Source organism: Deefgea chitinilytica, assembly GCF_016881405.1.
GTDB lineage: Bacteria > Pseudomonadota > Gammaproteobacteria > Burkholderiales > Chitinibacteraceae > Deefgea > Deefgea chitinilytica.
In genome coordinates, this window is sequence record NZ_WOFE01000002.1 from 288357 (window position 1) to 342809 (window position 54453).

Consider the following 54453-nt stretch of genomic DNA (forward strand, 5'->3'; position numbering starts at 1 on the left):
GCAACTCAACAAATAAAATCAACCGAAACCAACCATCACCACGCAGACCAAAGCGGTCATATTAGGAGCATCTGCTGGTGTTTATGCTATTAGTCGCGGGGAGCAAGCAAAGATCAACAGCCCTTAGGGAGCGGCTGGCACTGCGTTGATGATTTTTAAAATTTTATCAAATGCCCCACCACTTGATTGAATCAATGTAAAGTGATCACCACTAATTTTGCTCACATTGACCACATTCCCCAGTTTAAGTTGCTGTTGTTGGTAACTATCGGAATTTTCAGCTGAAACAATTGAATCGCCCGTCGCCGAAATCATATAGATCGGCACGCCTTTCGCTGACATTTGTTGCGGACTCACTTCGGTCTCAGCAAAACTACCGCGTAATTTCGGAATATTGCTTGCGCAGCCAGTAAATCTTTTCTGACTTTCATAAGCCGCTAAATCAGCTATGGCAGCGAGACCAATCACCGCTTGTGGCAAAGTGGGATTATTTTTATACAACAGACTCGATGTCGGAATGCTGGCTCTGGAGCCCGCCCACAGTGCCAAATGACCACCAGCAGAATGGCCGATGACCACCGTGCGCTTTAGATTGACTGGCAAATTGCTCAGCATCACAGGTAATGAATCCATCGCTGTTGCAATGTCTTGGAAAGTATCTATCGCTTGATAAGGCAGATCTTCAGGCACGCGATATTCTAAATTTAAGGTAGCCCAACCTGCGCGGGTCAAAGAATCAGCCAAAGGCTGCATAATTGATGCCGATGCAATAAAACGATTCCAACAGCCGCCGTGAATAATCACTGCCAAAGGAAAAGGGCCGCTTCCACTGGGTGCTTTATATAGCCCATATTGTTCAGAGCGTGCACCATAGCGCACAATCAATGAAGTCGTGGGCTCGTTTGTCGCAGCCGTTGCCACAGGCGTTGAATTGACGGTACTCGGCGCAGCACCACCGCCCCCGCCGCCCCCACAGGCCGTGATAAAAAACACCAACAAAAGCCAGAAGTAAGCCATTTTGCACCGCCCTAAGAGCAAGTTACTAATTGGTATTAATTTACACCGATTAGTTAAAATGCAATACAAATCATCTGAGCAACTGATAATGCACAACAAGCCTATCAAATCGATGATCGCTAATCGATTAAGCCTTTCATCAGCTATGGCATAATCTCGAGATTGAGTAACCCAGTTCACCTCTATGCCGCACACGGCCTTTTGGCACTCACCTTCCATCACTGCGCCCCGCGAATTACGCCCGTGGCTGAGCGAGCGTGGCTCGCTGACGCAGCGATTAATCGCACATTTTTCGCACTTTCATGTGCGCGTATTGCAGCAAGGCTGGCACCCCCCCCACTTAGATGAGCGCACCGTATTACAACTACCCCGCCAACAAACGCGAGTCGCCAGTCGTGAAGTACTCTTATGCTCTGCCGACCGCCCCCTCGTATTTGCACACAGCATCACGCGCCGAGCGAGCCTGCAACGTGGTTTTCATTTATTTGGCCGCTCAGGTAGCCGCCCGCTCGGTGCGTTGCTATTTGCCGATCCAACGATTCGCCGCTCGCATTTATCTTGGCGCAAACTCAACCATCGCCACCCTCTGTGGCAAAAAGCCGTCGCTGCCGCTGGCCCGCAAGCGGCTACACTGTGGGCGCGGCGTTCGGTGTTTTATGCTTGCGGCGACCAACTCCTCGTGACCGAAGTCTTTTTGACTGATTTTTTAACCTCATCGGGCATTGATTTTTAAATGACTCAGCCACTCAAGCAACGTCTTTCGCCGTATTTTCGCCTTGCCCGTATGGATAAACCCATCGGCACTTTATTGCTACTGTGGCCGACGCTGTGGGGCTTATGGATTGCAGGGCAAGGCCGGCCAGATTGGCATTTGGTGGTGATTTTTGGCCTTGGGACTTGGCTGATGCGCTCAGCCGGCTGCGTGATCAACGACTGGGCAGATCGGGATTTTGACGGCCATGTCGAGCGCACCCAACATCGACCACTGGCCACTGGCGAAATCAAATCGCGGCATGCGCTATATTTTGCGGCGGCCTTGGCGCTACTGGCCTTGCTGGTCGCGCTGCCACTCAATCGTTTTGCCTTACTTCTGACGATTCCGGCGCTATTTTTAGCGGCAACTTACCCATTGACCAAACGCTTTTTCCCCGTGCCGCAAGCGTATCTTGGCATTGCGTTTAGCTTTGGCATTCCGATGGCATTTGCCGCACAAACGAATGCAATTCCAATGATTGCATGGCTACTGATGCTCGCCAATTTGCTGTGGACGGTAGCCTACGATACCGAATACGCGATGGTCGATAAGCCCGATGATTTGAAAATCGGCATCAAAACCTCAGCGATTACCTTTGGTAGGTATGACGTTGCGGCGGTAATGACATGCTTTATTGGATTTTTAGCCTTGATGATCTGGATTGGCATTCTTGCTGGACGCAGTTGGTTTTACTTTGCGAGTTTATTCGTCGTGGCTGTGGAGATTGAACAGCAATATAAACAAATCCGCTCTCGTGATCGCCAAGCCTGTTTTGCGGCTTTTCTAAAAAATAACCGCATCGGCGCAAAGATTTTCCTAGGTCTACTAGCTGATTACTTGATCATCGGATAACGCTATATATGCTCACGTCCGCTGAACAAGGCAGCATCATGCGCCAATTGTCCGATCTAGAATCGGGCTCAAGCAGGCAATGGTATTGGCTGGAAATCGCACAAAAATATCCAGCCTCCATCGTCAATAAGAAGACCAAATTGGTCAGTATTGCTTTGCGTTGCTTGGGTATCAATGCCTGCGCAGCAATACTGCGCCGATTTGGCATTAAAGGACTCAATCTTTACCACGCAGCCAGTCAACAATTCTGGGCGCTGGCACAACACAAAAGCAATGACGCGCTACTGTTTTCGGGTTGTGTCTTGGCCTTACTGCTGGGATTTAATCGACTGCCTGCTAGCCAACAACTCGCCGCTTGGGTCGTCGGACTCGGTGGTGCAACTTGGCAGCTCATCCGCACGATACGGCAATTCACCCCACCCGTGCTGCCCGAATCCGACGAAGAAAGACTACCCGGCGCAGAAGCTAGCCTCGGTTTACAAGGCATGCTGCTGGCCGCTGGCGTAAGCCCTGCAGTATCCGCGGCTTTAGTCAAAGGCATTACCCAAGACCCTGCCGGATTTCTTGCTCCGCTGTTAGCAAATCTACCCAGCCTCGCGCCCGACTCGCAGCCCAGCCGCGCCCAACAAATTGCTCTCAGTACCACACCTTGGCTGCTCATCGGCATCTTGAGCAGCTGGCTCATCGGTTTATTACCCGCATTTTGGGGCGGCGGTCTTGTATTGTTCTTGATGCTAGCGGCTGGCTGGGGAATTCACCGTTCAGTCAAACCAATTGGTTTATTGGCGATCAGTTGGCTGGCCTGCGGCCTGCTCGCGCGATTGACACATTACATTTAATGGCAACACCATGAACGCAAACTCACCAATTCTGTATTCTTTTCGCCGCTGCCCCTACGCGATGCGCGCACGGCTGGCCTTATGGCACAGTGGCGTCGTCGTTGAATTGCGTGAAGTAGTCTTACGCGCAAAACCTTTAGAATTGCTCGCTATTTCACCGAAAGGCACCGTGCCCGTGTTGCAATTGACCGACGGCACCGTCATTGAGCAAAGCTTAGACATTATGCACTGGGCGCTGGCGCAATCGGACCCCCACGATTGGCATCCGACTGAATTGGCTCAGCAGCAAAACGCGCTAATTTCCCGCCATGATATTGAATTTAAACCGCTACTCGACGCGTATAAGTATCCGGAACGTCACTTGGCACTGAGCCTAGCCGAACATCGTGGTAGAGCGATGTATTGGCTTGAAGCCAATATCAATCAAAGGCTAACACAATATACTCACTTAATCGATAACACAATGCGGCTTGCAGACGCGGCAATTGCACCATTTATTCGCCAATTTGCTGCGGTAGATCGCGCATGGTTTCAATCCCATGCGCCGCAAACATTACAAAACTGGCTAGCCCAATTTATTGAATCAGACTCACTCGCCGCCGTGATGGAAAAATACCCACCGTGGCAGGCTGGCACTCCGCCATGCTATTTTGGCCGAGGCAATTCAGCGTTTTAACGGCGCTTTACGCGCGTCGCCATATGCTTCGCGCTCAAAGCAGTTGTCGCGATAAAAGCGTCGCCCACGCAGCAATTGCCAACAGCTAGACCCGATATACAGCGGAAAAAACAACACGCCCCAACGCGCATACTGCCTGACGTGCACGCGCTCATGCTCGCGCAAAGCCACCATTTGCTCAACATCTCGGGCGATGACGACGTGACCGAAAGTAATCGCGCCAAAATGACGCACCCATTGCGCACAATAGCGTGGCGCACAGACTTCCAACACGCCTGTCACCCAGTTAACCTTACCGCCCAGCAAAAGCAGAGGCAGTGCTAGTATTAAGCCACAAGCGCTTGCTGGAAATGCCCACAGATAAATACCCCAGCATCGAATATGCAACATTAGCGAACGTCCCATCTTTATTCCGCGAAAATTTAATCTAGATCTGATGATCAGCACTGAGCGTATATTTAAGTGGCTTGCGCCGCCGTGCTAGAATATCGCCCTATCGACTCATAGAACAATACAGGTGCAGCATGGCAGGTCATAGCAAGTGGGCAAATATTCAACACCGAAAAGGGCGTCAAGATGCCAAACGCGGCCAAATTTTCACCAAACTGATCAAAGAAATCACCGTTGCCGCCAAAATGGGCGGCGGCGATGTTTTGATGAATCCACGCCTGCGTTTGGCGATTGATAAAGCCAAAGCGCAATCAATGCCCAAAGACAATATCGAAAACGCAATCAAGCGCGGTACTGGCGCGCTGGAAGGCGTCGATTACCTTGAAACCCGTTACGAAGGCTATGGCTTAAACGGCGCGGCGGTGATGGTCGATTGCCTGACCGACAATAAAGTACGCACCGTCGCCGACGTGCGCCACGCCTTTGCCAAATACGGCGGCAATATGGGCTCGGACGGCTGCGTGTCGTTCCAGTTCAAACACTGCGGCTATTTGATTTTCGCACCGGGCACCAATGAAGACGCATTGATGGAAGCAGCACTCGAAGCCGGTGCCGACGATGTAACGACCAATGAGGACGGCTCAATCGAAGTCATCACCCCGCCGTACGAATTTGTAACGATCAAAGAAACGCTGGAAGCCGCTGGTTTTAAAGCCGAAATGGGCGAATCAACCATGAAACCGCAAGCTGAAACCGAACTTGAAGGCGACGACGCGATCAAAATGCAAAAACTGATCGACGCGCTGGAAAGCTTGGATGATGTGCAAGAAGTGTATACGACGGCGGTGTTTGACGAAGAATAATCTTCGTTTGAGATCATTAAAAAAACCGCCATGATTTTGGCGGTTTTTTCATATTGTAAGGCGTATTCGACGCACAGCGGCAATACGTCAACCATGGCTCATTCATGCGGCGTAATGCCTTCGGCGATCAGTCTCTATTTGCTCGCTTGCAAATGTCATCATCGGCCCCACTGTGCTTAGCATCTGTGGCTTTTCTAATCAACGGAGTAATCACCCATGCTCAGACAGCTCGAACTCAAAATCATGCCGATGGCGCTGATGTTGATTTGTGCATTATTAATGGCCGCCTTGAAATGGGTTCTACCGACATTGGATTTACCATTACTGCTCAATGACTTGTTCGGCAGTGGGCTAATTTTGCTAGGTGTAGCGATTGTACTAGCAGGCGGATGGGCGTTTCGTAAAGCACAAACGACATTTAACCCACGTACACCCGCTGCGGCTCGCGAATTAGTCGTTAGCGGCGTTTATCGTTACTCGCGCAACCCAATGTACTTGGGATTTTTAATTATCTTACTTGGCTGGGCGGATTTATTAGCCAATCTGGCCAGCTTCACCGTACTACCCTTATTCATCCTGTATTTGAACCGTTTTCAAATTCAACCCGAAGAGCGCAGCATGCACGCGCTATTTGGTGCCCAATTTGTCCGCTACTGCCAACAGGTACGACGCTGGATTTAGTCGCGTAACTGTCAAGCGCATTACACCGCTGCTTCCGCTGTAGGTGCAAGTCATCCTACTCAGCGAAATAAGAAATAATAAATCACATAAAACCAGCTCAAAAAGCCGTGAATAATCGCCCATAGAATCGAATGATTGGCGCTCCATGACAGCGCGACAGCGATGAGGGTGCCAAGACTAAAACCACCGAGGGCATTTTTCATTTTTGCATCCTTGTTGAGTGTGCCGACATCATAAAGTAAAACTAGCGTCAGCGGCAGCCACAAATCACGGCCATAGTGGGCTGGCGTTGAACACACAAAGCAGTTCGACTTGCCGTGCGGTATACTGCGCGCATTCAATCATCACTAGGAAAATCTTCATGCGCCCTTCTCAACGCCAGCCGAACGAACTTCGTACTGTCACCCTCACCCGTAATTACACCTGCCACGCCGAAGGCAGCGTCTTGGTTGAGTTCGGTAACACCAAAGTATTGTGTACCGCCAGCGTCGAAGAGAAAGTACCGCCGTTTTTGAAAGGCAAAGGCGAAGGCTGGGTAACGGCGGAATACGGCATGTTGCCGCGCTCGACCGGCAGCCGCATGAAGCGCGAAGCGGCAGCAGGCAAACAATCGGGTCGCACGCAAGAAATTCAACGCCTGATTGGCCGTTCACTGCGCGCTGTCGTTGATTTAAAAGCCTTGGGCGAGCGTCAAATCACGATTGATTGCGACGTAATTCAAGCCGATGGTGGTACCCGCACCGCCAGTATCACTGGGGCGTTTGTCGCGCTGACCGATGCCATCAACGGCCTGATCGCTGCAGGCAAACTAGAGGCCAGCCCGATTCGCGAAGCCGTAGCAGCCGTGTCGGTCGGCGTAGTTGGCACAACGCCGGTGCTCGATCTGGATTACATCGAAGACTCAGCCTGCGAAACCGATATGAATGTGGTAATGACCGCTACGGGTAAATTTATCGAAATCCAAGGCACCGCCGAAGGCGAAGCGTTTAGCCGCGCGGAAATGAATGCGCTGCTGGATTTGGCGGAAAAAGGAATTGGCGAGTTGATTGTGAAACAAAATGCGGTGCTGACGGTTTAATTAAACCTAGGTATTGCCATCTAAGCATTATTAAATATGCCTTATGTGGCAATACACATAAACTAGCCAATTAATATTTTTGCTGTGCCGCGATGATTGGACTGGGGCTTAAAAACCCCGTCCAAGCGCACCGAGCGAGGGAGAGAGACAAACAGCCTCATCGTTTGGCTCACGACTGACCGAGGGCATCGGGGACCGATGCGCGCCCCGGGGCGGCTTCTTTGCTTACTTTCTTGGCCGTTCAAGAAAGTAAGTCCCCGTCGCGGATTGCGACTGTAAAACACTGTGCCGCAGGCACTTAAAACATGAACAAACCAGACCAACAAATCAAACTCATCCAAGACGATGGCCGCGTGTTTGTCGATATGCCCGATGGCGACGATCATGTGTGCGCCAGCTGTGGCGCTTGCTGTAATCACTTTCGAGTGTCGTTTTATGTCGGAGAAATCGCTGGTGGCTTGGCCGACGACGCAATTGGCGTGCCTGCTGATAAAGTCATTCCAATCACGCCGTTTTACGCAGCGATGGCCGGAACGAATCAAGAAAAACCGCGTTGTGTGTGTTTTGAGGGTGAAGTCGGCAAAAGTAGCCGTTGCAGTATTTACCAACACCGCTCCAGCACTTGCCGTGAATTTTACGTGCACGACGAGCAAGGCCAGCCCAATCCCGCCTGTCAAACCGCCCGCGCCGCGAATGGCTTGCCGCCACTCACGGCGATTTTAATAAAATAAAGGGTATTGGGCTCTAAGCAATCAAAATTATTGCTTAGAGCCCAATACCCTTTTAAATTATTTTACGTTTTTGCTGATCAGTGCTTGAATATCGCTAGGTCGATGCAAGGCTTCGCCTTGGCTAGCAAAATTTTTCAACTTGCCATTTTCTAGCTGCCCAACTTCGAGTTTGCGGTTTTCGGCATCGATGAGCAGATACGTCGCACGGCCTGACTGTTCGCTGAGCAAATACAGTACTTGCTCTTGTTTCAATATCGCCCCGCCCAGCGCGGATTTCACCGCTGCGGCATCGCTGCCTAAGAGCGTATTCAAATCCGCTTCAATCGGGCTCACCGCAGTGAACAAACCCATCTCGGCTGCCGTTTTACCCGTCAAACCGCTCAGCATTTGCCAACTGGCGTTGGGTTTAATGGCTTGACCAATCAGCGCAGCCGTTTTGTCTTTCAGCGCGCTACTAACTTTGCTGGCATCGATTCCAAGTGGGGCTAGCGCTTCGTTGGCTTGCCCCATTGTTTGATCAATTACCGCGTTCGCTTGATTTTTTACTTCTTGCCCAACCACAGCGGCGACTGATGAGGCCGCTTGCTGAGCCAACTGAGCACCTTGATCACAGGCGCTTAAACTCAGTAATAGTGCGGCGGGGATAATTAGCTTTAACATAATGACTCCATGTATGTGCCGGATATAAAAGTACCTGGCCAGCAGCTTGCGTCGTCAACACACAACTAGCAGCGTACTGGCATCATCTCTTTCGCCCGCCGACACAATTACTCAATAGCTAATACTTCAACTTCAAACGTCAACGTCGCATTGGCTGGAATCACGCCTGGCACACCGCGGCTGCCGTAGGCCAATTGTGGCGGGCAAACCAATTTGGCTTTACCGCCCACTTTGATTTTTTGCACGCCTTCAGTCCAGCATGGCACCACGCCGCTCAGTGGAAACGTTGCGGGTTGGCCACGTTTGTAAGAGCTATCAAACTCTTTGCCATCGGCTAAAGTGCCACGGTAATGCACCGTTACGGTATCTGTTGCTTTGGGTGCCGCACCAGTACCAGCTTTTAATGTGGTGATTTGAATACCACTTGCAGTCGTTTCAACGGGCGCAGCAGACGCGGCCAAGGCACCGAGTGAACTGCTAAGTAAGACTGCAGCAACGAGTAAATGTTTCATAGTTTTTCCTTTTGGCATAAAAAAATCAGCAAAATGCTCATGATGCTTATTTTGCTGCGGGAGATCGCTTCAAGCAAAGTCAGTGCTGGTTAAAATATGCGTATCGCTTATTTCGTGGGCGAATTTTGCAATTCGCGCAATTGTCGTATCCGCGCTTCGATGCTAGATAATAAATAAAAATCATTACCCGGCTGTTTTAACGCTAAATCAAACTGCTCGAATGCAGGGGCATACTCTTGCAGCCTAACGTAATATTCGCCTTGCGCCTGATACTGCCGCATTAAATCGCCTTTTTGGGCATACATTTTAGCCATTCGTTGGTACAACCATGCGTCCGATGGATACAACTCTAACGCATCGTTGATATTGGCCTGCGCCGCAGCCAGATTATTTCCAGCGATTTGCGCATCAATTAAGCCATACACTAAAGCACGGCTGGCCGGAAATTGCAGCGTTGCCTCCTGAAAGATTTGCTCTGCTTGTGCAAATTGCCCTTGACCGATTTTGATGCTACCGGCCAAAAACTCCAGCATCGGGTGACTTTTCCCGCTCTTGCCCTTGTTCAGGCTGGTTTTGGCCTCTTGCATCGCGGCCCATGCTAAATCATATTGCCGCAACAAATAATGAGAATAAGCCAACCCATAACGCTGTGCCGTTTCATTGGCAAAGCGTTTTTCCGCAATCATATTTGTGTAATACGGCACACCTTCACGCCCGCCCATTTGTAATGCGCGGCTTTTTTCGCGAATAAACAAAAATTCGAGGCTGTCTGGAATGGGCTTGAATTTAAATTCATTGGAACGCGCTTGAGCGTCAGACATGCGCTTATAAGTAACGGGATGGGTGCGCAAAAAATCAGGGGCGTTGTTTTCATACAAGCGATTGTGTTTTTGTAAACGCTCAAAAAAAGTCACCATCGCATTCGGATCGTAACCAGCTTTTTTCAGCGTTTGCATCCCAATCCGATCGGCCTCTTGCTCAAATGAATAAGTGAAATCCAACTGCTTTTGCACCGCTAAACCTGTGCCAGCGGCCACCGCCGCCATTGCGGCGTCACCATGACCAGCCTGCGCTGCTAACAACGCCAAGGCGATGGAACCCAAAGAAAGCCACATGCCGGATTTAGTACCATCGATCAATCGAGCAATATGCCGTTGGCTCACGTGAGCGATTTCATGCGCCAATACGCTAGCAACTTCTGATTCATGCTGTGCTTGCACAATCAAGCCGGTATGAACACCAATAAAGCCACCAGGCATCGCAAACGCATTCACGTTGGTATCCAACAAGGGAAAAAAAGTAAATTGCTGATCGCTGACTTCAGCGGCATCGGTTAAGCGATGCCCCATTTGATTGAGATAAGAGACAATTTCAGGGTCATCCATCATTGTCCCGCCACGGCGAATTTGCCGCATTGCGTTCTCGCCGATTTCGCGCTCTTGCTGCGTACTTAAACCTTGTTGCGAGACATCACCAAAATCAGGGATATCCGCCGCGCGCACGGGCTGCACCGCTAAACTCAATAGCAAGAAAAAAGTAATGACTTTTTGCTTCACAATGTCCCCGTTCAGTCGCAATAAAATTCTGCACCGCGCCGACCTACACACAGCATCGAAATGGCCGCTTACCGCGTGTTGAGTTCACGGGTTAAGCCAAAAATAAATTGCTAAGTAGCGTAGTATTTTGCCGATGGATAAATAAAAAATTACAGGCAACCAAGACCAACGCAACCAGCCCGCCACACCACAGAGGGCATCCCCAACAATCGGCAGCCAAGAGAACAGTAAACTCACTGGGCCTAAACTTTGCAAACACTGCAGCCATGGCTTTTGCGGCGCAGGCGGTATTTTCCGCCCCAACCACACCGTTAATAAGCCACCAAGCACATTACCCAGCGAGGCCACCGCCACGGCCAATAAACCTAAACTCGGTTTAAAATGCAGAGCCGCCGCTAAAGTGGCTTCAGAATTGCCGGGCAACAGCGTGGCCGACAAAAAAGCAGAGGCAAACAGCCCCGCCAGCCACAGTAAAATCTCCATTAAAAAGCAAATGCAGCGCCAGCATGCGCGCTAATCGCTGCTGCGACATCGGCAAATAGTTCACCATCGCCACGGGTGTTGATCCAGCGACCGTCCAGCAAACGATAATGGTAGCCACCTGAGCGCGCCGCCAGCCAAATTTCTTGATTCGCAGCATGACGATTCACAATCACTTTGCTACCGTCTTCAAATTCAAGCTCTAGCACATTGCCAGTACGCAAGCTATCAACATCAAACTCAACGTCGTCGAGTGCCAGTTCAATCTTGGCAAAGACGGCATCGCTCACATCTAAAAACTCTGATTCGGTCATTTCTATCCTTTCCGGCTAGCGCCATTTTGACAGCACTGTGTATCGAACTGCCATGCTAAAATACCAATTCTACCACCGACAAGCTTGGCTCTTATGCGCGCACTCATGACCTTTCTCATCTTTGCTTTCACCCTCAGCGCTTGTGGCTTTAAAGGGCCGCTGTATTTACCAAAACCAATCGAGGCTAGTAAAGCAAATTCAGCCAGCAAAGCCGCCGCCAGTGCAATCACTGAATAAGATTCAGGTAGGCTGTGCTTGAGTAGTTTTATCCGCTAAGAAAATAATTCATAACTGTTCGAACAACGCGTTTTATGACTTATTAATTTTAGTCGCGGAAGAATGAGACAATAAAAAAGGCGATTAAAATCGCCTTTTTTATTGACTTGCTAGAACTTAAAATCGTTCCGGCAATTTTTGTACAATAATAATTCGTTTGTTTTCCAAGCGAATATAACCGCCAAACACGAGTTCTTTCAAAATTCGCGCGATCATTTCACGCGAAGAACCAACTCGATCGGCAATCGCTTGCTGCGTCAACGGCTGAGAAATCATTTCTTGCCCATCCACCGTTTCCAACATCGATTCAAACAAGGCACGCACACGTCCATACACATCGAGTAATGCTAAGTTTTTCATCGTCGTTGAAAGTACGCGCACCATTTTTGCCAAATTAGCGATCACCAGATCTTTCACCTGCGGTTCACGATTTAATGCATCTTTGAATTCATGTTTGGTAAACATCAAAAACACACAATTTTCTTCACACTGCACTGACCAACCACGTGGCTCATCATCAAGCAAAGAAATTTCACCAATGGCATCACCCGGCTCGGCAATCATAAATACAAATTCTTTACCTTGGTTATCGCTACTAAAAAAACGCGCCTGACCTTCCAGCAAAACATACATTCCCTCGGCTGGATCGCCTTCGCGGAATACAAAAGCACCTTTTGGCATCGTGCGCTTCACGCCAACTTGCACCATATATTCAAGTTGCTCATCCGAAAAACCAGCCAACAATGGCACTTTTTGTAAAATTGATAGCATACAAAACCCTGTAATTAACGCTAAATTGAGCGTGATTAAATTTGTTTTTCAAAGAAATTAAAACTGCTCAGGCAATTTTTTTAATAGTAATAAACGCTTACGACCCGTCTCAACATAACCTCCGGCGACCAATTCGCGCATAATTTTGGCAATCATTTCACGCGATGCGCCCACACGATCGGCAATGTCTTGTTGGCTCATTTGCTCATCAATTAACAAACCATCTTCGGTTGGCTGCGCCAAGCGCTCGAATAAAACGCGTACTCGACCATAAACGTCTTTCAAAGCAAAATCCCGCACCATTGCCGCCAGCGAATTGATCACCGTCATCGCACCGATCAGCATTTGATCTTTCAACTCTGGATTACTCACCAATAAGTTCATAAAGTCTGCTTTATAGATGCACATCACCACGCAATCGGATTCGGCCTCGGCACAAATCGAACGGCGCTCATCACAAAACAGTGCGAGTTCACCAAATGAAATCCCAGGATCAGCAACGTGATACACAAACTCTCGACCACTATCATTGCTTGAATAGAGTTTAAGGCGCCCTTCTAGCAGCACATACATGCATTCAACAGGATCGTTTTCATAAAATAAAACCGATCCTTTCGCTACTTGGCGCTGTTTGCCCACTGCTTCGACCTGCAGTAGTTCTTCGTCGCTCAATGAGGAAAATAATTGAGTCTGGGCCAATAATGGACGCATGTTTTACCTATACAAAATTAATGTTTTCCCGCTTTTTCCGCAGCTGGCGCAGAGGCCTCATTCGCTGCCGATGCTTTGCCTTCTAAGTCAATCTCGGCGATGGGCGATAATGAGCCAGTCTTCACATCAGGCGGTGGCGCGACCTCGGTAATTTTTTTGGCCTGCATGTATTCATTCATTTCTTTCCAACCGGCATAGATATCCGCTTTGGCCACTTTAGGATTACGACGATAGCAATCCTCGAGCGAACGACCACTATGGCGGCACGATGCACCCACCGCTTTGCCATTGGCCTTTTGCTTATTAACCAATTCAAGAACTTGATCGCAACCGCTGAGCATCAACATCAGCGGCACTAACAGGGCAAGATATTTGACTGACTTCACGGGCAAGGCTCAATATTTATTTTGTCAAACTAAATTGTATGTGAAAAAGCCCATCAAGTCGCAAAGACATGAAGGGCTTTGGAATTTAGTCGTGTTTAAATCAACAATTCTCAAGCTTATGCTTGCTGAATGCCTGCCAACAACCAGCGCGGATCATTACCCAGCGGGCGCACAAAGTGCCAAATTTCACGGAAAGGAACCGGTGCAGCATGCAGGCTTTCACTCACGCGGCCGGTAAACTCAACGCTGGCAATCATCCGATTTCCTTCGTTCACGGCCTCTAGCAAGTTCAAATGCAATTCAGGGAACTCCGCCACCTCCGTATTGCTGCCGATTTCATCTTTCAAATCAGCAAACAATTCAGGGGTCATGTAGCGACGCATTTCTTCCGCTTGCGACGGTGAATTGAGCGATTGCATATGCATAAAGCTCGCGCGCGCCTGACGCAAAAATGCTGCAACTTCAGTGCCATCTGGCAAGCGAGTCAAAGGCTGTTGCTGCGCTACTGTACCGCCAAACAGACCGCCCGTTGCTGCTGGCGCAGCGCTACCTGCACCTTCGCCAATACGGAACACTCGATCTTGTTGCGCCGCTGGCTGTGCAGGCGGGAACGATGGCGCAGAAGACGCACCTGCATAGGCCATACCGTTGTTGGCTTGAGCAGGTTTGCGACGACGCATCCACATCACGCCACCCGCAGTCAATGCGCCAAGCAGTAACAAAGTACCCCACGGTATTCCACCATCACCTTGCGCGGCACCAGAAGCATTATTTGAGCCAAACATGTAACCCAATAAAGAGCCTGCCGCCAAGCCGCCCAGTACACCGCCCATCATGCCCATGCCGCCTGATTTTTGCGCCGGCGCCATTGGTTGTTGTTGCGGTTGCTGCTGAACATTATTGTTACGCTGTGGCGCAGGCGCGGTTTGGCGTTGCATACCGCCTGAACGGCCGCCACCGACCCGTTTTGCTTCCGCGATATTGGCCGCAAATAAAGTGGTGCTCATCATCACAACCATCAAAGTTTTAGCAAAACGAGCCATTCCGAATCCTTGTTAAGTAGTGAACTGTTATTCCTTAGTGGGGTTGAAAGCGGAAAAGTTCAATAGCATAGCAAATATTCTCTTCCTGCCTAGTCAGAGAACCCAATGAGGTATCAGTCAGAAATCAATACAAATCAATAATCAGCAACAAATACCCTAAGTTCTTGCGAACTTAGCCGCGATGACCACGCTCAATAGTCACGCCCACTTTAGCCACGTCCTGCAAAATACCCAATTTAGTCACCGAGACTTTAATCCACGGTGCACCAAAATCATTGAGTACAATTTTCGCGATATGCTCGGCCAGTGCCTCCAGCAGTAAAAAATGCTTTTCAGCTAAATCTTGCCGAATTTGCGTAACGACTTTGTCGTAATCAATGGTGTCGTTCAGATGATCAGAAACACAAGCCCGCGCAGACGGGAGGCCAATTTCTAGATCCAACTCGACCACCTGAGCATTGACCCGCTCCCAGTCATACCAGCCCAAAACGGTACTGGCACGTACTTGCTGTAAATAAATAATATCCATGAGTGTTTTACACCGACTAAGATGCCCCAAACGATGCAATTTGAGGCCAAGGCCAGTTTAGCTTAGAATCGAAAGCCTTCAATTGTAGTGGAAATATAGATGTCGCTGCCAATGTCACTGCTGATTCTTGCTGCCTATTTATTAGGTTCGCTGTCTTTTGCCGTTATTGTGTCTAAAACCATGGGGTTGGCCGACCCACGCACTTACGGCTCCAACAACCCTGGCGCGACTAATGTATTACGCTCAGGCAATAAAAAGGCAGCCGCACTCACGCTACTGGGGGATGCACTTAAAGGCTGGCTTGCGGTTTTTGCCGCCCAACAGCTTGCGCCACTGCTCGGGCTCGGTGACGCGGGTTCGATCCCATATACCCAAGCGATTGCCGCCGTGGCAATTGCTGTAACGATTGGTCATATGTGGCCGATTTTCTTTAAATTTAAAGGCGGTAAAGGGGTTGCCACTGCGGCAGGGATTTTACTTGCACTGAACGTTTGGCTGGGTTTAGCCACGTTGGCCATTTGGATTTTTGTTGCCAAGGTGCTCAAAATTTCATCCCTTTCGGCATTAATTGCCGCAGTATTTTCCCCCTTACTGACCCTCTGGCTGATGCCTAATCAGCCAATTTACTTAGGCGCTGTAACCGTCATTGCAATCTTGCTCATCCATCGCCATAAACAAAATATTATTGGTCTAATGCAGGGCAAAGAAAGTAAAATTGGCGACAAAACCAAACCTTAAGCGCAACAAAAAGCCGAGCGAAATGGCTCGGCTTTTTTTGCTTGATGCAAAGTTTTAACCTTGCTTAGTGGCATCACGCACGATACGGGCTTTTTCTCGCGCCCATTCACGATCTTTTTCTGATTGACGCTTATCGTGTTGCTTCTTACCCTTGGCAAGACCAATCTCGACTTTAATAAAGCCATTTTTCAAATGCATATTAATCGGCACCACGGTATAGCCGGCGCGCTCAACTTTCATCGCCAATTTTTCAATTTCGCGCTGCTTCAGTAATAATTTACGGGTACGAACCACATCTGGAAACACATGTGTTGACGCATTAAGTAATGGTGAAATATGACAACCAAACAAATAAAAATCGCCATTCTTATAAATCACATAGGCTTCTTTAAGTTGGATGCGACCTGCGCGGATGGATTTAACTTCCCAGCCTTCTAACACAATGCCAGCTTCGAGTTTTTCTTCAATAAAGTAGTCGTGAAACGCCTTGCGATTATCAACGATAACCATGATATGCCTCCTGAACAGACAAGGATTCTAACATGCCAACGCCCAAGCTCGCAGCCCATCGGATACTTTGTCTCTACACGGGCGGCACCATTGGTTGTATGCCTAGCCCGCTAGGACTTGCACCTGCTGCTGGCATATTGCAACAACCCTTGCAGCAACTCACACGTGCATCACACCGCCAAACGATTGAACTCACCTTGCGTGAATATCCACAATTACTCGATTCATCAAGCATGCAAGCCAAAGACTGGTTGCGGATTGCTCAAGACATTCATAACGCTTACGACCATTTTGATGGTTTTATCGTCTTGCATGGTACCGACACACTGGCATGGACCGCAGCAGCACTACATTGGCAACTAGCTCACATCGCTAAACCCGTTGTGATTACCGGATCGCAACGCCCGTGGCACCAAGCAGGCACTGATGCTATTGCGAACGTCGAATTGGCACTCCAAGCGGCAACCGGCGAGCAAACAGGCGTCATTGTGGCGTTTGGCGGCCAATTATTACCGGGCTATGCGGTCAAAAAACTTGATGCTGATGCCGATGCTGCCTTTGCAGCCCCCAACTGGGATGGCATTTGGCCAAATATTCCCCGTGAAAATTATCACTTTCAAGCGCTTGACCCCAGCCTCGCTATTTTGCCGATTAAGCTTTTCCCCGGCACCGAGTCTTGGTTAGCACACAGCTTAACTCGACCAGACATCAAGGGTATAGTAATTGAAAGCTATGGTAGTGGTAATCTGCCTAGCAATACCCCTCTTGAATCTGCACTACTTCAATTGGCGCAACAGGGTACGGTTGTGATTAATTGCACGCAATGCCTACGAGGAGAGGTGCGCCAAGGTCATTACGCTGCGGGCAATTTTATGCAGCAAATTAAAGCCTTGCCCGCTGGTAAAATGAGCATTGAAGCAGCAACAACATGGCTGTACACCGCAATTAAGCCCGATTCGACGCAAGATAGCCTCGCCAAAGCATGGCAATCGGCGCAGCTTGTGGTATAGTGGCGCCCTATCGTTGTTTTGCACGCTATTTGGCGCGCCAAAACACTCGACGGCGGGCCTCCCCGCATAGCTAGAAGGTGAACCTGGTCAGGTCCGGAAGGAAGCAGCCACAGCTTTTGATGCTAGTGCCGGGGGTCAGGCTCGCCACCTTCCCCTCATCAAAATCGTGATTAATACCGTTTTTTGCCCACCGGCCAAATTCTTGATGCGCGTCAACGCACACGATGCAGCAATCCCGCATGATTCGTTTCGCAAGCTGATGCTTCGTGTATCTCCAGTGGTATTTGAGCGCCATTCCTCGTAAACCGTCGAATGGCGTTTTTTTCACCTTGAATCCCAGCGCACTCCCCTGCATAATCGCCCAAATCATTTTTTGGCGTGCCTCATGAAATTCCTCTTCGACCTATTTCCGATTTTGCTGTTTTTCGGCGCTTACAGCTTTACCAACGATATTTACTTTGCAACAGGTGTCACCATCGCCGCCGCCACAGCACAAGTCGCCTATTGCTGGATTCGTCATCGCCACGTTGAAAAAATGCTCTTAATTAGCTTCGTCATGATTGCAGTACTGGGCGGAATGACCATTATTTTTCACAATAAGCAATTTATTATGTGGAAACCCACCGTACTGTATTGGTTCTTTGCCGTACTCATTATGTCGATGTGGCACTTAAAACAAAAAAACTTAATTGAAGCGATGATGGGTACACAAATCGCCTTGCCTCGCCCGATTTGGACACGCGTGATGTACGCTTGGGTTGTGTTTTGCGTCGTACTAGGGGCGTTAAATATTTTCGTTTTCCACAATTATTCGGAAGCCATCTGGGTAAAATTTAAAGTATTTGGTACTTTAGTGCTCACACTTGCCTTCTTTATCGCGCAGTTTATGTATTTTTCTAAGTACATTCTCCCAGAAGACGAAAACCAAACAGCCGATTCAGAATAAGGATATTGAAATGCCGTTGTACGCCATTATTGGTACCGATAAAGCAGACTCACTCAGCGACCGCCTTGCTGCTCGTCCCGCGCATTTACTACGAATGGAACAACTCAAAGCCGAAGGTCGTCTGGTATTGGCGGGGCCGTTTCCAGCGATTGATAGCGTCGACCCTGGGCCGGCAGGCTTTAGCGGCAGCCTCATCGTGGCTGAGTTTGCCTCTTTAGTCGAAGCAGAACAGTGGGCGAATCATGATCCCTACGTCACGGAAGGAATTTTTACCGATGTAAAAGTAAAACCCTTCCGCCATGTACTTCCTTAAGAGTCTGTTATTATATGAGCATCGCCGATGAAATACGCTTGCGTTTAGCCGCGCTAAATCCAGAAAGTATTGATATTTTCGATGATAGCGCGTCCCATGCGGGTCATGCTGGAGCGGCCAGTGGTGGCGGTCACTTTGATGTCACTATCGTTTCAGCTATATTTGCCGGAAAGAAATCGCTAGAGCGGCACCGTATGGTGTACCAGCCTTTAGCTGACTTAATTCCCAAGCAGATACATGCCCTCAGTATTCGTGCGTTAACGCCGGATGAATTTTAAATAAGATGATTTTTAAATAAGCACTCATGCAATCGTTATTACAGCATCGCGGTCAAGCTAGCAATCCGTACACGATGTACGATCTTGCAAGGCTAAGATGCAAAAATACTTTTGCTTATCGACTTAAACCAACTGCACCACAGAAAGGAATCACTACATGTTTAAAGCAAATCGTTTGGCCTTAGCACTGGCCGCTGCCACAATTTCAACTGCTGCGTTTGCAGCACCAGCTGGCACGCTCGCCACTGTTAATGGTGTCGCCATCCCTGCGGCCAAAGCTGATTTATTTGTGAAAGAAGTGACTGCACGTGGTCAACAAAAAGATACTCCAGAATTACGCGCACAAATCAAAGATGAATTGATTAAAAATGAAGTCGTGTACCAAGAAGCATTGAAAAAAGGCACGGATAAAAATCCAGACGTGCTCACTCAACTCGAAATGCTAAAACAACGTGTCATTATTGGCGCTTATGTTAGCAACTACGTAAAAGCCAATCCAATCAGCGATTCTGAATTGCGTAAAGAGTTTGATAAAATCAAAGCAAATTTTGCTGGCAAAGAATATAAAGCTCGTCATATTTTGGTTGCCACCGAAGCAGAAGCAAATGCAATTATTGCTGACTTGAAAAAAGGTAAAAAATTCGACGAAATCGCTCAAGCTAAATCACTCGATAAAGGCAGCGCAGCTAAAGGTGGTGATTTGGGTTGGGCAAATCCAAATAGCTTCGTAAAAGAATTTGGTGGCGCATTGGCTGCCTTGCCAAAAGGCAAAACCAGCGACCCAGTGAAAACCCAATTTGGTTACCACATCATCAAGCTTGATGACGTGCGCGAAGCAAAAGGCCCAAGCTTTGAAGAAGTAAAAGCTGAATTGGCACAACAAATGCAAGGTAAACAAGTACAAGAAATGGTTGAAGCTTTGGTAAAAAAAGCCAAAGTAGAATAATTTTGCAAGCGTAAAAAAACCGGATCATTCAATGATCCGGTTTTTTTATCGCCTAAACGAATTATTTTTTTGCTGGAGCGCTGGCTTTTGCAGCTTTATCAGCAGCGCTTGCTTTCACTACTTTATCCGCTTTTGCTGGTGCAGCAGGCGCAGCAGCTTTACCGCCCACTGAAATTTCACCTTTAATTTTGGCATAAGTACCTTCTTTAATACCAGGTACTTTCATAATGTCTTCAGTTGATTTAAACGGGCCATTTTTAGTACGATAATCGATGATGTCTTTTGCTTTAGCTGGGCCAATTCCAGTCAAAGACTCAAGCTGAGCTTGATTTGCAGTATTTAAATCAACCGCGGCAAATGCAGCAGTCATCAAAGCAAAGCTAGCCAATAAAGAAATAAATAGTTTTTTCAACATGATCAATCCCATAAAATTAATAATCATTTGCTTAAGTCCGCCACACTAAAATGCCATTCACAATGGGGATGAACCCTTGAATGCGCCAATAGCATTGATCAAACTTAAATGAATTGCGTGCCTCACTGCACGTATTGCCAACTATAGCAGCACAACAAATTATTTCCATAATTTGTCAGCTCTAATCAAGGAAAGCGTATGAAGGGCATCACACCAGAACAAACGGTTGAACATTACGAAAACTTTCCCGTTGGTTCTTTCTTACTCCCGAAAGCATTTCGCCCCGCGATTGCGGTGGTATATCACGTTGCGCGCTATGCTGATGATTTGGCCGACGAAGGCGATGCGAGCGCAGCAGAACGCCTAGCTGCACTGGATGAATGCAGTGCCGAATTGCAACGAATTGCACGCGGCGAAACACCACATATGGCGCGCTTTCAAGCGCTCGCCCCAGTGGTGGCGAAATATGCAATTCCACTGCAATTATTTGAAGACTTGTTTTCCGCCTTTCGGCAAGACGTAGTCAAAACCCGCTACCAAGATTTTGGCGAAGTGATAGATTACTGCCGCCGCTCGGCCAATCCAGTTGGGCGAATTTTATTACATATTTTTGGACAAACCGATGCAAGGCAACTCGCATTATCGGATGGAATTTGCTCAGCACTGCAGTTAGTCAACTTCTGGCAAGACGTCGCCATCGATTGGCAAAAAAATCGTGTTTATTTACCACAAGACGATATGGAACGTTTTTCGCTCACCGAAGTCGATATAGACCGAGGCATAGCGACCCCAGCATTTAAACAATTAATGGCTTTTCAATGCGACCGAACCCGCCGCATGCTGCGCGCCGGATCACCGCTGGGGGTACAACTGCCGGGTCGCGTTGGCTTAGAAATTCGTACGATTGTACTGGCGGCAGACCGTGTGCTCAGCAAAATCAAGCTCGCCCAATACGATGTATTTAATGCCCGTCCAACACTAACAGGCGGCGACTGGCCGGCCATTTTATGGCAGGCACTCAAAGTAGGAATCACGAAAAAAGTATGAGAATTACCCAAAAGCAACAACGTGCCATCCTAAGTTTATTTACCGCTCGCACTTGGCCGGCACGTATTTCAGCAATCATTGTTTTAGCCCTTGCCGCGTTCACTTGGTGGAGTCAAAGCCAAGTCAGCCCAGGACAATTGACCAAGGGCAGTCAAATTGAAGGGCGTGTAGTCGGCGTTGCCGATGGCGACACCATCACGATCTTAGACGCCGATAAAAAACAGTACAAACTGCGCCTTGCCTATATCGACGCGCCCGAAAAAGCCATGCCTTTTGGTCAAGCAGCCAAAAGCAATTTGTCCGATTTGGTGTTTGAACAACAAGTCACTGCTCATATTGACGATGTTGATCGTTACGGCCGTGGTGTCGCTCGGATTAGCAAAGCAGAACAAGACATTAATTTGGCTCAAATCAACGCAGGCTTGGCATGGCATTACACCACTTACGCCAAAAAAGCACAAAACCGAACTAGTTTTCAGCAATATGAAGCCGCGCAATCCAAAGCACAAACCCAGCGCAGTGGCTTATGGCAAGACAGCAACCCAACGCCGCCTTGGGATTGGCGCAAAGCAAACCGGTAGAAAAAGATTAGGTATTGCCCTCTAATCAATATTGATAAACAACTAGAGAGCAATACCCTTTCAAGTTCGAAACATAAAATACACGGCACCCACCATACACAAAGCCGCCCAAACATAATTCCATTGAAACGGTTGCTTCATATACAACACAGCGAATGGAATAAAGACCGACAAGGTAATCACTTCTTGAATAATTTTAAGCTGTGCTAAAGAATAAACTTGAAAACCAATTCGATTAGCTGGCACTTGTAATAAATACTCAAACAGCGCAATCCCCCAGCTCATTAATGCCATCAAAAGCCAAGGCTTAGTTTGCCCACCTTTAAGATGGCCATACCAGGCAAAAGTCATAAATACATTTGAACAAACTAGCAATAAAATACTCGATACACCTGCAGGCAAGTTCAGCAAGGTCAAATCCCTGAATTTTTGTTAGAATTACGCCAGTTTACCGCGAACCCTTTATCGCATGGAATCCAAATGCTTGTAGCCCGTTTTACACTTGCCGCACTACTCTCAGCACTATCATTAACGACTTACGCTGGTGAAGCTGAAGATATTCAGCAGCTATTGCGCGCAAAACAATATCCACAAGCGATTGAGCGGGCGGATAAGTACTTAGCGAAATCCCCCAAAGATGCGCAAGTTCGTTTTTTACGAGCGATTGCGCTCACCGAAGCAGGCCGTAACGACGAAGCGATTAAAGCATTTACTAAAATTTCCGAAGATTACCCGCACCTACCCGAACCGTATAATAATTTAGCCGTGCTGTACGCCAATAATAATCAATTTGATAAAGCGCGTTCTGCCTTGCAAATGGCGATTCAAACTAATCCAAGCTACGCCATCGCCCATGAGAATATGGGTGATTTATATGCTCGTCTAGCCTCGCAAGCCTATGACAAAGCACTACAAATTGAAAATAACAACACCCAAGTTCAAACCAAATTAAAGTTGGTTAGTACCTTATTCAACCCCAATCAGCCTCCAGCCAAAGTCGCAGCCGTCGCTACCCCAACGACCAGCAGCAAAACCGCCACACCAACGACGGTAGCAGTCGCACCGATAAAAGCGACTGCGGCACCAGCACTGATTTTGCCGAAACCTCAACTTCCAGCTGCAACGATTGCGCCCACTTTGGCAGCCACAATCAAGCCGACTGTGAAACCAACATTGACCGAAGTACCGAAAGCAGCCACTGCCAAACCCGTAGTCGCAACGGAAGCACCAAGCCCAACGCCCACGAGCGCCCCCAAAGTTGACGAACGCAAAAATGATCGCGAACAAGTCACAGCGAGTGTTCAAAGTTGGGCGAACGCCTGGAGCAAGCAAAATGTCGGTGGCTATGTAGGCAGTTACGCCAAAGGCTTTAAAGCACCCGGCGGTCGTGCGGCATGGGAAAAAGATCGTCAGCAAAAAATTGCCGGGCCAAAATCGATTGATGTGAAAGTCAATGTTCTAAAAATCGACTTTATCGACGACGATACTGCCAAAGTTAAATTGCGCCAAGACTACAAGTCAGATCGTTTATCGAGCAGTACAGTAAAAACATTAGTACTGCAAAAATCAGGCAATCGCTGGTTGATTCTTGAAGAACGGATTGGTGGTTAATTACATTCATGTCTTATTTACCACCTTGGGCCAAGCGGCTAATCTGCTTGGTTATTTTGCTTTGTCTTGCTACCGCAGCAACACCACGTTTACTTGAATTCAGCGATCGCACGTTTACGTTAACCCCAGAACAAATTGGCACAGCCAAAACGGGGAACAATGAGGAAAGGATTCTCGCCGCAATTGATGATATCCGAGCAGGCAAAATGGCCGATGCGCGCGCCACAGTCGACGCACTACTCAATGAACAACCTAACTATCGTTTAGCGCAACTGCTGCGCGCCGATCTCTATGCTATGCGCGCGATGCCACTCGATACCATTGGTGGCGGCGCCGCAGCGACGAATGCCAGCGCGCCTAGCAGCGTGCTCGATGATTTGCGCAAAGAAGCATTGGTTCGCATCGCCCATCGCAACGAAGACCAAGCAACGGCCAATAAACTCCCTGCCAATATCGTGGTTTTTGCGCCAAACCAGCAGTACGCCATCCTCGTTGATGCTTCAACGTCGCGCCTATATGTGTTTGCCAATGAAAACGGCAAACCTAAGCGCATCAAAGATCATTACGTTGTCGTTGGCAAACTGGGCGTTGATAAACGCGTCGAAGGCGATCAACGCTCGCCCCTTGGCGTTTATTTTGTCACCAGCCATCTAACACGTCCGCAACTAGACAAAACTTATGGCGAATTAGCCGACCTTTATGGCGTTGGCGCATGGCCGATTTCCTATCCCAATGAGCTCGATCGCAGCCAAAATCGTACTGGGCACGGCATCTGGCTGCATGGCAGCCCAGCCGCCACCTACGCACGCGCACCACAAGCGTCGAACGGCTGCGTGGTGCTCACCAACGAAGAAATGCTCAAAGTGAGTAGTTATTTGCAGCCGGGCAATACCCCGGTCATCGTCGCGCCACGCGTAGAATGGCTAACAGAAAGTGAATGGCTGCAACGCCAATCTGCTGCATTAGCTTTGTTAACGCAATGGAAAAGCAAATGGGAAAATTTAGACTCTGCTGCTTACCTGCAGTTTTATGGCGATGAATTTCGCAGTGCAGAGGGGCAAACGATTGAAGCATGGCGCAGCCAAAAAACAGCCGTCAACACAGGTAAAACGTGGGCAAAGGTTCAACTCAGCGATATTTCTATTTTTGCCGCTGGTGAAAATAGCTCACAACTCGTAACGACGTTTCAGCAAGACTACCGCAGCAATAATTTAGAAAATCAAATGCGTAAGCGCCTATATTGGCAGCGCGGCAATGAAGGCTGGAAAATTATTTGGGAAGGTGCAGCCACAATTTAATAGGTATTTAGCTAGAAACCAAATTCTACAATAGCTAAAAGCATATACCCAACAAAAACCCGCAGAATATCGCGGGTTTTTTATTGTTTAGCACCAACATGAAAATTACAAAGTCAAACCGCCAGTCACTTCAATCGCGGCACCATTGATGTAGCTCGCTTCATCAGAAGCCAAGAACGCATACACACTGGCGATTTCAGACGGTTGCGCCAAACGGCGCATCGGTACTTTTTCTTCCATGCCCTGCAACACTTTTTCTGGCATCGCTTTAACCATCGGCGTTGCCACAAAACCAGGACACACCGCGTTGGCACGAATGCCTTTTTTGCCGAGTTCTTTCGCCCAGGTTTTAACAAAACCAATCACACCAAATTTAGTCGCGGCGTAGTTGGTTTGCCCAAAATTGCCATACACACCAACCACCGATGATGCATTCAAGATCACGCCTGAATTTTGCGCAATCATCGTATCCACAACCGCTTTGGTACAGTTATAAACGCCCTTCAGATTGATGTCGATCACGCGATCAAATTGATCTTCAGTCATTTTAAATAACTGTGCATCTTGGGTAATACCGGCGTTGTTCACCAAGACATCGATGCGATTGTATTTTTCTTTCACCGCCGCCACCATCGCCGCAATCGTGTCAGGCTTGGTCACGTCAACCACAAAACCGACTGCATCTGCGCCACCGGCAACTAAAGCCGCGACCACTTGGTCGACACCGGCTTGATTTACATCGCAGACGACGACTTTTGCGCCTTCGGCAGCGAATTTAATCGCCGTCGCTTCACCAATACCGCTGGCAGAACCTGTAATGATGGATACTTTGTCTTTCAGTCTCATGGCAATCCCCTATTCACGGTCTACGCCCAAATGGGCAATAAAGACAGCATAGAACACATGCTGCAGCGCAACAATAGGAGATACTCTATTTTTACAAAAATGTTGATTGAAAATTTCGGAATTCGAAATTTAGTGCTGGCTGCCTTGAATCAGCGAACGGCAATCAACCACTTGCAAGTCATTGTCTTTGGCAAAAGTCATAATAAATTCAAAGACGCGCGGATCAACTTTTTCTAATTGGCGATCAACGGCAACGCAGCGCACATTGTTGTGCACCATAGGACGAACAAACGGCGCATAAGACAACTTTTGGTCGACGCCAAAAGTAGAAAGAATACCCGATAGGCGCTCAGCCCAATCACTAGGACGGAACTCACGTCCGTTACTGGTAATACCTTGAATGATAATTTCGTAAGGATTGCAGATCATTGTGGGTGCCAAGCTGAGTTTAATTCGAGAACTGTCCGCATTATACCACCGCCCTATGCTGCGGCGCATGAAATATGTAGCGCGCCATGAATAAGTACATGCTCCACAAATCCAGCAAAATACTTGCTTTTTTGGGGTATAACACTGAAAATAATCGTTTTTTCAGCCATTTGGTCGCGTGCTTTGCGCCGATCGACCAGGACAAAATTGAATGCGTCACTACCTACAGTTCAGCGATTTTACTCTTGAAGAATACCAATACCTGTTTGAACGGACTGCAAAATTAAAAGCACGCCTCAAATCAGGCGCCCTCTATCAGCCTCTGCCTGGCAAAGTTTTGGGCATGATTTTCGAAAAATCATCAACTCGAACTCGAGTATCGTTTGAAGCAGGTATGTTCCAATTGGGTGGACATGCAATGTTCTTGCAATCTAAAGACACGCAACTAGGGCGTGGCGAACCAATTGAAGACGTTGCAAAAGTCATGAGCCGCATGGTCGATATCGTCATGGTGCGTACTTTCGAGCAAAGTATTATCGAACGCTTCGCTGAAAATTCTTTGGTTCCAGTGATCAATGGCCTGACCAATGAATACCACCCTTGCCAAATCATGGCCGATATTTTTACCTACATTGAACATCACGGTTCAATTGAAGGCAAAACCGTTTGCTGGATCGGCGATAGCAACAACATCAGCCGCACTTGGTTGCAAGCCGCTAAGATTTTCAATTTCAAACTCAATCTTGCCTGCCCACGTGGCTATGAAATGACGGTGCTCGATGGTCAAACCTACGGTAGCGATGTATTCGAAACCTTTAACGACCCGTATCAAGCCGCCCGTGACGCCGATATCGTGACCACCGACGTCTGCACTTCAATGGGCTACGAGCGTGAAACGTTGCAGCGCAAGAAAGACTTTATCAATTACAAAGTTTCAGAAAAACTGATGCTGCAAGCCAAAGCAAACGCATTGTTCATGCACTGCTTACCCGCACATCGTGGTGAAGAAGTCGATCCAGAAGTAATCGATGGCCCACAATCCGTGGTGTGGCAAGAGGCAGAAAACCGCATGCACACCCAAAAAGCAGTGATTGAGTACCTGATGTTAGGTCGTCTGGACGATTAATGTTTGGCATTACCGATCTCTGGGCCTATGTACTCGGTACAGTGCTCATTATTTTAGTGCCGGGGCCAAACTCGCTCTTTGCCTTAACCATGGCCAGCACGCAAGGTCGCAAGGCCGGTTTTGCCGCGGCGGCAGGAATTGTCGTTGGTGATTTGATCTTGATGCTTGCGGCCAGTTTAGGTGTGGCCTCTTTAATGAAAGCCAATCCAGTCGCATTTGATTTGGTTCGGTATTTAGGCGCAGCTTACTTGGCGTATATCGGTGTACGCGCCATTTTAGCTAAACCACAGGCAGATACCCAGACAATCAAACCGCAAGAAAACTGTACTCGTAAAGCATTTCGCTCGGCGTTGGCCATTTCCTTGGTCAATGTCAAAGCAATTCTGTTTTTTATGGCGTTCTTTCCGCAATTTGTAAACCCAAGCTACCCGCATGTTTGGCATACTTTTGCAGCGCTGGGCTTCATTGTGCAATTCGTGAGCATCAGTTATTTAACCGTATTAATCTTGGTCGGCAGCAGCCTATCGCGTCGACTTTCAGCTAAAATCTGGCTGAAAAATGCATTGAATAAATTGGTCGGGACTTTGTTTGTCAGCTTCGGGCTACGCTTGGCACTGAACTAATTTAAAAGGCGCTGTTGCACAAAGAGGCCAAGACCCCTTTAGCAACACAGTAATTCGCAATTTTCTTTTTGAACATTTTAAGACTAAGGCAATCTGCATGTCCGATATTAATAAAGTAGTTCTCGCTTATTCCGGCGGCCTTGATACATCTGTCATTCTAAAATGGCTGCAAGACACTTATCAATGTGAAGTGGTCACCTTCACCGCTGACCTCGGCCAAGGCGAAGAACTCGAACCAGCACGTCAAAAAGCGCTGCAATTTGGCATCAAGCCAGAAAATATTTTTATCGATGACTTGCGAGAAGAATTCGTACGTGACTTTGTCTTCCCAATGTTCCGTGCCAATACCATATACGAAGGTGAGTACCTCCTCGGTACGTCAATTGCTCGCCCATTAATCGCAAAACGCCAAATCGAAATTGCCAATCAAACCAACGCCGATGCGGTATCACATGGCGCAACTGGTAAAGGTAACGACCAAGTCCGCTTTGAACTCGGTTACTACGCCCTCAAACCAGATGTAAAAGTGATTGCGCCGTGGCGCGAATGGGATCTGTTATCTCGCGAAAAATTGCTCGCCTATGCAGAGAAAAATAACATCCCTGTCGATATGAAACACCGCAATGGCGGCGCGCCCTACTCCATGGACGCTAACTTACTGCACATCAGCTTTGAAGGTCGCCACCTAGAAAATCCATCGGCAGAAGCAGAAGAAAGCATGTGGCGTTGGAGCGTAAGCCCAGAAGCCGCACCGGATGCAGCTGAATACCTTGATATCGAATTTGAAAAAGGCGATATCGTTGCACTCAACGGCGTTCGCATGTCCCCAGCAACCGTTCTCACTAAGTTGAACGAACTCGGCGGCAAACACGGCATTGGTCGTTTGGACTTGGTGGAAAACCGTTACGTTGGCATGAAATCACGCGGCTGCTACGAAACTCCAGGCGGTACCATCATTCTGAAAGCACACCGTGCGATTGAATCGATCACGCTAGACCGTGAAGTAGCTCATTTGAAAGACGATTTAATGCCGCGTTACGCCAGCATGATTTACAACGGTTTCTGGTGGGCTCCTGAGCGCAAAGTATTGCAAACGCTGATTGATGCGACTCAAGAAACTGTGAATGGCTGGGTTCGCGTTAAACTCTACAAAGGCAATGTAATTGTAGTGAGCCGTGACTCGAAAACCAATTCATTATTTGATATGAATATCGCAACGTTTGATGATGATGGTGGCGCATACAATCAAGTAGATGCTGGCGGCTTTATCAAACTTAACGCCTTGCGCATGCGAATTGCTGGTCGTTTAAATAAATAAAACCCAAGCACAATAAAACTAAACGGCTCGGATTTTCTGAGCCGTTTTCATGCACAATCCAGAGACTAATCATGCTTGACGCACTATTAAAGATGGACGAAAGTCAATTTACGACCTTGTCTGTCACCATTTTGTGCAGTGGCCTCATGATTTACATGGGTTTCATTATTTACAATTTAGCCAAAGAATCTAAAGCAGGTAAATTTGGTACGATCATGCTGTTTTTTGTCCTCGGTTTTGGCATGCTCGGCTTTATTGTTAAAGAAATCCTCAGCAAAGTCCTATCACCTTAAAACTCATCCTAAAGGATAGCAAAATGAGCCAATTTGATAATGTATCAGTATTAAAACAAGGTAATGTATATTTTGATGGCAAATGCGTTAGCCACACTGTTATTTTTGCAGATGGCAGCAAAAAAACCGTCGGCGTTATTTTGCCTTCTCAACTCAAATTTAATACTGGCGCTCCTGAAATCATGGAAGTTATTGCCGGGGTATGCAATGTAACCTTAGCAGGTGAAGCATCTGCAAAGACATACTCTGCTGGTCAATCATTTGAAGTCCCTGGTAATTCAAGCTTTGATATCGAAACGATCGAAACACTACACTACGTTTGTCATTTCGCCTAAGCATTGTAAACCGAAGATCTAGCGCCAATCCTGCGCTAGATCTAATTCATCATTTTCATTTCTCAAGAGAGCCTCACTATGCCTTCTTTCGACATTACTTCTGAAACCGATATGGTGGCATTAAAAAATGCGATTGATGTGGCGGCCAAAACCATCATTAATCGTTACGACTTTAAAGGCACTAGTGCCAAAGTCGAATTAAATGAAAAAGACAAACTCATCACCTTGAACGGTGATTCTGAATTTCAGCTCGATCAAATTAAAGATATCGTATTTCCTGCTTTAGAAAAAAAAGAACCTGAAAGTAGCAAACGACTAGAACAAGGCGACATTCAGAAAGTCTCTGGCAACAAAGTAAAGCAAGTATTAACGATCAAAGATGGTATCGATAAAGAACTCGCCAAAAAAATCATCAGCATCATTAAAGATTCAAAACTTAAAGTCCAAACCGCCATTCAAGGTGATGAAGTACGTGTAACGGGGAAAGACCGCGACACGCTACAGGGTGTGATTGCCTTGATGCGTAAATCAATCAGCGATTTTCCGCTGCAGTATCAAAATTTTCGCGATTAATTTCCGCTTTTCCATAAGGCTCAGCTAATATAAAGTAACACTTTAATCTTGGCTGATCCTTATGACTTGGCAGTCCAAAAAGCTCTACCTTGTCGTTTTTGGCTCACTTTTGCTTGCAATTGGCATATTGTGGCTACTGGCCACTCAGGTCACTAATTCCTACCGCGCGGAAGCCAAACGTCATCAGTTGGAAACTGAAAATATTGGGATTGCAGTTGAACACGAGCTCCGTACAAAGCTAAAAGAGGCTCAATTTATTCAAGAAATTGCAGCAGGTACACTGTTGCCAATCCTAAGTAACGGCAAGCAAAATGAAATTAATACTGCCAAAATATCTGAAATACTCAATATTTACTTAGCCCGCTCTCCAGCAATTAGCGCAATCGCAATTACTAACTCTGGCAATATAATTAGCTCAGCAAGCAGAGAAAACAGCACCATTTCGAATGCTTTTCTACCCATAACCTCGTTGAAAAACTCAAATCAACTATTGATAGATGCAGAAACAGGCAGCATTTACATTTACCAGCAAATCAATAACAACCAAGAAAATCCTTTTATCCTTCTTACCAAAATCAGCATTCACCAGTTAATAGAAAATATAAATATTCTGAGCAATAACCAGAATAGTTCAATCATTTTATTCGATAAGAATCTTAATGTTTTGTATAAAACCTCAAGGCAGATCAACTTTAGCGATAACCTAGATATCATTAAATATTTTTTAAGTTCGAAGCAGCAGTCAAGCTCTTTCACTAACAACAGAAAAAATCAATCGAGTCAACTTAATCTACGCAAAGTAACTAACATTCCACTTAATATCGCATTATTCAATGAAAATCATGAACGCTTTACCACTTGGAAAAACAATACTGTAGTTTACATTCTGGTCTGCGTGTTAATGCTTGGATTATTATTACAAATACTCTACTCACTCATTCGTGCCAAACGATTAAATCAAGCCTTATTCTTGAAAGAATCTAAACTTAGTGCAAGTGAAACTCGTTTCCGTCAAATGATTGAGGCCATGCCAATTGGCCTGATCTTGGCAAGAGCGCAAGATAAGTTAATTATTTATATTAACAAACCTGCGGCACAAATCTTAGACATGCCACAAGCAAGTGCGCTTTCAAAGCGAGTTTTCGAAATTTATGCAGACAGAGACAGCTTTACAAGCCAAATTAGTGCAATCAGCATATCATCAACATCACAAAGTTTAGAATGTATTTTAATAAGAAATACCGGAGAATCATTCTGGGCTAATGTATCAATGTCGTTAGTTGATGTTGCAGAGACTCAAACTTTACTAATTGGCATAGCCGACATTAGCGCACAAAAGCGATTAGAAGCCGAACTAAAACACCAAGCAACGACCGACCACTTATCTGGGCTTTATAATCGAGCCCATTTTATTAATTCATCAAATAAAGAAATTCAAAGAATTCAGCGACTGAAGAAAAATGCTAGCTTAATGATGCTGGATATTGATCATTTTAAACGAGTTAATGATAACTTCGGGCATGACGCTGGTGACCTTGTTATCCAAATCATCGCTTTAACATGCCAAGAAATTTTACGTGATATTGATCTATTAGGTCGACTAGGTGGTGAAGAATTTGCCGCACTTCTGCCTGAAACCTCAGTCGAAGAAGCGCTCAAAGTGGCTGAGCGACTACGCGCCACAATTGAAAATAGGCAAATTAAGTTAAAAAATGGCCAGATCATTAACATCACCAGCAGTATTGGTGTAACAGAAGTCACTCATCAAGATGAGATGATAGACTTTGCACTTAAACGCGCAGATCTAGCACTGTACTCATCTAAAAATAATGGCCGCAACCGAGTTACAAACTTTGATTCATCACTAGAATAAATTCTTGACCTCCATCAACACCTTCAGTCAAGAAGTACGATTAGATATCGTAAACTTCTAGGAGAACAATATGTTAAATTCACCACTGGGCGTTATTCTTTCTTCTACCGTTGGTATTTTGAGTTTGTTTACAATTAGCTTTGTCATCGTTATGGCGATTTATCTTTACTTTTTTGTACAACGGCACGTTAAAGCAGAGTTAGCCGATAAAAATCTAAACAATGAGCAAGAGACGCATTAAGTCTAGCGCCGGTAAAGGCTAAATATTTCTTTCTGATCACCTAAGCGATGGCCACTCCATAAGACTTCAGGAGTGGCACTTTCCTTACTCGCTGTTTGTCTAATCACAAATAGGCATTCGTTATCAGGTCTTGCATCAAGAGCTAAATCTGTAAAATAAACTAGTGCAGCAGTTGGATCTTTTGCAATCGTACTCACATCGATACATTGCGCATGTTTCCCGTCCATGAAGGCGGATAGACTTTCTGCTACTGGTCGGTATGACTTGCCGACATCAATCCAAGTTTGAAATAAGCCAACTAATAAACCGATCACCAGTGTTAACCCACTCGTCCAATTAGTCAGCGCACGACGACCTAGTGGCTGCTTTCTGAACAAGACTCTACCCCATACCAATGTCACCAATAGTGCAAATACAAACCCCCAGCCCTTCCAATGCACATCAGCTGGGCTAAAGCGGGCAAAATAATCGACTAAAGTTAAAGGCATACCAGTCACTAAGCCGATCCATATAAGCCAAATTACTAATGCAGCCAAGCCCAAAGTAACTAAACTAAACCAATTTAATGCAGCAGCTGCTCCCCGACGCAACTCATCAACCCCGCCGCTAGCAAGCAAAACCAAAGGCACTAATAACGGCAGAACTAAAGCTTCGCTTTGCTGCGTTGCCAACATAATAAAAAGAGATTTAAAAAATAATGCGCTGATTAATAGCTGCCAGTGTGGTTGCCATAGCTCCTTACGAAACAAATAAACCGACCATGCAGCTAAAGGTAAAGCGGGCCAAGCAAACCAAATAAGAAGTGTGGGTAAAAAACCAACAGAAGTGCCTACAGCAAAAGATCTGGCTCCGCCAAAGGGGCCCCATGCATAATATCGCCACCAGGTTTGAAATAACTCACTCGAATTCGCCTTGAGCGAGTACCCCCATAATGCAGCAATCGGTATTGCAATTAAAATCGCGGTAATCAGAGTAATTAAATAGCTAAATTTTCGCCACTGTGGAAACACAAAAAGAAAAATGGCAAATAAGACCGCGAACAATGCATCAGCCCAGCTCGCTCCCGTTAATAACACAATAAATACACATGCGAGGAGTACGCCTGCTCTTAAAGGTTGCTTAAGCGCTAATGCAAGCGCATAAACATACCAAGCAAATCCAGCCAACAGCACCACTGCAGGGGAAATATGATGCCCCCATAGTGGTAACCCCAAACAGCCGAGCAAAATCACAACACTAAGGCGCCCATTTCTACGACCAAATAGTTCACGCCCAGCTAATCCAACACCCCACAAACCTACCGCCATCCAAAAACCAGTGCTCAGTCGTGCCGCATCATGCGCAGCAACCCCAAACCATGACAAAGCATTCACAAATAAGGTTGCTACCCAAAAATAAAGCGGAGCTTGACTAAACTGTGGTACACCCGCGATTGAGGCAACAGTCCAATCGGAATGACGCATGAAATAAGAAATAATCGCCATGCTCACATTTTCATCTGGCTTCCACGGATCATGGCCAACCAAACCAGGAATTAACCAAAAACAACAAAGCAAAAGTAACAGCCAAGGCTTATCCTGCCCTTTTGTCGGAGTAATTGATATATCTTGTGAAGATTGATAAGTCAGCATGTCATATTTAATTGGTTGTTTACAATAATTTTGGCATACACCAATAAAAAAAGGCAGCGATTAAGCTGCCTTTTTTATTGGTAAAACTAAATTAACGAGCAAAACGCGCAAATTTAGAATTGAATTTCTCAATACGGCCTGCCGTATCAACGATTTTTTGCTTGCCAGTATAAAATGGGTGGCACTCTGAGCAAACCTCAACGTGCAGATCTTTGCCTAAAGTAGATGCAGTTTTGAATGCGCTACCACAAGAGCATGTCACATTGATTTCTTTGTAATTTGGGTGAATATCTGCTTTCATTATTTTTCCTTGGGAGTACGGGCGCCGGGAATTTGCCGACGCTGCAAAGTGTGGGATTATCGCAAAACAATCGACAAACTGCAAGATTTAACGACGCATCGAATCAAAAAAATCAAGATTAGATTTAGTCGACTTGAGTTTATCCATCAAAAATTCCATCGCTTCAAGATCATCCATAGGGTGCAATAACTTACGTAAAACCCAAATTCGCTGCAACTGCTCAGATTTTATCAACAGTTCTTCACGACGCGTACCCGACTTATTGATATTAATTGCAGGAAAAATTCGCTTCTCAGCCATACGGCGATCAAGCTGAATTTCGTTATTACCAGTTCCCTTGAACTCTTCATAAATAACATCATCCATACGGCTGCCAGTATCAACCAGTGCAGTGGCAATAATAGTTAGGCTACCGCCTTCCTCAATATTACGTGCAGCACCAAAGAAACGCTTCGGTCTTTGCAAGGCATTAGCATCAACCCCCCCCGTTAATACCTTACCTGACGATGGAACAACAGTATTGTAAGCACGCGCTAATCGTGTAATGGAATCTAGCAAAATAACGACATCTTTTTTATGCTCAACCAATCGCTTGGCTTTCTCAATCACCATTTCAGCAACTTGCACGTGACGTGTTGCTGGCTCATCAAATGTAGACGAAACGACCTCACCTTTGACCGAGCGCTGCATCTCTGTTACTTCTTCAGGGCGCTCATCAATCAAAAGTACAATTACAACTACTTCGGGGTGATTCGTAGTAATCGCATGAGCGATATGCTGTAGCATGACTGTTTTGCCCGTCTTAGGCGGAGCGACGAGCAATGCGCGTTGCCCTTTACCAATCGGAGCCATCAAATCAATCACTCTGCCCGTGATATTTTCCTCTGCGCGAATATCACGCTCTAGCTTAAGTCGCTCGGTAGGAAACAGTGGAGTTAAATTCTCAAATAAAATCTTATTTTTAGAAGCCTCAGGGGCATCACTATTCACACGGTCTACTTTGACCAATGCAAAGTAACGCTCTCCATCTTTAGGAATACGAATTTCACCTTCAATCGAGTCACCCGTATGTAGATTGAATCGACGAATCTGACTTGGACTAACGTAAATATCATCTGGCCCGGCAAGATATGAAGTATCAGGACTACGAAGAAAGCCAAAACCATCAGGTAAGACCTCAAGAGTCCCCTCGCCAAAGATACTCTCCCCTTTTTTTGCTCGATTTTTAAGCAATGCAAAAATTAAATCTTGCTTGCGCATTCGGTTGGCACCGTCAATTTCAAAACTAATCGCCATTTCGACTAGTTCAGTGACGTGCAAATGTTTTAGATCAGACAAATGCATAAATAATTACGCTTAAAATATATGTAAAGGAGAGGGTATTACAGAGTTTTCTAGAAGGGGTATGCTATGTGAAGCATAAATCTATGCCCCACATAACCTTACTTTTTTGAAGCGTATACGGATTTAGCTGCAGTGTCAAATATTACTATCGATAAACGCAGTCAATTGGGATTTAGACAAAGCGCCAACTTTGGTTGATTTAACTTCACCACCAACAAACAACATTAAAGTTGGAATACCACGAATACCAAATTTTGGCGGGGTAGCTTGGTTTTCATCAATATTCAATTTTGCAATTTTCAGTTTTCCAGCATATTCAACGGCTACATCATCCAAGATTGGAGCAATCATTTTGCATGGGCCGCACCATTCAGCCCAATAATCAACCAAAACAGGCTGTTGCGCTTGCAGCACTTCTGCTTCAAATGTTGCATCAGTAACATGTAGGATATTTTCACTCATTCAGGTTCTCCGGTGATTTCATGTTAAGCATTTAAGCCTAATAAAATACGCCATGTATGATGGCCATGTATATACTTATGCGGCCAAAAAGATAAATTTCAAGGTGCTAATTAATTTTAGAATGCAGCCGCAACCGCCTCATCCAAGCGCTCAACTGCTGTTACTGTCATTCCTTCTATCTGCTGCCGCGGTCGATTTGCCTTTGGCACGATAGCGTGAGTAAAGCCTAATTTAGCGGCTTCTTTTAAGCGCTCTTGCCCCCGCTGTACTGGTCGAACCTCACCAGCTAAACCGACTTCTCCAAAAATCACTATTTTTGCTGGTAGTGGCTTATTTTTTAACGATGAAACTATTGCTATTAACATTGCCAAATCCGCAGCCGGCTCAGCGATACGTACTCCACCCACTGCATTAATAAACACATCCTGATCAAACGCGACAATGCCTGCATGACGATGTAAAACTGCTAATAAAAGTGCAAGGCGATTTTGTTCTACACCAAGAGCTAATCGCTTTACTTGCGGTGAGTGCGCATCATCAACAAGAGCCTGCACCTCAACCAACATAGGCCGAGTTCCCTCCTGTGTCACCATCACACAAGACCCTGCAACAGGCTCTGCATGCTGACTAAGAAACATTGCCGAAGGATTAGCAACCTCACGCAATCCTTTATCGGTCATCGCAAAAACGCCCAACTCATTGACGGCACCAAAACGATTTTTAATTGCTCGAATTAAACGAAAACTTGAATGTGTATCGCCTTCAAAATATAAGACCGCATCAACAATGTGCTCTAAAACGCGAGGACCTGCGATCGCACCATCTTTGGTAACATGACCCACCAATAAAACTGATGTGCCGTGTCGTTTCGCAAAACGAGTCAATTGTGACGAACACTCACGAACCTGCGCAACGCTGCCCGGAGCACTAGTTAATGCCTCAGTAAACATCGTTTGAATAGAATCAATCACTACGACTTTAGGCACCTCATTTGAAAGCGCCAATAAAATTTTTTCTAAACTAATCTCAGGATAAAGTCGAACTTTCGCCGTAGACACGCCTAAGCGACGTGCACGCAACGCGATTTGTTGCGCCGACTCCTCTCCGCTCACATAGAGCACCGCCTGAGTATCAGACAAGCTAGCCAAGGCTTGCAATAACAAAGTTGACTTACCAATACCAGGATCACCACCAATTAAAACCACGCCTCCAGGAACAAGCCCTCCACCAAGAACTCGATCTAATTCAAGCAACTGAGTCGGAATGCGAGGCACTTCTTCTGCATTCACTTCAGATAAATTCTTAATTGCTCCGTCAGCGGCGAGAGATTGAAATCTTCCGCTCACAGCTTTTACTTCAGCAATATTCTCATCCAGCGTATTCCAATCCCCACATTGTGGGCATTGCCCTTGCCATTTGGGCGAAATGCCCCCGCACTCACGGCATACATACGTTGTTTTAACTTTACTCATAGATTCCAAATCGAAACGGCTCGCAAAGCGAGCCGCGTATCAAAAAATATGCAACATAATTAAATATACTTGAACAAACTCAAATCTTGCACTTGAGAAAATGTTTTCCGCGTAGCTTCTAATAACATTTGGTTTTGAGCAAAATCACTTAAAGCCGACGCGTAATCCAAGTCTTGTAATCCTGATAAGGTTTTAGCGTACTGCAATTTCAAGTCTTCAGTTGTATCTTTTACCGAGTCAGTTTCGAGCATCCTTGAGCCCAGTGATGCTTGTGAGGTTACTATATTCCCTAGGGAATTGGACAAATCCGACAACGCGGTATTCAATTGATTTTGAAATGCTGCAGCCCCGGTTGCACCAACTTGATATGAATTCAGCGCAGTCGACAGTGCACCGATTGTTGCAAACAAATCGACATGAGTACTTGGCTTAACTGAAAACTGATCGCCAGCACTTGGGCTTCCTTTTACATTCATTTTCACACCAAAATCCCATGCAGGAACCGCAACAGGATCTGTCGCTAATTGTTTGAACTCAATATCACCATTCTCTGCATAAACTCGAGGTAATGCTGTACCGGGCGCGCGAGGTACAGTTGCGCCATCAATCAAAGAAACATTAGTGGTCGTGTTTACTAAATCGTAAGTTGTAATTGTTTTACTAGCGTTCGCAGGATCGGGCAGAACTTGAAACTGAATACTGAAATCACGCGGCGCAGGTGCTAATTGCCATTTCTTAGGATCCAGTACCTCACCAGGACTGACGATACCACTCCCCGTATTGGCAGAGTTATAAGCCGTAACAAAAGTACCATTCCCATTTTTAATTCTTTGAAAGATGTCACTGCCGGACTCTGAAATCGGTAGTTGTCTGCCATCAGAAATTTGCACTAACCGTTTACCATCATCCCCGTTATAGCTAACTTGGCCGAAAGCGCTTTCTGTGAATGGTTTCGTATCTCCCCTAAACCCAGAAAACAAATAATTACCCTGTCCATCGGTTGTGTTGGCCAATCCAAGTAACTCTTGGTATCGGCCTTGTAATTCAGCATCCTGCATTTTTTTTTCTGATGCAGTGAGTGAGGGGTTCCCCGCAGCAACTGCAAGCTGCTGAATATTTTGAATAGCTGCGGTCACTTGATTTAATGTAGACTCACTCAAGCGCATAAATGAATCTGCTGCGGCACTATTTGTTGCGTACTGCTCGTTAATTGATTTAGCTTGTGAGATATCTAGTACTCGAGCAGATGCGATTGGATCGTCCGCTGGAGTCAAAATTTTTCGCATAGACGATAATTGAGCCTGAAGCTTAGCTTGATCAGCTTGATGCTGTTGTAATGCAGCACTACTTCTATTAAACAATGTGGTGGTTGCAATGCGCATTTTAATTTACCCCTAATTTAGTCCAGACTTATCGTCCTAAATTAACAATCTCGTCAAACGCCTTTTGAGCGATCTGAATCACTTTGCTTGAAGCTTGATAAGCTTGCTGATAGCGAAGTAAATTTGCAGCCTCTTCATCTAAATTCACAGCAGAAACTGAATCTCGACTACTCTCAGCATTAGCCAACAACTTATCCTGCGCTTTAGACATAATAGTCGCTTCACTGGTTTGCGTACCTACCGTTGCTACCATTCGGCCATAAGACTCTTGGTATGTAGCTGTATTTCCATCCAAAATTCGAGTCGTCTGCAATTTACCCAAAGCAAGCGCGTTGCGATTATCAGAACTTGCAGTGCTAACGTTTTTTTGCACCGTCACACTATCACCATTTGCTGGCAAACCATCTAACTTCATTGTCCAACCGTTGTAGCTAATTGTCGCCCCTGCTTTATATGGCACATTACCAACTACTGCCGGCACAGCCCCAGCAACGGTAAATGCCATTCCAGACGGAACAACCGAGGCATCAGGTACAAATGTCAATGTTACCGGGGTAAATAAATTTGGATTTAACGATGGGTCCGTCGTGACCGAAGTTTGCGCGACAGGATCTGGCTGGGTAATTTTTAATGTCCCGGTATTTAACGCAGCAGGGGCTTTAGGCTCAACCGCAACAACAGGACCGGCTGCAGCAATTTCACGCGGATCAGTAATCTTGATCCCCATTTGATCGATAAAACCTTTGAGCGGCATAATGGTAAATCGATCGCCGGCAGCTGGCACTGCTGTTAAAGAGAGCGACAAACCAGTTGCGGTAGAAAAACCTGCAGGCGTAGTCAGCGCTGCTGCCTCGGCAGGCAGTAAAGTATATTTACTGCCGTCACTCAAATTAGCCAATGTATAGTTGGTACCATCATATGCTAACTCATAATTACTCGTAGTTAGCTTTGATATATCTTGGATATAACCAGTAAGGCTTGCAGTCGCAGGAACGGTGTTATTTGCGTTTGGACGCACCACCCCAATTTTTGGCACATCGATGCCCGCTGCCAAATTAGTCGTTGGATAAGACCAAAAGTCTTGACCCAAATTTCCATTTAAGTCTTGACCTGCTTTATGTTGCTGATTGAATGTATTCACCATACCAAGCGCAGTACGCTCTAAACTATTTTGCGCCAAATCCAAAGATTGACGACGGTAATCAAGCAAAGCCCCTAATTGACCGCCACTGACCAAATTATCAGGTAACAAAATAGAAGTGCCGTTTTGCTCATAACTAATCGACATACTTTCAGGATCTGCAGGATTTGGCACTGCGCCCAAAGTATAAGTTTGAGAACCAACCACTAAGCCTTGGCCATTTCCGACAAACAAATTAATTGACCCATCACTCAGCGGCAGTGATGTGGTTTTAATTAACTTGTTTAAATCTCGCACTAATAAATCACGTTGATCTAATAAATCATTCGGCGGCTGCCCACTACTTTGTGCCACCACGATTTTATTATTCAGATCACTCACTTGTGCGGCATAGGCATTAATACTGCTGACCGTATTGCTAATTTCGCCATTTAGAGCAGCACGCTGCTCATTAAGGCGCTGAGAAAATACCTGAAAGCGATTCACCAAGGTTTGTGCACTTGACAACATTGCCTGACGTGACGGCGGATTCGCAGGATTGGTTGCAACATTCTGTACCGACGAAAAAAAATCTTGTAACGCCGGCGAAACCCCTGCCGTAGGATCTGCGACAATATTATTAATTTCAGCCAAATGAGATAGGCGCGTATTTTGATAACTCGACTGCGTTTGTGCTACTTCAACGGCTTTGGTCAAAAATTGATCGTAGACCCGAACAATCGAATCAACTTTCACTCCTAAGCCATTAAAACCACTACCGGACAACTGTGGAAAAGGCGCACTTTGTCGAATGCCTTGCCGTGAAAAACCATCTGTATTCACGTTGGCAATATTATGCCCGGTGGTCGTTAAACCCAAATTAGCGGCATTTAAACCAGAAACGCCAATACCAAATACAGATGAGGCCATGATTCTTTACTCCTATCCTTACTTATCGGCGTTAAGCGCCCAGTCTTGAGTTATTAACACCTAAACGGGCGGCAACACTATCAGCCACACGTGCTAATTTTTGGGCGTATTGCGGATCCGTCGCATAGCCATCTTTTGCCAGCGCTTTGGCAAAACCAATCGCATCACCACCTTGACCCAAGGCATCGCCAAATCGTTTTTTCATCAAACTCGCATAATCAGCAAATGCTTCAGCGTAAGAATCATATGCACGAAATTTCTCAATTCGTTTTTGCGACACGCCATCGACAAACTCTGTCGTCAACACATCCGTGGTTTTGCCTTTCCAACTCGATCCCGCTTTGATACCAAATAGATTAAATGAATCTTTACCGGCCGCATCATTGATGGTTTTCTTGCCCCAGCCGGTTTCTAACGCCGCATGAGCCAATAAAATATGGGGCGCGACGCCTAAGTCGGCGGCGACCGTTTGGGCTACACCACTTAGCTTACCCAGAAAATCGCCAACGGCAGAGACTGCTTTATCGGCAACACTCGGTAATGTAGCGGCAGATTTTGCCGTTAAGGGATTCATTTTATTAGCGAAGGAAAAATCAAATCCACGTGCATTAAATGGATCAGCGCCACGGCGCTGAACTTGCTTTAATAGACTTGGATTTTGTTGGACCTGAATTTGCCGAGCGATCATATCTGCCAAGCCTAAACTGCCTTTGCTCGACCACATTTGAGTCAACTGCTGATCATGCATGCCACGGAACATTTCTACGCCACTGCTTTGATTCATCCCATCTGTTGGGTTTGCTGAGCGCATTGCAGAGAGCATTTGTTGCATCAGCAAGGCTTCAAATTGCTGCGCAACGGCTTTAGTTCCCTCAGCAGAATCCGCACGATTTGCCGCACGAATTTTACTGACCGCAGTTGGGTCAATTGCCAATGTGTTCTGAATCGCATTGCTAGCAGATTTCATGATGCGGCTCCGGTGCCCAATTTGCTTTGACGACTCAATTTAAAGCAAGGAACGTGCCGACATTAAGAATAAAATCATGAATATAAAATTAGATTGGGTATATCGCAGAACATCAGCACATAGAAGATCTACAATCACATACCCAGGTCAAATCACTTCAAGTGTTGCATTTAATGCTCCGGCAGCCTTCATCGCTTGCAAGATAGCCAATAAATCCTGCGGCGTTGCGCCCACTGAGTTTAAAGCTCGCACAACCTGATTCAGCGAGGTCGCCTTCGGCAACTTCACCACAGGGCCTTTACCCGTTTCAATATCAATTTCAGCGTTCTGCACCCGTTGCGGACGTCCACCCACTACCGCATTCGGCTGCGCGACTTGGTTATCTGCAATAATCGTTACCGTCAAATTGCCATGCGCAATCGCACACGCTTCAACCGTGACAGCCTGATTCATCACCACAGAGCCAGTTCGAGCATTAATTATCACTTTCGGATTAACAGGCGCAGGCACCACATCAATCGTTTCTAATCGTGCAAGAAATGCCACACGCTGATTGGGATCTTGTGGCGCACGAACTTGAATTACACGGCCATCCAACGCAGTCGCCACCGCGCCAATTTGAGTATTAATTGCATTAACCACACGGCTTGCCGTGGAAAAATCAGTTTTCAGCAACTCAAGCTGAACAAATTCACCATTTCCCAATAAAGTCGGAACCGCGCGCTCGACTGTTGCACCAGCAGGGATCAGACCGGTTGCAAGCTGATTCACTTGAACACTAGTACCCGCAGCCGCGGCACCGGCACCTGCAACCACCAAATTACCTTGGGCCATCGCATAAATTTGACCATCTGCGCCCTTAAGGGGGGCCATCAGCAAGGCTCCACCACGTAAACTGCGCGCGTTACCGATCGAAGAAACAACAACATCAAGCGGTTGCCCCGGGCGAGCAAACGGCGGCAATGTCGCAGTGACTGTAACCGCAGCTACGTTTTTTAATTGCAAATTACCACCCGATGGCACCTGAATGCCCATATTAGTGAGCATATTAATGATGGACTGAACGGTAAACGGCGTTTGCGTCGTTTGATCACCCGTACCATCCAAACCGACCACTAAGCCATAGCCTGCTAGTTGATTGTTTCGCACGCCAGCAAAACTTGCCAGCTGCTTTAGTGGTTCTGCCATGCTTGAGAGCGAGAGCACACACAGTGTTACTGCAACAATCACGCGATGCATACGACTTCCCTTTACGATCAGCATTAAAATGGCCATACCGACATAAATGCACGCTGCATCCAGCCCATGGTATTGGCATCTGCAATCGGTCCTTGCCCCACCTGCTCAATACGGGCATCGGCGACACGCGTCGATGAAATCGTATTTCCCGCTCGAATATCGTTTGGATTAATGACACCAGTAAAACGAATTAGACTGGTTTGTCCATTCACTGCAACTTGCTTTTCACCTCCAATAGCAAGATTGCCATTGGCCAAGACATCCACGACGGTCACGGCAATGGTGCCCCTAAATGTGTTCGAACTATTGGTTTGACCTTTACCTGCAAATGTATTGCTCGTCGTCACATCTGCACTCGCATTCAGCATTTTATTGATAAAGGCAGGCATATAAGGTAAGTCAGTTTTACCACTTAAAGCCAAAGTGCCACTTTTATCTGCGCCACTATTGGCCGAGCTGACGGCAGATAGATTTTCTTCAATATTAATAATCACAACATCGCCGATACGACGCGCATTGGGCTCTTGAAACAATAATTTAGCCGTGTTGGCTTGAAAAATAGAACCATTATTATTGTGCGTCACGATGTCTTGCTGGGGTCGCGCAGTGACAGGCTGCGTCACAATCGACTGCGGCGCGATACAAGCACTCAAAGTCATCACCAACAATAGCGATGCAAGTAAACGTAGCTTAATCAATTTATAAAGTACCCAATTTTTGCAACATTTCATCAGAAGTACGCACTGATCGCGAATTCATTTCGTACGCACGTTGCGCTTGAATCATATTAATCAACTCTTCGGTCACATTGACATTAGACGCTTCAACGTAGCCTTGATTAATCGCCCCTAGGCCATTAGTTCCAGGAGTACCCACAGTCGGCGCACCACTAGCTGCCGTTTCAAGGAATAAATTTTCCCCCACCGCTTGCAACCCCGGCGGATTAATGAATGTAGCCAGCTGAATATTACCTAGTTGCACTGGCGCAGCTGAATCATTATTAATGATGGCTGAAACAGTACCATCTTTAGCAATCGTCACCTTCGTCGTGCCTTGTGGCACTTGCAAAGCAGGCTGCAGTGGGTAGCCACTCGATGTCACCACAGCACCTTGGCTATCGACTTGGAATGTACCATCACGCGTATAGGCGGTGGTGCCATCCGGCTTGGCAATTTGAAAAAATCCCTGTCCATTAATTGCCATATCTAATGGACCATCAGTCAACTGCAAGCTGCCTTGCATAAATTGCCGAGCCGTTGCTACAGGCCGCACACCCGTTCCTACGTCCAAACCTGTTGGTAGTTGAGTTTGCTGACTGCTCGCCGCGCCAGGCTGACGCAGGTTTTGATAAAGTAAATCTTCAAAAACTGGGCGTTCACGTTTAAAGCCATTGGTGCTGACGTTCGCCAAGTTATTGGAGATTACATCAACATTAAACTGCATGGCGTCCATGCCCGTTTTACCGGTCCAAAGCGAGCGAATCATCGTTTTCTTATCCTATTTTAACCATTGAGCGTCAGCAAAGACGCCGCTGAGCGCGAGTTTTGTTCTGCCGTTTGCAGCAATTTAATTTGCATATCGTAATGACGCTGCGTCGAAATCATATTTACCAATTGATCGACAGCATTCACATTGCTGCCTTCAACCCCCCGCACCGCCAAACGAACATTAGCGTCTGCCTGAGCCGCTTCACCATTGCGCCTGCGGAACAGGCCATCCAGACCTTTTTCCATTTCAGCGGCTGGCGGATTGACCAATTTCAGTCGCCCCACCTCAACTGTTTGAGCAGGATTACTTAAATCGACGGCAGAAACAGTACCATCTGCTGCAATAGAAGGCTGAGTATTCTCTGGCACTGTCAACGGGCCATTTTCGCCTTCAACCACTTGCCCAGCGAACGTTTTTAACAAGCCCGTCGCATCAACAACAAAACTACCATTACGGGTATAGGCTTCGCCCGTCGCGCTTTGCACCGCAAACCAACCCTCCCCCATCACTGCAGCGTCGAGTTCACGCCCCGTTTGCTGAAAAGCACCGCCAGATAAGTCAGCCCCAGTATCTTGCTCAATGGCAAACGCTCTGGTGGGTAAGCCTGGCCCTCCCAAGACGGGAACGGCTCGAAAGGCGGCCAAATCCGCACGAAAACCGGTCGTTGCGGTATTAGCTAAATTGTTGGCAACAATAGACTGGCGAAACTCCGCTTGCTTGGCACCAGTCATCGCAACATAAATGAGACGATCCATATCAACCTAATTAGCGTAAGTTAACGATGGTTTGCAAAATCGTATCTTGCGCCTTGATCGTTTGTGAGTTGGCTTGGTAATTTCGCTGCGCGGTAATCAAATTAACTAATTCGCTCGTCAAATCAATATTTGAATCTTCCACTGCAGCCGATTGCAATGCCCCTGTACTACCCGAACCAGGCGCATTAGTGAGCGGCTGACCTGAGGCAGAAGATTCAGCCCAGCGGTTATCCCCCAAAGGCTGCAAGCCCTGCACATTAGTAAACGAAGACAACACTACTTGTGCGACGTTTCTTGTTTGCCCATTCGAATAGCGACCTTGCACCATACCGTCTTTGCCCACAGAAATCCCAGTCAAAATACCGTCGGTATAACCATCTTGGGTCAGAGAGTTCACCGAAAAAGGGCTACCAAATTGAGTGGATTTATCAAAGAACATTTGAAAATTCAGACCATTTGAACCGTTATTCAAAGCAGCAGCGGTCACGTTAAAGGTTGAGCCCCCCACTGGCAAACCAATCGGACGGCCATTGGCGTCAAAAGTTAATCCCGTTGACAATGGCGTCGCCGCAGGTACTTGTGGTCCTAAAGTCCCATCGGCATTCACATCTTTACCATCTAATGCATAGCGAACCGTCCAAGTGCTGGTCGGAGGTACGGTGGGTACCGCAGGCGGAACGTCTCGACGAAAGTAGAACGTTTGCGTATGCGTACCACCCAAAGAGTCATACACCGTAGCTGAAGTAGAATAGTTATAAGTAGTTGGATCCGTTGAAGAAAACACCGTTGTTGCGGGAATTACTTTGTCATTGGCATTCAAATTCAAACCCAAATTCAAACCCGCACCAGTTACACCAGAACCGCCTGTTGGTCGGGCGCCAATGTTTGAAAATTGAAGTTGAATCGGTTGCGGTGTTGAACCCGCCAACACTAAGCCTGTACCTTGATTCACAGGCCAACCAGTCAAAAACTGGCCGTTATTGACAATAAAACCATTTTTATCTAACTGAAACTGACCATTTCGCGCATAGCTAATTGAGCCAGTCGGGTCCTGCATTCTAAAAAAACCATTCCCAGTGATCGCAATATCCAAAGGACTATTGGTTGAGGTCGTGTTACCTTGGCCAAACTGCTGAGCGATGGTCATTGTCTTGGCACCAATCCCCGCAATATTGCTCGACGCTCCAAACGTGCTTGCATAAATATCGGAGAATTCTCCACGAGAACCTTTAAAGCCGACTGTATTGGCATTAGCGACGTTATTCCCGATCACATCGAGACTTTTCGCTGAGACATTTAAGCCACTCAAGCCTTGTTGAAAACCCATGATATTCCCCTAATCGTTATGCGTTCGTACTAGCGCTGGCGGAGCGAATTTGAATCACATCACCAAAACCTGTTTTACCGCCGTTGGCCAAATATACCCCAACGCCACTACTACCAAATTCAACTGATTTGGCTACCTGCCAAGTTACCGTTTCTAAAGCAATTTCCTTGCCATCTTTTTTACCTTTTGCAGCAACGGTGTAATCACCCGCAGCAAACACACTGCCATCGGCTTTTTTGCCGTCCCATTCTAGTTGCGCCAAGCCTGTGGCAGAACTATTCACCGGCAGTTTTGCAACCTCAACGCCATCTTTATCAAATACGCTCAGCGTTACTTCACTCGCACCTTCCGGGATGACAACCCGCAAATCTGCTTTATTGCTACCGTCAAAATGGAAGCCTTTGCCGGGGGTGAGGACTTCTTTGCCGATCAAACCTGCCGCCTGCATCACTTGCGTGCCGGCATACAAGGATTGCATTTGATTCATCGTCTCGTTGAGCTTACCAATTCCAGTAACAGTATTGATTTGCGCCATCTGACTAGTGGTTTGCGCATTGTCCATTGGATTCATCGGATCTTGCGTTTGCAATTGCTTCACTAGCAATTTCATAAAGGTATCTTGCTGCTTTTCAGCTTCGGTTCGAGTCACTGTCTTTTTGGTATTCAGTGAGGTGTAATCAAAATTACTACCGATCGTTGCCATGATAAAACTCCTTAAGCCTGACCAATGCTCAGCGTACGCATCAGTAATGTTTTGGCGGTGTTCATAACATCCACATTCGTTTGATAACCACGCGACGCTGAAATCATATTGGTCATTTCTTCGACCACACTGACGTTTGGCATTGCTATGTAACCATTGGCATCAGCAAACGGGCTCTTCGGGTCATAGACCAAACGCGGGGGCGCTTGATCTTCAATGACGCCAGCTACTTTAACCCCAACCGCAGAGCTAGAGTGGGTATTAACTGGAGCAGCTTGAAATACAACCTGTTTAGCCCGATACGGTTGACCATTAGAACTAGTCACCGACTCAGCATTCGCTAAATTACTCGCCACCACATTCAAACGCGCCGACTGCGCATTCATTGCCGAAGCGGCCACATCAAACACACGAAACAATGACATCAGCGTTTTCCTTATTGGCCCGTCAACGCGGTTTTCATACTCTCAATCCGTCGTGTCATAAAGGTGACTGCGGCCTGATAGCGAATCGCGTTATCGGTAAATTCTTTCATTTCGGTATTCATATCGACGGTATTACCGTCAACGGAGGGCTGTTGCTCGTTACGGTACTTCAAAGCCGGCGCAAACAAATCGACTACACCCGCTGGCTGCAAATGGCGAGCATGTGTTGCTTGCAAAGGCTTCGTCGCACCACCTGTTCGAGCCGCTTCAAACGCAGCTTTAAAGTCAATATCGCGCGCTTTGTAATTGGGCGTATCGGCATTCGCAATATTGGAACCTAAGATTTCTTGGCGATGACCGCGCAATTTAAGGGCGGTTTCTTGGTTGCGAAAATAATCGTCGAGACGGCCTAGCATAGACAAACTCCAAGTTGGTGACTTAACACAAGCAGGAAGTGTGCCAATAAAAAAAGCCAAGCTAAGCTTGGCTTTTAAGCAGTTTTTTTGATGATTTAAATATCACAACGGCAAGAGTTGCCGAGAAAAGAATACGAAATCAATATGCCAATACAACACAAGGCAGATCACTTCAAATCAATGAAATTGCAATTGAATTTGCTGTTTCGCAATCGCTGCGGCGCTTTGCAAAACCGCATGGACCGTACCACGCTGCGCTGAAGAAGCGGGCTGCCAATCCGTAACTGGTTTACGGGCGTTGCCATGGCAAATTACAATTTGAAACCAGCCTTCCATCTCGGTTGAACGAGCGGACGGACGAGCTTCTACATCAAAATCAAACATACGATTAGTCATCTATGGACTCCAAACTAAGTGGCCTTGCGAACTTTGTTATTTTTCGGTCGCACAGCCAAACCCGCCCAAAAGCCGGACGGTAAAGCACCAAATAGAAGAGCACCACGTTCAGGATGAACTTTGCAGAAAAGCTGAGGAGGCTTGCTGGGGAGAACTACTAAAACACAGGGCAATCGTCACAAACTGTGGATTGCGTAAATGTGCTCAATCAAATCAGTGCCGCGAATATACGGCAAGCAAAGATCAAAGTCAACACTTAATGTCAACAAAAAATAGAAGCCTAAAATTTAAATTTTTGATTTACATAGCAAAATAAATTTGGCATCGTGCGGCGCACAATGCCAAACCTGCAAAAATCAATACTCAACACCACGCGGCAAATCTTTAGCTTCAGCAATCCATTTTTCTACTTGCGCCAAGCTTGGCGTGCTACCAGCGAGTTTTTTGGCTTCGTTGGTGCTTGCTAGCGCCTCTTGCAAATTCTGTGCATTACGGCGTGCCAGTTCAGCCACCGTATCAACACCAGCAGCTTCAAGCAATTCAGCAAACTGCCCTGCTACACCATGAATACGAAATAAGTCAGCGTGATTAACCCATTTCAAAATTAATTTACCCGCAATGCCTGTCTGCGTTGCCAAAGCTTCACGACCTTTTGGTGTATTACCCGCGGTCAGCAAGGCTTCCACCGTTGAAATACCGGCTTCTTTCAGTTTTGCCGCGTAGGTTTCACCAACACCTTCGATATCGATAATTGCCGTCATGCTATTGATTCTCCACGTTCGTCTTTGAGTCTTGCTCGAGTTCAGTGAGCGGCTTCACCACCCACTTTAAACTATCATCTTCTGGATGCTTACCAATTGTAAAGCCCAAATGTTTCATAAATGTCAGCATCGTCTTATTGCTGGTCAACACTTCCCCTTCAATCACCGACAAACCCATATCGCGGGCGGCAACAAACAGCGCGCCCATCAAGCGACCGCCCAAGCCCAAGCCTTGCCATTGATCGCTAATCACTACGGCAAACTCGCAACTATCGCGATCTGGATTGGCGGTAAACCGAGCCACACCAATAATTTCGGTTCCGGCACTGGTCTCTACGGTGGCAACAATGGCCATTTCGCGGGTGTAATCCAACTGCGTAAAGCGCGCCAGCATCGCTTGCGGCAAGGATTTCAGCGTACTCATGAAGCGGTTATAACGACTTTCATCAGATAATTTACTAATGAAGAGCGCAATCAAATCGGCATCCTCCGGCCGAATCGGGCGCAAAACCATCGGCAAGCCGTTTTTCAACTGCGTAATTTGCGCCAAATGCGCTGGATAAGGGTGAATCGCCATATGGCTATAGCGGCGCGCATTTTCCGGAATCGGCGCAACCACAATTCGTGCATCGACTGCGACCACGCCGTGTTCATCAGCGACTAAGGGATTAATATCAAGCTGTTGAATTTGCGGAAATTCGCAGACCATTTCTGATACCCGCAACAGCACCGATTTAATCGCCGCCATATCAACGCCGGGTAAATTCCTAAATGGCGCAAGCATTTTTTTTACACGAGTACGACGAATCAAGTTTTCTGCAAGGTATTCATTCAGAGGCGGCAAAGATACTGCGATATCATTAAATACCTCTACAGTTACCCCACCATGACCAAAGGTAATCACAGGCCCGAAGGAATGATCGCGACCAACCCCAATCATCAGCTCACGACCTGATTTTTTGCCGTGCATCGGCTGAATGACCAAACCACGCACATTTTCAGCCCCCAGCTGCTCTTTCGCGCGCGCTAACATTTTGCTCGACTCAGTAGCGACCTGAACCAAACTAGTGAGATTGAGCATCACGCCATCGATATCGGTTTTGTGCACAATCCCTTTGGCATCGATTTTCAGCGCGACCGGCAAACCCAAACCCATCGCCGCTGATACCGCATCATCGGCGCTTTGCGCGCGGATCGTTAAGGTCACAGGAATATTGAACGCACGCAAAATCGCCTTCGACTCCACTTCATCCAATACTTCACGCCCACTCGCTAAAACCGAGCTAATAATCATCTGCGCGGTTTCGAGATCAGGCGCTTCCATTTCTCCCAAGGGACTCGGCGTTTGCACTAACAACTGCTGATTGTATTGCCAGCTCGCCAGCGAATAAAACACTTCCACCGCGCTTTCTGGTGCATTAAAAAACGCCGTTTGTGCTTTGGCCAGCATTTTGCGGCTAGCGTCAATTTTTTTGCCGCCAACCCAAGCTAACAACAGCGGTTTATCCGATGTTTTACGTAGTGCAATCATCGCTTCGGCGGTCGCCATGTCATCAGTGCCAACTTGTGGTGTAAATACGACTAACACACCATCGATATTGGGATCTTTCAACACCAGCTCAGTCGCTAGTTTGAAACGCTCGGCGTTGGCGTCGCCCAATACATCAACTGGATTTTGTAAGCTGCTTTGTACCGGCAAAATCGTTTTTAATTGTGCCATCGTTTCTGGCGTCAACTTTGGTAATTCGATATGTAAATCGCGAGCGCGATCCACTGCCATCAAACCTGCGCCAATACCATTGGTCAAAATCGCCAAACGACGACCTTTGGTACGATAAGTACCGTCGAGCACGCGAACGGCAGTAAACAATTGATTAATCGAACGCAGTCGCAACACACCCGCACGTTTCAATGCCACATCAAAGACATCGTCGTGCTTAATTAAACGCTCAGAATGGGTGCGACCGAGCTTGACGTCATCGTCATAGCGACCCACTTTCAAGGCTAAAACGGCTTTCGAACGCGATGCAGCACGCAGCGCCGACATAAATAAACCAGCATCTTTTAAGTCTTCGATATAAAGCAAAATAGCCTTGGTCTTGGGGTCGGCCACCAAGTAATCGAGTACATCGCCGACATCAATATCCGATGCCGAACCGAGTGAAACCACCGATGAGAAACCCACATCATGCAGCTCGGCCCAATCTAAAATCGCCGTTGTCACCGACGAAGATTGTGACACCACCGCCAAGCTGCCACTTTTAATTTTGCCTTTGAAATTGGCGGCGAGTAATTTGCTCGGCGCGCGGCAGTAGCCAAAAACCGTCGGGCCCATAATGCGAATATTTAATGACTTGGCAAGCCGCAAAATTTTGTCGAGCAGCTTTTGCCCCGCTTTATCATTGCCGACAAAGTCACACGACATAATGATGATATGGCGGATACCTTGCTGACCACAGGCTTCGACTAATTTAAGTAATGTTTTGCTCGGAGTAGTCAAAATCGCCAAATCAATTGGCGTCGTAATTTTGCTCACTGTCTTAACGGCAGGCAATCCAAACACCGTTGAATGCCGTAAATTGACGGCGTGTAACGCGCCAGTAAAACCGCCCTCGATCAAATTTTGCATCACCGAACAGCCTACAGAGCCAACCGTTTCTGATGCGCCAATCACCGCGATTGAGCGAGGGTCAAATAATGGGGCAAGGTAATGAGCTTTCATGGTGTCTAACCTTTATCAAGGACACTAAATTGTACCGTGTGTTTCATTATGGCAGACAGATATTGCGGTGCAATATTTGTGCTTTCCCTAAATTTTCATGTCGCCGAACTATCAAGTGACCCAAGGGAAAGCTATAATCCTCGGGTTTATTTCCCCTACTCAGGATTGTGCACCATGGACATCAGCAAGATCCCAGCAGGTAAAAACCTGCCAGAAGACTTTAACGTCATCATCGAAATCCCAGCCAACGCACCGCCAGTAAAATACGAATTCGATAAAGAATCAGGCGCGATCATCGTTGACCGCTTCGTGGGTACCTCAATGTCGTACCCAATGAACTACGGTTTTGTGCCACACACTTTGTCATTAGATGGTGATCCGGTTGATGTTTTGGTTTACACCCCATTCCCATTAGCTCCTGGCATGGTCATCAAATGCCGCGCCGTGGGCGTATTGGGCATGGAAGACGAATCAGGCCAAGATGCCAAAGTCATTGCGGTGCCAGTACCAAAAGTGTGCGCAATGTTTGCACACATCGAAAAACTGGAAGACATTCCAGAATTGCTCTTGGCTCAAGTAAAACACTACTTCGAGCACTACAAAGATCTAGAAAAAGGCAAATGGGTTAAAGTGACAGGCTGGGGCGATAAAGCTGCTGCCGAAGCTGAAATCATGACTAGCTTTGAGCGCGCACAAAAAGCTTAATTGCGGGCTAAGCGATAAAAAGCCGATCAATTGATCGGCTTTTTTAATGGGTATTACCAGCAAGATATTTATATAAAAAGCCTAGGACTCAATACCTAGACTTTTTGATAAGTCACAAACGCATATTCAATGCCATTGGCTGAAATATTCGACTCACGACTTACTTCCTGCCAATGCAATAAATCAAACTCAGGGAAAAACGCATCGCCCGCGGGGTTCAAGCTCACTTCAGTCAAATACAAAGTATCCGCGAGCGCCAAGCTTTGCTGATAAATCTCGCCACCACCAATGACAAATACTTGTTCACATCCGCCAGATTTGGCCGCCGCAATCGCCGCGTCGATTGAAGCAAATGGCGTTGCACCTGCTGCCTGATAATCTGCATTACGGGTAATCACCCAATGCGGACGCCCCGGCAACAAGCCGGGCAATGATTCAAACGTTTTGCGCCCCATAATCATCGGGCAGCCCATCGTCAGCGCTTTGAAATGCTTAAGGTCTTCTGGCAAGCGCCATGGCAGCTGATTATTGATCCCGATCACACGGTTTTTGCCAACTGCAGAAATAATCGCCACTTGCATACTGATTCCTTTGGATTTGCGATTGCGGATTTTGGGAGCTTATTTTTTGGGTAGGACAGAAGCTGGATTGATCGTTTGGCCTTTAAAGCGCACTTCAAAATGCAATTTTACTTCGTCAGTCCCCGTTTGCCCCATCGTTGCGACTGCTTGGCTTTGTTTAACTTGCGCACCTTCTTTCACCAGTAGCTTTTGATTGTGCGCGTACGCGGTGATATAACCATTGCTGTGTTGAATAATCAGCAATAATCCATAACCACGAATACCGTCGCCCGCATACAACACTTTGCCGTCCGCCGCGGCGACAATCGAATCGCCAGCCGCACCGCCAATGCCAATGCCTTTGACCCGCGGAGGCGCGTAAGAATAAAGCAATTTGCCTTGCGCTGGCCACACCAAACTAATCGCGCTCACAGGGGTCGAATCATTATTCACGACGGGTGCATTAGGTCGCGCTGTGGCTTTCGGTGTCGCTTTAGTGCTCACCCCATCGGGTGACGTCACTCGTAAAAGCTGCCCCACATCGATGTCTTCCGCTTTGGCTAAATTATTCCAGCGCACCAAATCACTGACGCTTTGCCCATTATTTTTGGCAATCCGGTACAGAGTATCACCCGCTTTCACCCGATAAAAACCCGTAGGTGTCGGCCCCGTTGTAATTGGCGCGGGCGTACTGCCACATGCGGCCAATAACAAACTAACAACCACAATCGACCAGCGCATTATTTTTGACTACCCTGCAAACCTAAAGCCATCCAACCCGCCAAACCGAGTTTTTGCAAGGTCTCGATATTGCGTTCATAAATCACATCTGGATTCGGAAACGCTTCAACCGCCTTGGCGATACTGTCCTCACGCAG

Annotated in this window: 68 protein-coding genes and 1 other RNA gene (1 of these 69 cut by a window edge); 29 read left to right on the forward strand and 40 right to left on the reverse strand. The window is 46.8% G+C overall.

The features are described 5' to 3' along the window. Positions 1 to 123: 123 nt before the first annotated feature. A complete protein-coding gene (locus GM173_RS06975; RefSeq protein ID WP_203570643.1) occupies positions 124 to 1017 on the reverse strand; it encodes an alpha/beta hydrolase family protein in 894 nt (297 codons plus the stop codon). 184 nt (positions 1018 to 1201) lie between these two features. Here GM173_RS06975 and GM173_RS06980 point away from each other — a divergent pair, with 184 nt between their 5' ends. Genes GM173_RS06980 through GM173_RS06995 form a run of 4 tightly spaced genes read left to right on the forward strand, consistent with a single transcriptional unit; the run spans position 1202 to position 4138 of the window. After that, positions 1202 to 1750 (forward strand): chorismate--pyruvate lyase family protein, encoded by a 549-nt coding sequence (locus GM173_RS06980; RefSeq protein ID WP_203570644.1) that lies wholly within the window; start codon positions 1202 to 1204, stop codon positions 1748 to 1750. Further along, a complete protein-coding gene (gene ubiA / locus GM173_RS06985; RefSeq protein ID WP_203570645.1) occupies positions 1751 to 2623 on the forward strand; it encodes a 4-hydroxybenzoate octaprenyltransferase in 873 nt (290 codons plus the stop codon). An 8-nt stretch (positions 2624 to 2631) separates the two neighbouring features. Continuing rightward, positions 2632 to 3462, forward strand: coding sequence for a hypothetical protein (locus GM173_RS06990; RefSeq protein WP_203570646.1), 831 nt, complete (start codon positions 2632 to 2634; stop codon positions 3460 to 3462). Between the two features lie 10 nt (positions 3463 to 3472). Then, a complete protein-coding gene (locus tag GM173_RS06995; protein WP_203570647.1) occupies positions 3473 to 4138 on the forward strand; it encodes a glutathione S-transferase N-terminal domain-containing protein in 666 nt (221 codons plus the stop codon). Here GM173_RS06995 and GM173_RS07000 read toward each other — a convergent pair. After that, positions 4127 to 4543 carry a hypothetical protein gene (locus tag GM173_RS07000; protein ID WP_203570648.1) on the reverse strand — a complete coding sequence of 139 codons (417 nt, stop codon included), beginning with the start codon at positions 4541 to 4543 and terminating at the stop codon, positions 4127 to 4129. The genes GM173_RS06995 and GM173_RS07000 overlap by 12 nt on opposite strands. Before the next feature lie 119 nt (positions 4544 to 4662). Between GM173_RS07000 and GM173_RS07005 the strand changes: the two genes are divergently transcribed. Continuing rightward, the gene (locus GM173_RS07005) at positions 4663 to 5391 is read left to right on the forward strand and encodes a YebC/PmpR family DNA-binding transcriptional regulator (protein ID WP_203570649.1); all 729 of its coding nucleotides are present in this window, start codon (positions 4663 to 4665) and stop codon (positions 5389 to 5391) included. A 216-nt stretch (positions 5392 to 5607) separates the two neighbouring features. Beyond that, positions 5608 to 6072, forward strand: a complete 465-nt coding sequence (locus GM173_RS07010) for a methyltransferase family protein (protein ID WP_203570650.1) — start codon at positions 5608 to 5610, stop codon at positions 6070 to 6072. 59 nt (positions 6073 to 6131) lie between these two features. Here the strand turns inward: GM173_RS07010 and GM173_RS07015 are convergent, their stop codons facing one another. Beyond that, entirely contained in the window at positions 6132 to 6275 is a 144-nt protein-coding gene (locus tag GM173_RS07015; RefSeq protein ID WP_203570651.1) for a hypothetical protein, read from the reverse strand. Positions 6276 to 6433: 158 nt separating this feature from the next. Between GM173_RS07015 and rph the strand changes: the two genes are divergently transcribed. After that, positions 6434 to 7150 carry a ribonuclease PH gene (gene rph / locus GM173_RS07020; protein ID WP_203570652.1) on the forward strand — a complete coding sequence of 239 codons (717 nt, stop codon included), beginning with the start codon at positions 6434 to 6436 and terminating at the stop codon, positions 7148 to 7150. A gap of 305 nt (positions 7151 to 7455) precedes the next feature. Then, on the forward strand, positions 7456 to 7881 hold the full coding sequence (locus GM173_RS07025; protein ID WP_239078413.1) for a YkgJ family cysteine cluster protein: 426 nt from the start codon (positions 7456 to 7458) through the stop codon (positions 7879 to 7881). A 57-nt stretch (positions 7882 to 7938) separates the two neighbouring features. Here the strand turns inward: GM173_RS07025 and GM173_RS07030 are convergent, their stop codons facing one another. From GM173_RS07030 to cyaY, 5 genes are all read right to left on the reverse strand, one after another. Next, positions 7939 to 8541, reverse strand: coding sequence for a hypothetical protein (locus GM173_RS07030; protein WP_203570653.1), 603 nt, complete (start codon positions 8539 to 8541; stop codon positions 7939 to 7941). Positions 8542 to 8648: 107 nt separating this feature from the next. Beyond that, positions 8649 to 9053 carry an FKBP-type peptidyl-prolyl cis-trans isomerase gene (locus tag GM173_RS07035; protein ID WP_203570654.1) on the reverse strand — a complete coding sequence of 135 codons (405 nt, stop codon included), beginning with the start codon at positions 9051 to 9053 and terminating at the stop codon, positions 8649 to 8651. A gap of 107 nt (positions 9054 to 9160) precedes the next feature. Next, entirely contained in the window at positions 9161 to 10609 is a 1449-nt protein-coding gene (locus tag GM173_RS07040) for a beta-barrel assembly-enhancing protease (protein WP_203570655.1), read from the reverse strand. A gap of 84 nt (positions 10610 to 10693) precedes the next feature. Beyond that, on the reverse strand, positions 10694 to 11092 hold the full coding sequence (locus GM173_RS07045) for a YqaA family protein (protein WP_203570656.1): 399 nt from the start codon (positions 11090 to 11092) through the stop codon (positions 10694 to 10696). After that, positions 11092 to 11403 carry an iron donor protein CyaY gene (gene cyaY / locus GM173_RS07050; RefSeq protein WP_203570657.1) on the reverse strand — a complete coding sequence of 104 codons (312 nt, stop codon included), beginning with the start codon at positions 11401 to 11403 and terminating at the stop codon, positions 11092 to 11094. The genes GM173_RS07045 and cyaY overlap by 1 nt, the downstream gene beginning before the upstream one ends. Positions 11404 to 11508: 105 nt before the next feature. On the opposite strand from cyaY, the gene lptM reads away from it, so the two are divergent. Continuing rightward, positions 11509 to 11640 (forward strand): LPS translocon maturation chaperone LptM, encoded by a 132-nt coding sequence (lptM, locus tag GM173_RS07055; protein WP_203570658.1) that lies wholly within the window; start codon positions 11509 to 11511, stop codon positions 11638 to 11640. Between the two features lie 156 nt (positions 11641 to 11796). On the opposite strand, the gene GM173_RS07060 is transcribed toward lptM, so the two are convergent. The 5 genes from GM173_RS07060 to GM173_RS07080 form a co-directional block, all read right to left on the reverse strand. Next, a complete protein-coding gene (locus tag GM173_RS07060) occupies positions 11797 to 12450 on the reverse strand; it encodes a Crp/Fnr family transcriptional regulator (RefSeq protein ID WP_203570659.1) in 654 nt (217 codons plus the stop codon). A 57-nt stretch (positions 12451 to 12507) separates the two neighbouring features. Then, positions 12508 to 13161, reverse strand: a complete 654-nt coding sequence (locus tag GM173_RS07065) for a Crp/Fnr family transcriptional regulator (protein ID WP_203570660.1) — start codon at positions 13159 to 13161, stop codon at positions 12508 to 12510. A gap of 17 nt (positions 13162 to 13178) precedes the next feature. Then, positions 13179 to 13547, reverse strand: a complete 369-nt coding sequence (locus GM173_RS07070) for a hypothetical protein (protein WP_203570661.1) — start codon at positions 13545 to 13547, stop codon at positions 13179 to 13181. A 116-nt stretch (positions 13548 to 13663) separates the two neighbouring features. After that, positions 13664 to 14590: a Tim44 domain-containing protein gene (locus GM173_RS07075; protein ID WP_203570662.1), complete on the reverse strand. Its 927-nt coding sequence runs from the start codon at positions 14588 to 14590 to the stop codon at positions 13664 to 13666. 172 nt (positions 14591 to 14762) lie between these two features. Beyond that, positions 14763 to 15119: a dihydroneopterin aldolase gene (locus GM173_RS07080; protein WP_203570663.1), complete on the reverse strand. Its 357-nt coding sequence runs from the start codon at positions 15117 to 15119 to the stop codon at positions 14763 to 14765. Positions 15120 to 15218: 99 nt separating this feature from the next. Between GM173_RS07080 and plsY the strand changes: the two genes are divergently transcribed. After that, positions 15219 to 15857: a glycerol-3-phosphate 1-O-acyltransferase PlsY gene (gene plsY / locus GM173_RS07085; RefSeq protein WP_239078414.1), complete on the forward strand. Its 639-nt coding sequence runs from the start codon at positions 15219 to 15221 to the stop codon at positions 15855 to 15857. Between the two features lie 54 nt (positions 15858 to 15911). Here the strand turns inward: plsY and smpB are convergent, their stop codons facing one another. Then, positions 15912 to 16367 carry an SsrA-binding protein SmpB gene (gene smpB / locus GM173_RS07090; protein WP_203570664.1) on the reverse strand — a complete coding sequence of 152 codons (456 nt, stop codon included), beginning with the start codon at positions 16365 to 16367 and terminating at the stop codon, positions 15912 to 15914. A gap of 32 nt (positions 16368 to 16399) precedes the next feature. Here smpB and GM173_RS07095 point away from each other — a divergent pair, with 32 nt between their 5' ends. The 6 genes from GM173_RS07095 (at position 16400) to GM173_RS07120 (ending at position 19860) form a co-directional block, all read left to right on the forward strand. Beyond that, positions 16400 to 17377 carry an asparaginase gene (locus GM173_RS07095; protein ID WP_203570665.1) on the forward strand — a complete coding sequence of 326 codons (978 nt, stop codon included), beginning with the start codon at positions 16400 to 16402 and terminating at the stop codon, positions 17375 to 17377. Between the two features lie 51 nt (positions 17378 to 17428). Further along, positions 17429 to 17526: signal recognition particle sRNA small type (ffs, locus tag GM173_RS07100), an RNA gene on the forward strand. Between the two features lie 236 nt (positions 17527 to 17762). Continuing rightward, on the forward strand, positions 17763 to 18323 hold the full coding sequence (locus GM173_RS07105; RefSeq protein ID WP_203570666.1) for a septation protein A: 561 nt from the start codon (positions 17763 to 17765) through the stop codon (positions 18321 to 18323). A 10-nt stretch (positions 18324 to 18333) separates the two neighbouring features. Next, on the forward strand, positions 18334 to 18636 hold the full coding sequence (locus GM173_RS07110) for a YciI family protein (protein ID WP_203570667.1): 303 nt from the start codon (positions 18334 to 18336) through the stop codon (positions 18634 to 18636). Positions 18637 to 18650: 14 nt separating this feature from the next. Then, positions 18651 to 18914 carry a BolA family protein gene (locus GM173_RS07115; RefSeq protein ID WP_203570668.1) on the forward strand — a complete coding sequence of 88 codons (264 nt, stop codon included), beginning with the start codon at positions 18651 to 18653 and terminating at the stop codon, positions 18912 to 18914. 157 nt (positions 18915 to 19071) lie between these two features. Then, positions 19072 to 19860 carry a peptidyl-prolyl cis-trans isomerase gene (locus tag GM173_RS07120; protein ID WP_203570669.1) on the forward strand — a complete coding sequence of 263 codons (789 nt, stop codon included), beginning with the start codon at positions 19072 to 19074 and terminating at the stop codon, positions 19858 to 19860. A gap of 61 nt (positions 19861 to 19921) precedes the next feature. Here GM173_RS07120 and GM173_RS07125 read toward each other — a convergent pair whose 3' ends face one another. Continuing rightward, positions 19922 to 20275 (reverse strand): ComEA family DNA-binding protein, encoded by a 354-nt coding sequence (locus tag GM173_RS07125; protein ID WP_203570670.1) that lies wholly within the window; start codon positions 20273 to 20275, stop codon positions 19922 to 19924. 198 nt (positions 20276 to 20473) lie between these two features. On the opposite strand from GM173_RS07125, the gene hpnC reads away from it, so the two are divergent. Both hpnC and GM173_RS07135 read left to right on the forward strand, forming a co-directional pair. Beyond that, positions 20474 to 21322: a squalene synthase HpnC gene (gene hpnC, locus GM173_RS07130; protein ID WP_203570671.1), complete on the forward strand. Its 849-nt coding sequence runs from the start codon at positions 20474 to 20476 to the stop codon at positions 21320 to 21322. Then, positions 21319 to 21903, forward strand: coding sequence for a thermonuclease family protein (locus tag GM173_RS07135; RefSeq protein ID WP_203570672.1), 585 nt, complete (start codon positions 21319 to 21321; stop codon positions 21901 to 21903). The genes hpnC and GM173_RS07135 overlap by 4 nt, the downstream gene beginning before the upstream one ends. 60 nt (positions 21904 to 21963) lie before the next feature. Here the strand turns inward: GM173_RS07135 and GM173_RS07140 are convergent, their stop codons facing one another. Continuing rightward, complete coding sequence (locus GM173_RS07140; protein ID WP_308439583.1) at positions 21964 to 22320, reverse strand: DMT family protein; 357 nt, start codon at positions 22318 to 22320, stop codon at positions 21964 to 21966. Between the two features lie 63 nt (positions 22321 to 22383). Here GM173_RS07140 and GM173_RS07145 point away from each other — a divergent pair, with 63 nt between their 5' ends. Both GM173_RS07145 and GM173_RS07150 read left to right on the forward strand, forming a co-directional pair. Next, a complete protein-coding gene (locus GM173_RS07145; RefSeq protein WP_203570673.1) occupies positions 22384 to 23514 on the forward strand; it encodes a tetratricopeptide repeat protein in 1131 nt (376 codons plus the stop codon). An 8-nt stretch (positions 23515 to 23522) separates the two neighbouring features. Further along, positions 23523 to 24812, forward strand: a complete 1290-nt coding sequence (locus tag GM173_RS07150) for a L,D-transpeptidase family protein (protein WP_203570674.1) — start codon at positions 23523 to 23525, stop codon at positions 24810 to 24812. A gap of 105 nt (positions 24813 to 24917) precedes the next feature. On the opposite strand, the gene fabG is transcribed toward GM173_RS07150, so the two are convergent. Next, positions 24918 to 25658, reverse strand: coding sequence for a 3-oxoacyl-ACP reductase FabG (gene fabG / locus GM173_RS07155; RefSeq protein ID WP_203570675.1), 741 nt, complete (start codon positions 25656 to 25658; stop codon positions 24918 to 24920). 129 nt (positions 25659 to 25787) lie between these two features. After that, positions 25788 to 26087, reverse strand: a complete 300-nt coding sequence (locus GM173_RS07160) for a DUF3579 domain-containing protein (RefSeq protein ID WP_203570676.1) — start codon at positions 26085 to 26087, stop codon at positions 25788 to 25790. A gap of 211 nt (positions 26088 to 26298) precedes the next feature. On the opposite strand from GM173_RS07160, the gene argF reads away from it, so the two are divergent. The 8 genes from argF (at position 26299) to GM173_RS07200 (ending at position 32469) form a co-directional block, all read left to right on the forward strand. Further along, positions 26299 to 27213 (forward strand): ornithine carbamoyltransferase, encoded by a 915-nt coding sequence (gene argF, locus GM173_RS07165; protein WP_203570677.1) that lies wholly within the window; start codon positions 26299 to 26301, stop codon positions 27211 to 27213. Beyond that, positions 27213 to 27836 (forward strand): leucine efflux protein LeuE, encoded by a 624-nt coding sequence (gene leuE, locus GM173_RS07170; RefSeq protein WP_203570678.1) that lies wholly within the window; start codon positions 27213 to 27215, stop codon positions 27834 to 27836. Before argF ends, leuE begins: the two co-directional genes overlap by 1 nt. Positions 27837 to 27933: 97 nt before the next feature. After that, a complete protein-coding gene (locus GM173_RS07175) occupies positions 27934 to 29154 on the forward strand; it encodes an argininosuccinate synthase (RefSeq protein WP_203570679.1) in 1221 nt (406 codons plus the stop codon). A 92-nt stretch (positions 29155 to 29246) separates the two neighbouring features. After that, positions 29247 to 29447, forward strand: a complete 201-nt coding sequence (locus tag GM173_RS07180; RefSeq protein ID WP_203570838.1) for a DUF2788 domain-containing protein — start codon at positions 29247 to 29249, stop codon at positions 29445 to 29447. A gap of 23 nt (positions 29448 to 29470) precedes the next feature. Continuing rightward, positions 29471 to 29782: a pyrimidine/purine nucleoside phosphorylase gene (gene ppnP, locus GM173_RS07185; protein ID WP_203570680.1), complete on the forward strand. Its 312-nt coding sequence runs from the start codon at positions 29471 to 29473 to the stop codon at positions 29780 to 29782. 78 nt (positions 29783 to 29860) lie between these two features. Then, the gene (locus GM173_RS07190; protein WP_203570681.1) at positions 29861 to 30355 is read left to right on the forward strand and encodes a YajQ family cyclic di-GMP-binding protein; all 495 of its coding nucleotides are present in this window, start codon (positions 29861 to 29863) and stop codon (positions 30353 to 30355) included. A gap of 61 nt (positions 30356 to 30416) precedes the next feature. Beyond that, complete coding sequence (locus tag GM173_RS07195; RefSeq protein WP_203570682.1) at positions 30417 to 32228, forward strand: GGDEF domain-containing protein; 1812 nt, start codon at positions 30417 to 30419, stop codon at positions 32226 to 32228. A 70-nt stretch (positions 32229 to 32298) separates the two neighbouring features. Continuing rightward, positions 32299 to 32469 (forward strand): DUF3149 domain-containing protein, encoded by a 171-nt coding sequence (locus GM173_RS07200; protein WP_203570683.1) that lies wholly within the window; start codon positions 32299 to 32301, stop codon positions 32467 to 32469. A gap of 2 nt (positions 32470 to 32471) precedes the next feature. Here GM173_RS07200 and GM173_RS07205 read toward each other — a convergent pair whose 3' ends face one another. From GM173_RS07205 to GM173_RS07295, 19 genes are all read right to left on the reverse strand, one after another. Next, positions 32472 to 34100: an ArnT family glycosyltransferase gene (locus GM173_RS07205; protein WP_203570684.1), complete on the reverse strand. Its 1629-nt coding sequence runs from the start codon at positions 34098 to 34100 to the stop codon at positions 32472 to 32474. A 91-nt stretch (positions 34101 to 34191) separates the two neighbouring features. After that, positions 34192 to 34401: a 50S ribosomal protein L31 gene (gene rpmE / locus GM173_RS07210; RefSeq protein ID WP_203570685.1), complete on the reverse strand. Its 210-nt coding sequence runs from the start codon at positions 34399 to 34401 to the stop codon at positions 34192 to 34194. 87 nt (positions 34402 to 34488) lie between these two features. Beyond that, complete coding sequence (gene rho / locus GM173_RS07215; protein ID WP_203570686.1) at positions 34489 to 35745, reverse strand: transcription termination factor Rho; 1257 nt, start codon at positions 35743 to 35745, stop codon at positions 34489 to 34491. Positions 35746 to 35880: 135 nt separating this feature from the next. Next, positions 35881 to 36207: a thioredoxin TrxA gene (gene trxA / locus GM173_RS07220; RefSeq protein ID WP_203570687.1), complete on the reverse strand. Its 327-nt coding sequence runs from the start codon at positions 36205 to 36207 to the stop codon at positions 35881 to 35883. A gap of 116 nt (positions 36208 to 36323) precedes the next feature. Beyond that, positions 36324 to 37679, reverse strand: a complete 1356-nt coding sequence (gene radA / locus GM173_RS07225) for a DNA repair protein RadA (RefSeq protein WP_203570688.1) — start codon at positions 37677 to 37679, stop codon at positions 36324 to 36326. A gap of 59 nt (positions 37680 to 37738) precedes the next feature. Continuing rightward, positions 37739 to 39061, reverse strand: a complete 1323-nt coding sequence (gene flgL, locus GM173_RS07230) for a flagellar hook-associated protein FlgL (RefSeq protein ID WP_203570689.1) — start codon at positions 39059 to 39061, stop codon at positions 37739 to 37741. A 28-nt stretch (positions 39062 to 39089) separates the two neighbouring features. Next, on the reverse strand, positions 39090 to 41111 hold the full coding sequence (gene flgK / locus GM173_RS07235; protein ID WP_203570690.1) for a flagellar hook-associated protein FlgK: 2022 nt from the start codon (positions 41109 to 41111) through the stop codon (positions 39090 to 39092). 31 nt (positions 41112 to 41142) lie between these two features. Next, positions 41143 to 42078, reverse strand: a complete 936-nt coding sequence (gene flgJ / locus GM173_RS07240; RefSeq protein ID WP_203570691.1) for a flagellar assembly peptidoglycan hydrolase FlgJ — start codon at positions 42076 to 42078, stop codon at positions 41143 to 41145. A gap of 147 nt (positions 42079 to 42225) precedes the next feature. Further along, positions 42226 to 43341, reverse strand: coding sequence for a flagellar basal body P-ring protein FlgI (locus GM173_RS07245; RefSeq protein ID WP_308439585.1), 1116 nt, complete (start codon positions 43339 to 43341; stop codon positions 42226 to 42228). Next, positions 43341 to 44015 (reverse strand): flagellar basal body L-ring protein FlgH, encoded by a 675-nt coding sequence (locus tag GM173_RS07250; protein WP_239078416.1) that lies wholly within the window; start codon positions 44013 to 44015, stop codon positions 43341 to 43343. The genes GM173_RS07245 and GM173_RS07250 overlap by 1 nt, the downstream gene beginning before the upstream one ends. Position 44016: 1 nt before the next feature. Then, positions 44017 to 44802 (reverse strand): flagellar basal-body rod protein FlgG, encoded by a 786-nt coding sequence (gene flgG, locus GM173_RS07255; protein ID WP_203570693.1) that lies wholly within the window; start codon positions 44800 to 44802, stop codon positions 44017 to 44019. A 17-nt stretch (positions 44803 to 44819) separates the two neighbouring features. Beyond that, positions 44820 to 45560, reverse strand: coding sequence for a flagellar basal body rod protein FlgF (locus tag GM173_RS07260; RefSeq protein WP_203570694.1), 741 nt, complete (start codon positions 45558 to 45560; stop codon positions 44820 to 44822). A gap of 10 nt (positions 45561 to 45570) precedes the next feature. Further along, positions 45571 to 46887: a flagellar hook protein FlgE gene (gene flgE, locus GM173_RS07265; protein ID WP_203570695.1), complete on the reverse strand. Its 1317-nt coding sequence runs from the start codon at positions 46885 to 46887 to the stop codon at positions 45571 to 45573. Positions 46888 to 46903: 16 nt separating this feature from the next. After that, positions 46904 to 47590 carry a flagellar hook assembly protein FlgD gene (locus GM173_RS07270; RefSeq protein WP_203570696.1) on the reverse strand — a complete coding sequence of 229 codons (687 nt, stop codon included), beginning with the start codon at positions 47588 to 47590 and terminating at the stop codon, positions 46904 to 46906. An 11-nt stretch (positions 47591 to 47601) separates the two neighbouring features. Further along, positions 47602 to 48015, reverse strand: a complete 414-nt coding sequence (flgC, locus tag GM173_RS07275) for a flagellar basal body rod protein FlgC (protein WP_203570697.1) — start codon at positions 48013 to 48015, stop codon at positions 47602 to 47604. 11 nt (positions 48016 to 48026) lie between these two features. Further along, positions 48027 to 48431 carry a flagellar basal body rod protein FlgB gene (gene flgB / locus GM173_RS07280; protein ID WP_203570698.1) on the reverse strand — a complete coding sequence of 135 codons (405 nt, stop codon included), beginning with the start codon at positions 48429 to 48431 and terminating at the stop codon, positions 48027 to 48029. Between the two features lie 177 nt (positions 48432 to 48608). After that, on the reverse strand, positions 48609 to 48827 hold the full coding sequence (locus tag GM173_RS07285) for a hypothetical protein (protein WP_203570699.1): 219 nt from the start codon (positions 48825 to 48827) through the stop codon (positions 48609 to 48611). A gap of 356 nt (positions 48828 to 49183) precedes the next feature. Next, positions 49184 to 49588 (reverse strand): DUF4332 domain-containing protein, encoded by a 405-nt coding sequence (locus GM173_RS07290; RefSeq protein WP_203570700.1) that lies wholly within the window; start codon positions 49586 to 49588, stop codon positions 49184 to 49186. 1 nt (position 49589) lies between these two features. Continuing rightward, positions 49590 to 52310, reverse strand: coding sequence for a bifunctional acetate--CoA ligase family protein/GNAT family N-acetyltransferase (locus GM173_RS07295; protein ID WP_203570701.1), 2721 nt, complete (start codon positions 52308 to 52310; stop codon positions 49590 to 49592). A 174-nt stretch (positions 52311 to 52484) separates the two neighbouring features. On the opposite strand from GM173_RS07295, the gene ppa reads away from it, so the two are divergent. After that, positions 52485 to 53015: an inorganic diphosphatase gene (gene ppa, locus GM173_RS07300; protein WP_203570702.1), complete on the forward strand. Its 531-nt coding sequence runs from the start codon at positions 52485 to 52487 to the stop codon at positions 53013 to 53015. A 95-nt stretch (positions 53016 to 53110) separates the two neighbouring features. Here the strand turns inward: ppa and GM173_RS07305 are convergent, their stop codons facing one another. The 3 genes in view from GM173_RS07305 to GM173_RS07315 are tightly spaced (at most 39 nt apart) and all read right to left on the reverse strand, a layout consistent with a single transcriptional unit that may run on beyond the window. After that, positions 53111 to 53596 carry a dihydrofolate reductase gene (locus GM173_RS07305; RefSeq protein WP_203570703.1) on the reverse strand — a complete coding sequence of 162 codons (486 nt, stop codon included), beginning with the start codon at positions 53594 to 53596 and terminating at the stop codon, positions 53111 to 53113. 39 nt (positions 53597 to 53635) lie between these two features. Further along, positions 53636 to 54316 (reverse strand): peptidoglycan DD-metalloendopeptidase family protein, encoded by a 681-nt coding sequence (locus GM173_RS07310; protein WP_203570704.1) that lies wholly within the window; start codon positions 54314 to 54316, stop codon positions 53636 to 53638. Next, positions 54316 to 54453 carry the final stretch of a DUF1415 domain-containing protein gene (locus GM173_RS07315; RefSeq protein WP_203570705.1) on the reverse strand. 414 nt of this gene lie beyond the right edge of the window, so the window shows 138 of its 552 coding nt (coding positions 415–552); the start codon falls outside the window, past its right edge; the stop codon is at positions 54316 to 54318. The genes GM173_RS07310 and GM173_RS07315 overlap by 1 nt, the downstream gene beginning before the upstream one ends.

What these genes read in the sequence shown, in the direction of transcription:
- GM173_RS07110 (WP_203570667.1), top strand. Translation starts at nt 18,334, where the DNA reads ATGCCGTTGTACGCCATTATTGGTACCGATAAAGCAGACTCACTCAGC.
- GM173_RS07010 (WP_203570650.1), top strand. Translation starts at nt 5,608, where the DNA reads ATGCTCAGACAGCTCGAACTCAAAATCATGCCGATGGCGCTGATGTTG.
- GM173_RS07295 (WP_203570701.1), bottom strand. Translation starts at nt 52,310, where the DNA reads ATGAAAGCTCATTACCTTGCCCCATTATTTGACCCTCGCTCAATCGCG.
- GM173_RS07075 (WP_203570662.1), bottom strand. Translation starts at nt 14,590, where the DNA reads ATGGCTCGTTTTGCTAAAACTTTGATGGTTGTGATGATGAGCACCACT.
- GM173_RS07000 (WP_203570648.1), bottom strand. Translation starts at nt 4,543, where the DNA reads ATGGGACGTTCGCTAATGTTGCATATTCGATGCTGGGGTATTTATCTG.
- plsY (WP_239078414.1), top strand. Translation starts at nt 15,219, where the DNA reads ATGTCGCTGCCAATGTCACTGCTGATTCTTGCTGCCTATTTATTAGGT.
- GM173_RS07285 (WP_203570699.1), bottom strand. Translation starts at nt 48,827, where the DNA reads ATGACTAATCGTATGTTTGATTTTGATGTAGAAGCTCGTCCGTCCGCT.
- GM173_RS07190 (WP_203570681.1), top strand. Translation starts at nt 29,861, where the DNA reads ATGCCTTCTTTCGACATTACTTCTGAAACCGATATGGTGGCATTAAAA.
- flgL (WP_203570689.1), bottom strand. Translation starts at nt 39,061, where the DNA reads ATGCGCATTGCAACCACCACATTGTTTAATAGAAGTAGTGCTGCATTA.
- flgE (WP_203570695.1), bottom strand. Translation starts at nt 46,887, where the DNA reads ATGGGTTTTCAACAAGGCTTGAGTGGCTTAAATGTCTCAGCGAAAAGT.
- ppa (WP_203570702.1), top strand. Translation starts at nt 52,485, where the DNA reads ATGGACATCAGCAAGATCCCAGCAGGTAAAAACCTGCCAGAAGACTTT.
- GM173_RS07045 (WP_203570656.1), bottom strand. Translation starts at nt 11,092, where the DNA reads ATGGAGATTTTACTGTGGCTGGCGGGGCTGTTTGCCTCTGCTTTTTTG.
- GM173_RS07260 (WP_203570694.1), bottom strand. Translation starts at nt 45,560, where the DNA reads ATGGATCGTCTCATTTATGTTGCGATGACTGGTGCCAAGCAAGCGGAG.
- GM173_RS07290 (WP_203570700.1), bottom strand. Translation starts at nt 49,588, where the DNA reads ATGACGGCAATTATCGATATCGAAGGTGTTGGTGAAACCTACGCGGCA.
- GM173_RS07025 (WP_239078413.1), top strand. Translation starts at nt 7,456, where the DNA reads ATGAACAAACCAGACCAACAAATCAAACTCATCCAAGACGATGGCCGC.
- GM173_RS06990 (WP_203570646.1), top strand. Translation starts at nt 2,632, where the DNA reads ATGCTCACGTCCGCTGAACAAGGCAGCATCATGCGCCAATTGTCCGAT.
- GM173_RS06975 (WP_203570643.1), bottom strand. Translation starts at nt 1,017, where the DNA reads ATGGCTTACTTCTGGCTTTTGTTGGTGTTTTTTATCACGGCCTGTGGG.
- flgC (WP_203570697.1), bottom strand. Translation starts at nt 48,015, where the DNA reads ATGTCATTGTTTCGTGTGTTTGATGTGGCCGCTTCGGCAATGAATGCG.
- smpB (WP_203570664.1), bottom strand. Translation starts at nt 16,367, where the DNA reads ATGGTTATCGTTGATAATCGCAAGGCGTTTCACGACTACTTTATTGAA.
- GM173_RS07015 (WP_203570651.1), bottom strand. Translation starts at nt 6,275, where the DNA reads ATGAAAAATGCCCTCGGTGGTTTTAGTCTTGGCACCCTCATCGCTGTC.
- GM173_RS07080 (WP_203570663.1), bottom strand. Translation starts at nt 15,119, where the DNA reads ATGGATATTATTTATTTACAGCAAGTACGTGCCAGTACCGTTTTGGGC.
- GM173_RS07200 (WP_203570683.1), top strand. Translation starts at nt 32,299, where the DNA reads ATGTTAAATTCACCACTGGGCGTTATTCTTTCTTCTACCGTTGGTATT.
- lptM (WP_203570658.1), top strand. Translation starts at nt 11,509, where the DNA reads ATGACCTTTCTCATCTTTGCTTTCACCCTCAGCGCTTGTGGCTTTAAA.
- radA (WP_203570688.1), bottom strand. Translation starts at nt 37,679, where the DNA reads ATGAGTAAAGTTAAAACAACGTATGTATGCCGTGAGTGCGGGGGCATT.
- GM173_RS07105 (WP_203570666.1), top strand. Translation starts at nt 17,763, where the DNA reads ATGAAATTCCTCTTCGACCTATTTCCGATTTTGCTGTTTTTCGGCGCT.
- GM173_RS07305 (WP_203570703.1), bottom strand. Translation starts at nt 53,596, where the DNA reads ATGCAAGTGGCGATTATTTCTGCAGTTGGCAAAAACCGTGTGATCGGG.
- GM173_RS07135 (WP_203570672.1), top strand. Translation starts at nt 21,319, where the DNA reads ATGAGAATTACCCAAAAGCAACAACGTGCCATCCTAAGTTTATTTACC.
- flgJ (WP_203570691.1), bottom strand. Translation starts at nt 42,078, where the DNA reads ATGAAATCTGCTAGCAATGCGATTCAGAACACATTGGCAATTGACCCA.
- GM173_RS07245 (WP_308439585.1), bottom strand. Translation starts at nt 43,341, where the DNA reads ATGCTGATCGTAAAGGGAAGTCGTATGCATCGCGTGATTGTTGCAGTA.
- GM173_RS07175 (WP_203570679.1), top strand. Translation starts at nt 27,934, where the DNA reads ATGTCCGATATTAATAAAGTAGTTCTCGCTTATTCCGGCGGCCTTGAT.
- flgB (WP_203570698.1), bottom strand. Translation starts at nt 48,431, where the DNA reads ATGCTAGGCCGTCTCGACGATTATTTTCGCAACCAAGAAACCGCCCTT.
- flgK (WP_203570690.1), bottom strand. Translation starts at nt 41,111, where the DNA reads ATGGCCTCATCTGTATTTGGTATTGGCGTTTCTGGTTTAAATGCCGCT.
- GM173_RS07120 (WP_203570669.1), top strand. Translation starts at nt 19,072, where the DNA reads ATGTTTAAAGCAAATCGTTTGGCCTTAGCACTGGCCGCTGCCACAATT.
- trxA (WP_203570687.1), bottom strand. Translation starts at nt 36,207, where the DNA reads ATGAGTGAAAATATCCTACATGTTACTGATGCAACATTTGAAGCAGAA.
- GM173_RS06995 (WP_203570647.1), top strand. Translation starts at nt 3,473, where the DNA reads ATGAACGCAAACTCACCAATTCTGTATTCTTTTCGCCGCTGCCCCTAC.
- flgG (WP_203570693.1), bottom strand. Translation starts at nt 44,802, where the DNA reads ATGATTCGCTCGCTTTGGACCGGTAAAACGGGCATGGACGCCATGCAG.
- GM173_RS07145 (WP_203570673.1), top strand. Translation starts at nt 22,384, where the DNA reads ATGCTTGTAGCCCGTTTTACACTTGCCGCACTACTCTCAGCACTATCA.
- rho (WP_203570686.1), bottom strand. Translation starts at nt 35,745, where the DNA reads ATGCATTTGTCTGATCTAAAACATTTGCACGTCACTGAACTAGTCGAA.
- leuE (WP_203570678.1), top strand. Translation starts at nt 27,213, where the DNA reads ATGTTTGGCATTACCGATCTCTGGGCCTATGTACTCGGTACAGTGCTC.
- GM173_RS06980 (WP_203570644.1), top strand. Translation starts at nt 1,202, where the DNA reads ATGCCGCACACGGCCTTTTGGCACTCACCTTCCATCACTGCGCCCCGC.
- GM173_RS07125 (WP_203570670.1), bottom strand. Translation starts at nt 20,275, where the DNA reads ATGTTGAAAAAACTATTTATTTCTTTATTGGCTAGCTTTGCTTTGATG.
- GM173_RS07160 (WP_203570676.1), bottom strand. Translation starts at nt 26,087, where the DNA reads ATGATCTGCAATCCTTACGAAATTATCATTCAAGGTATTACCAGTAAC.
- hpnC (WP_203570671.1), top strand. Translation starts at nt 20,474, where the DNA reads ATGAAGGGCATCACACCAGAACAAACGGTTGAACATTACGAAAACTTT.
- GM173_RS07065 (WP_203570660.1), bottom strand. Translation starts at nt 13,161, where the DNA reads ATGCGTCCATTATTGGCCCAGACTCAATTATTTTCCTCATTGAGCGAC.
- GM173_RS07035 (WP_203570654.1), bottom strand. Translation starts at nt 9,053, where the DNA reads ATGAAACATTTACTCGTTGCTGCAGTCTTACTTAGCAGTTCACTCGGT.
- GM173_RS07195 (WP_203570682.1), top strand. Translation starts at nt 30,417, where the DNA reads ATGACTTGGCAGTCCAAAAAGCTCTACCTTGTCGTTTTTGGCTCACTT.
- GM173_RS07115 (WP_203570668.1), top strand. Translation starts at nt 18,651, where the DNA reads ATGAGCATCGCCGATGAAATACGCTTGCGTTTAGCCGCGCTAAATCCA.
- GM173_RS07030 (WP_203570653.1), bottom strand. Translation starts at nt 8,541, where the DNA reads ATGTTAAAGCTAATTATCCCCGCCGCACTATTACTGAGTTTAAGCGCC.
- rpmE (WP_203570685.1), bottom strand. Translation starts at nt 34,401, where the DNA reads ATGAAAGCAGATATTCACCCAAATTACAAAGAAATCAATGTGACATGC.
- GM173_RS07060 (WP_203570659.1), bottom strand. Translation starts at nt 12,450, where the DNA reads ATGCTATCAATTTTACAAAAAGTGCCATTGTTGGCTGGTTTTTCGGAT.
- argF (WP_203570677.1), top strand. Translation starts at nt 26,299, where the DNA reads ATGCGTCACTACCTACAGTTCAGCGATTTTACTCTTGAAGAATACCAA.
- cyaY (WP_203570657.1), bottom strand. Translation starts at nt 11,403, where the DNA reads ATGACCGAATCAGAGTTTTTAGATGTGAGCGATGCCGTCTTTGCCAAG.
- GM173_RS07270 (WP_203570696.1), bottom strand. Translation starts at nt 47,590, where the DNA reads ATGGCAACGATCGGTAGTAATTTTGATTACACCTCACTGAATACCAAA.
- GM173_RS07180 (WP_203570838.1), top strand. Translation starts at nt 29,247, where the DNA reads ATGGACGAAAGTCAATTTACGACCTTGTCTGTCACCATTTTGTGCAGT.
- ubiA (WP_203570645.1), top strand. Translation starts at nt 1,751, where the DNA reads ATGACTCAGCCACTCAAGCAACGTCTTTCGCCGTATTTTCGCCTTGCC.
- ppnP (WP_203570680.1), top strand. Translation starts at nt 29,471, where the DNA reads ATGAGCCAATTTGATAATGTATCAGTATTAAAACAAGGTAATGTATAT.
- GM173_RS07310 (WP_203570704.1), bottom strand. Translation starts at nt 54,316, where the DNA reads ATGCGCTGGTCGATTGTGGTTGTTAGTTTGTTATTGGCCGCATGTGGC.
- GM173_RS07005 (WP_203570649.1), top strand. Translation starts at nt 4,663, where the DNA reads ATGGCAGGTCATAGCAAGTGGGCAAATATTCAACACCGAAAAGGGCGT.
- GM173_RS07150 (WP_203570674.1), top strand. Translation starts at nt 23,523, where the DNA reads ATGTCTTATTTACCACCTTGGGCCAAGCGGCTAATCTGCTTGGTTATT.
- GM173_RS07205 (WP_203570684.1), bottom strand. Translation starts at nt 34,100, where the DNA reads ATGCTGACTTATCAATCTTCACAAGATATATCAATTACTCCGACAAAA.
- GM173_RS07095 (WP_203570665.1), top strand. Translation starts at nt 16,400, where the DNA reads ATGCCAACGCCCAAGCTCGCAGCCCATCGGATACTTTGTCTCTACACG.
- rph (WP_203570652.1), top strand. Translation starts at nt 6,434, where the DNA reads ATGCGCCCTTCTCAACGCCAGCCGAACGAACTTCGTACTGTCACCCTC.
- fabG (WP_203570675.1), bottom strand. Translation starts at nt 25,658, where the DNA reads ATGAGACTGAAAGACAAAGTATCCATCATTACAGGTTCTGCCAGCGGT.